We start from the raw sequence: 47,622 nt of genomic DNA on the forward strand, positions 1-47,622 counted from the left end.
ATATAATATTATTCTTATTTAATTAAAATAAAAAAAGACCCGTTCCAATGCGTTTTTGCTTTAAAGCACTGGAGTCAGATCTAATCGTTTTTGTGTATGTATTTTTGGTTTTATGTTATTTAATCCATTTCTAATATAACGTTTGAAAAAAGAAGTTTCTTCGTCAAAATAGCCTTTACAAATTATTGTGTAATAGTGATAATACTTTTCTTAATTCTTTCACATCAATTTGCCCTGGAGCAGAAGATTTCTTTGCGGCCCCGAAGGTCAATGCCGATCCAAACAGTTCGCCGGACAAGCGGCTGATAACTCCTTTACCTGCCATCGACATGGTAATGATTGGCCGGTCCGGATATTGTTCTTTCATGGAATTTGTTGCATCTAATAGAGTTAATACATCTGCCGCACTATTCGGCATAACAGCGATTTTCGGAAAATCTCCTCCAAGTTCCAGAGCTTTCCGCAGCCTTGAGACAATTTCCTCTTTTGCTGGAGTTTTTTCAAAATCATGATTGGAAAGAATGACGAAAACATTTTGGGAATGAGCAAACTCAATTAAACTTTTAACCTCTGATTCCTTATTAAATAACTCAATATCGATGATATCCACGAAACCTGTTTCAGCAATTCGTTTGTTTAAATGCATATATTCTGAGGAGTTGAGTTCCTTTTCTCCGCCTTCTTTGGCACTGCGAAACGTAAAAATGAGCGGCTTGTCTTGCAAGTAGGCACGGATTTCACTGAGAGCTTCTATAACTTTTTCGATTTCCTCAATATCGTTGAAAAAGTCAACTCGCCATTCGACTAGATCCACATCAATTGTGTTTACATGTTTTGCCTCTTCTTTTAGTTCTTCTAGTGTTTGTCCTACCAGTGGAACACATATTTTTGGAATCCCTTCACCGATTGTAATTCCGCGAACTGTAACTATTTTTTTCATATCGAACCCTTCCTTTTTTCCCCGGGAAACTTTAATGAATCGATAATATCATCCGCAACTTCTTCCGGGCACTTTTGGTCGGTTTTTATATTAATATGATGCTGCGCGTAAACTTCCTGCCTTTTATAAAATAGCTCCTCTATTTCATCCATTGACTTTCCTTGTAAAACAGGACGGCTATCGATAATCAGGCTGATGCGATCTTTCCAGCACTCCCAAGAGATATCGAGGAAAATTACTGTACAAGTGGCTAAACATATTTTTCGAATTTCCTTCTGAAGGAAAGCCCCGCCGCCAACAGAAATGATTTGACGCCCTTGATTACATTTCTCTGTTATCAGACTTTTTTCCCTTTCTCTAAAGATCTTTTCTCCATATTGCTTGAAGATTTGCGATACAGGCATACTGAATTCTTTTTCGATTTCTTCATCTATATCAATAAATTCCCGATTCAATTTTTCTGCGAGAATTTTTCCAATCGTGGTTTTACCAGCACCCATAAATCCGATAAAGACAATACTTTTTTCATCTTTTTGCAAAATTATTCACTCCTGAAAGCTTAAAATAGCAACTTGTATCAAGTATAAGCCTTTGGTATTGTAAAAAACAATTGATAATTCTGAAAAACTAAACAAAGAAGGAAGAATCCATGAGATAAAGCTTTATATCTTCTTGGAGTATCTAAAAATCCGTTCAAAAGTGAAACTAATCAAAAAGGTTATTAAAGAAAGGAATACTGCAATGCTCGAGAATGCGAGCACATAGGCATTGTATTCTGCAATTCGACGAACAATTTTAAGCGTGTTGACTTGTAAAATTCCTGCAGCAGCATTTAATAAAACCAACACAAAGAATATCATCAAAAGCCCTTTGGTAGAATTTTGGATATCTGCTTTACTTAAGCCAATATGCGCTGAAATGCAGAATGCAAGTATAAGAAAGATCCAGAACAATGGATTAATTAGATTTTCAGGAATAAAAATGCTTTTGATGATGGCAATACTTGAATCACCCGCGGTTTTTAAAAGATTTACATCCAATTTTTCAAAAGATACATGAAGATGGATTTCTGATTCTAATGTGTTAAATGACTGGGGAAGTAAAAGATACATTCCCAAAAGTAAGGAACCAATCCCGCTAAAGATTGGGCCTAAGCCGATAAAAAAGTTTCCTATTTGTTGATAGATACTATTCCGATTGTAATAATGTTCGACATATCCCAGGATACCCTCTGGATGATTGAACTGAAGGAATTTTACTCTGGATACCTTATGCCCCCATAAAAAGCACATGATTAAATGGCCAAGTTCGTGGATTGGCGTTCCAATCCAGGCAGTCCAAAGCACACCTCTCGGTCCAAAAGTTCGAATCAAAAATTTGTTCGTATATTTTTCAAGAATCCCCAAGATTATGCCAATAATAATAATGGCGCCAACAAGATATAGTAGTTCTATAAAACTAATGATAAAGGTATATATTAAAAAAGACAGAATATTCATCTTACTCTGGGTCCTTTCAACGCATTCTTTGCTTTTTCACCCTATCCCATCACCAAACTCCCAGCTTAACCAAATATTTACATACACTTTATTATTTCTTTGTATTTTCTGGATAGAATGAAGCTATAAGGAATTTACCTTTACTAATTTAAAGGGGGATAAGAGTTTGCATCAGATTCTGAATTTTCTGTTCCTAATGTATGTGGCTTCGTGTTTTGTAAAAATTTTTTATTATTCCTTTATTGATGTTAATAAAAAATAACCCATTTCTTTTAAATCTTCAACTTTATTTACTCCGCTAATTATAAAGAACTTTCTCAAATAATTTTTCTGTAATGGTTTGTCCTTCCTATTGCATACATTTTTATTAAGGGGGGATTGCCATTTTTCGTTCGTTTACAACGTTTAAACTCATTCGTTATGCTGTTGCCTATGTTTTTATTACTTCCGGGTTTATGAAATTACTGAATACAGCGTTAGCCAATCATTTTATCGCATTAGAGCTGCCTTATCCGCATGTTCTACTTAATACAATCATTCTTCTTGAAATTGTTTGCGGGATTCTGATCCTGCTTAACAAAAGTGTAAGAAATGCAGTGATTCCTTTAATAGCCATTATGATCGCTGCTATCATTCTAACCAAAGTTCCTACCGTCCACACCAGTATCTTGCAGTTTGCCTTCGATGCACGGTTGGATATTGTCATGCTCATCCTGCTTATCGTCCTTTATAATCGAAATCCAGATTAAAGAAATCCCCCTCTGTGAATTGAGGGGGATTTCTTCGATATAATTCTATAAGCTTCGAGCGGTTACCGGCACCAATGTTTTTTCTAATATCGGCCCATATGTATCAGTCCGCCGGTCTCTTAAAAATTGCAATAGGTTTCTGGCAAATTCGATTTCTCTTAAATGGATGCTTTGAACTAATATTCCTTCTTGTTCATCTAATGATAGAATGATTTCTCCCATTGGATTGCTGATGAAGCTGCCGCCGTAAAAGCTCATATCTTTTTCCTTTCCGACACGGTTCACTGCTGCCACAAAAACTCCATTGTGAATTCCATGTGCGGAAATCGCTTTTGTCCAAGCTGTTTTTGTGGAAAGCTCCGGATGATCCGGCTCGGACCCGATTGCAGAAGGATAGAAAAGAATGTCGGCACCTTTTAATGTCAAAATCCGGGCAACTTCCGGAAACCACTCGTCCCAGCAAATGCCAATCCCAATTCTTCCAAATTTCGTATCATATACCGGGTAACCAGTATCCCCTGGTGTGAAATAATATTTTTCATGATATTGAGGGCCATCTGGAATATGATTTTTCCGGGTGGTTCCTAAATGGTTGCCCGCTTCATCAAAAACAGCTGCACTATTAAAATAAACTCCTTTAGCTGCCCATTCATAGAACGGAACAATTAACACGATTCCAAGTTCTCTAGCAAGCTCCTGCATTTCCACAATCGCTTCATGGTCATGCGGGATGGCCAACTGATAATGATCAACAGAAACAGTTTGAGCAAAATATTGCGCATGATAAAGCTCCTGCAAACAAACAATGTTAGCACCCTGTGCTGCTGCTTCTCTCACCTTAGCTTTTGCCTTTTCGATATTGATTTCGACTCTCTCATCACACGTCATTTGCACTAATCCAATTTTCACTTTACTCATCGTGAAACCTCCTCAACTATTTCATGGACAACTTTTCCGTCCACCATGGTTAAGACCACTTTCGTTTTTTTAATTTCCTCATATGGAACTGCAAATAAATTCCGGTCAAGGACAATAATATCCGCTAATTTTCCAGCCTCTATCGTCCCAAGTTCATGCTCCCGGAATGAACCATATGCAGGTGCAGCCGTATAGGCAAGGAGTGCATCCTTTAGAGAAATCCTTTCCTCCCCGTCCCAAACTACACCTTCATCATCCAATCTAGTAACAGCACGATAGATTCCAGGGAATGGATCCAATTTTACAACTGGATAATCCGTGCCAAAAACCACATTTGTACCTTTATCGATCATTGTCTTTAATAAGAAATTATATTTCATTCTTTCTGGTCCAATTAATTCCTCGTATACGTCCCTTGTAGTGACATTAATGTGCTCCGGCTGTACTGAGGCAATCACGCCTAATTGATAGAAACGGTCAATGTCATCAGGGTGAATCATTTCCACATGCTCAATTGAATGGCGGGAATCTCGAACCCCATTTTCCTTTTGCGCAGCTTCAAATGAATCCAATGCTAATTGAACCGCCCCATCCCCTATACAATGGAACCGAACACGGAATCCTTCTTTATCCGCTTCTACTGTCCATTTTTTAATCGTTTCTTCCGGAAAAACCGTACTTCCCTTTGTTTCCGGATTATTCGTATATGGCTCTAGTAAATAGGCCGTATAGCTGGTCGTTACCCCATCAGCAAACTGTTTAAAGCCACAAAATTGAACCATGTTGCTCTTATATGTTTCTTGTAAACTTTTAGCGAGCTCAAGGTCGCCATTTAATGGGGCAACAAAATGTACCCTGGTAGTTAATTTCCCTTCTCTTTCATAGTCGGCATATAGTTCGGCTTCTTCTGTACTCATTTCCGGAATTCGCAACAAGTCATGAACCGAGGTCACCCCGCATTTAGCGGCTTCTGTTAAAAAGTTATCGAGCAGTTTTCCCTTTATTTCCAAACTAATCGGTAATACCTTGGTAACAAGACCTACTGCATGTTCCAATAATAATCCTGTTGGCTCGCCATTTTCATCCTTTACAATTTCCCCATAGGGCGGGTTTTCCGTATTTCGATCAATCCCTGCTAATTCAAGCGCCTTTGAATTTACCCATGCACTATGAAATTCAGCTTGGTACAGGAGCACGGGACGATCAGGGATGACCTCATCTAAATAGGATCGATGTGGTTCTCCTTCCTCCCATTGATTTTGCTCCCAGCTGCAGCCAATGACAAATGGATCCTCCTTTTTCGTATCCGCATACTCCTTCACTATTTGGGCAGCTTCTTTTGCCGACCTGGACAAATGAAGTCTGACACTATCATTCAATAAACCTCCCATAAGGAGATGGATATGAAAGTCATGAAATCCCGGCATAATTAATTGATCTTCAAAATCGTAAATCTTAGTCTGATGATCAATATAATCAGAAACATCCTCTGATTCTATAACCTTAACAATTTTATTTTCTTTTATAAGGATTGACGCTGATATTGGTGCATCTGAGGCACCTGTAAAAACTGCGTTTCCTCTCATCACAATGTCTGCTGCGAATCTCATATGAAATCTCTCCTTATATCGTTAAATCATTGCTAGAGTCTTCAGTAAAATCAAGCTGCGGCGGCTGAACACGGAATAATTTGGTTTTATATGCCAGATAGGCAATCCCGACAACTGTCCAAATTCCTCCCAAAGTCATTGATTTACTATCTAAATCACTCCATAGCTTTATCGAAACGATGGCCCCAATTAATGGAACAATCAAATACAATACAATTCCTTTTAACGACCTTTGCTTTCCTTTTATAAAATAATGTGCAATCACACTCAAATTTACAAAGGTAAAGGCGATTAATGCCCCAAAATTGATAAAGGAAGTAATCGTTACAAGATCAGTGAACAGTGCGGCTAACGCAAAAATACTTACTAAAACAATATTGTTTAAAGGTGTTTTAAATTTTGGATGGATATAGGCAAAAAACTTTTTCGGAATAACTGAATCTCTGCCCATTGCAAATAAAATTCTTGATACACTAGCATGTGAAGCCATTGCAGAGGTGAATGCACAAACCACCATAGCAGCAATAAAAAGCGCATTAAAAAAGGTTCCTCCGATTAATTTGGCCACTTCAATAGCGGCAGTATCAAGGTTTTTATAAGAAGTAAAATCTGGGTGAATTAAATGTGAAAGATAAGAAATGAAGATAAAACATGCTCCGGCAAAAAGCGTTACAAACATGATAGCTTTCGGAATCGTTTTTTCCGGTTTAATCGTCTCTTCGGCAAATGTTGTTAGTGCATCGAACCCTAAAAACGATAAGCAAAGAATCGAAGCTCCAGAAAAAATCGCCACCAATGATGTATGTTCGGTCATAAATGGTGTTACTGAAAATAATGTTCCTTGGCCTGTTCCGGTTAAGAGGGACTTCACACCAAGAATAACAAAAAATATAAGTACGAGGTATTGAAATCCAAGCAGAAGCATATTCATCGTAACGGTTACTTTCATGCCAATGACATTGAATACGGTTACAAGAACAATCATGCTAATAATCCAAACGCTAAATGGGATGGACGGAAAATATTCTGTTAAGTAAAGTGCAATGATGAGGAAATTAATCATTGGAATAAATAAATAATCCATTAAAATAACCCAGCCTACCATAAAACCCAGATGTGGGCTTATTGATTTTTGCGTGTAGGAATAGGCCGAACCGGCAATAGGAAAAGCTTTTCCCATTCGTCCATAGCTGTATGCTGTAAACAGCATGGCAATAAGGGCAACTATGTAGGCAGAAGGTGTTACTCCTTTAGAAATTGATTCAACGATTCCGAAGGTTGAAAAGACCGTCAATGGTGCCATGTAAGCAAGGCCTAACAATACAAGATGAAAAAAAGTCAACGACCGTTGTAATTGAACGGTTTTTTGCATCTATCATTCCTCCTTTTTTTAAATAAAAATGCAAGTTCTATGCCAAGCCCAATAAAAGGTATATATAACTGACTTTTCAGAAAACACATTATATTTCGCCTCCCTTATTTATGCATAAGTAAATAATTTATGTTAAATTGCATAATCCTAAAAATCCGCGATGTTCATAAACAAATTCACATTGCTACCCGCTTATCTTTAGGTATACATGGTAAAATGCTGGTACCGTTGACTCGAATGCCCGAGTGGTAGGATACCAGCTGATTGATACCTTCGTTTTACCTAATTGGCATGGTGGGAAGATTATTATACTCCCCTAGAAAACAGACTTTCTTTTCTTCGTGAAAAATACAAAGAAAACGAGGATGCTTTAAAAATAATCGAAGGTACACAACACTAAATCGACTTATATCGTAACTACCATGAATATTATGGGTATGTTTTTTATCTATTTCAAAAGATAAAGTAAATCAAAGAAATTCCCCTCAAAAAATAAGGGGAATTTCTTTTTTATCTATGCAAAATCGCATATCATTACTCGATTTCCTCTTCACCCAAAAATCTTACCATTTCCTCGTGCTCACCATAATTTGAGAAACTATTCCCATTTAAATCATGCGGAGAAATCGCTTTATTTTTGGAATTAAAGGGGATCCAGCCAAAATTTATCTGTTCATTTTTAAAAAAGTAATTCGATTGTTTCGCTGAATCTTGTTCCATAAAAGAATTCAATACTGTCACCCATTCCTTGGGGATTTGCAGCACCCCATAAGGCTTAGTATCAAATGAAACCTTCTTCTCTATTTGGATTTTCGGAAAATAATGTTGCTTTCCGTCTGTGACCAAAAAACTCCTGTCCCGTAACAAATAAAACTTTCCATAACTTAGTTTACTATTCGGATCAATATTCCAAGAAAAATAAAACGTTTCCGGTTCATCCAAATGAAGTTTCAATAATTGTGGTTCTCCTCCAGTGTTAACCGATTCAAGCTCCCATTTCCGTTTTTCCCACACCCAAAAACTTGTTCCATATTTGGATCCTTTTGAAATAAACGGTACAAATACATTTTTTTCATCAAGGAAGACGGTGTCTTGAATTTTATTTACTGCAGCTTCCGGGAATAGATGATTAATCCTGCTGACTAATTGGTTTTTGGCCGGAAAAGGACTTGGTTTCGAATCATAATTCTGGTAGATTATTACAGATATTATAACTATTATTGCTAAACTGGCAATCCATAAACTTTTTTTCAACAACTTTAATTCCCCCCTCGTAACAACGAATTTTGGGAGCGAAAATAAAATTGCTCATATGGTGTCACGATTAATAATCCTTTACCATCTTTTTCAACATATACGATTGTCTTTAGGTCGATGCCAAACTTCGGGGAGCTGCCGATGAGTTGGTAAGGAAATCGTTCATCTTTTTTCTTTGAATCTACCATGGAATAATACCATTGTTCACTATAAATATTTCCTTGCTTCATTGATGAAAGCTGTTTATGTAAATTCTCCTTATTAAGGGAATCATCTTTTCCAGGTGAATAGATTTTAATAATCGCTGCATGGTCTGTAATTGAAATATAGGTTGATACATTGTTTTGGGGATACAATACCTGTTGAATAGGACCCGAACCCAAAGATGTAAGTAAAAAAATAAAATTTGCCCAAAACCCTAGCCATGCAAATGGACGGTAGGTACTCCAGGAATCCCCTCTTCGTTTTAAAATCCCGTATAAAATCCACACACCCAGCGGCAGGATTGGAAACTTAATCAGTATACCGGACATATTCCAATTAATTGTAAACGAAAAAACACCAATAAGGTTTGCGACAATAGCCTTCCATTTCGTTGGTTTAACAGTGTATTTTTTATAAATTTGATAGGCAATTACACCAATGAAGACCCAACCCAAAGCTCCCATCAAAAAACCTGCAAGGGTAATAGAAAAATCAAAATTTATGATTTTAAAGCACCTCCCTTTTAATAAAAGGAATATTTTAACATTACCATACCACATGTATTATCTTTTAATCTATAAAAAAATAAGTGTCCCAAATTTACCTTGGGACACCCTCAAAACCTTATTTCCTCAATTTCTCGATTTCATCTGCCACAAATTGCACCTGGGTTCCGACAACCACATGAATGTTCTGCGGCCCTACAACAATGACACCTGGAACACCGGTTGCCTTAATTTTACTTTGATCAACCGCATTCATATCTTTTACCTCAACTCTTAACCGGGTCACACAATTTTCTACAGAAGTAACATTTGCATCTCCACCCAAGCCCTCATAGATCTTGGCTGCAAGCTCTGCAAATTTGCTTCCGCTCATAACAGCCCCAACTGCTTCTTCATCTAAATCTTCTTCTCTTCCAGGAGTCATTAAGTTAAATTTCACGATGATGAAGCGGAATAAGAAATAATAGATAACAGCAAAAACTAATCCCTGAACAAGCAGCATATATGGTTGATTCGCAATCGGAATTTTTAAGCTTAAAACAAAGTCAATCAATCCGGCGCTAAAGCCAAATCCGGCGGTCCAATGGAATAAGGCTGCCACAGCTAGGGAAATTCCTGTTAATACAGCATGAACGAAATAAAGGACCGGTGCAACAAACATAAAGGCAAATTCAACTGGTTCTGTAACACCAGTAAAAAAGGAAGCAAATCCCGCTGCCATCATTAAGGAGGCAACTTGTTTCTTATGCTTAGTTTTTGCGGTATGATACATCGCAAGTCCTGCTGCAGGCAGCCCAAACATCATCACCGGGAAGAAGCCTGCTTGATACATACCGGTAACACCTTTTACCCCTTTGCTGGCCCAGAAGTTTCCGATATCGTTAATGCCGGCAATATCGAACCAAAATACCATATTTAAGGCGTGATGCAATCCCAATGGAATTAATAGTCGATTGAAAAATCCATATAGGCCTGCGCCAAGGGCACCTAATTTACTAATCCCTTCTCCAAAAGAAACCAAACCCGTAAAGATCACAGGCCAGACAAAGAATAATACAAGGGAAACTACTAACATGGCAAGTGAGGTCATAATCGGCACGAGCCGTTTCCCGCTAAAGAAGGCAAAGGCATCTGGTAATTTTACATGACTAAAACGATTATACGTGCGGGAAGCAACAAGACCTGAGAGAATCCCGACAAAAGCATTTTCGATTTTTCCAAAAGCCGGGTCCACTTTTGCCGCATCAATCCCCTGGAGCATCGCAACAGAATCGCTTGAAAGCAAGGTGGTCACGACCAGGTAAGCAACCAAGCCGCTAAGTGCCGCTGAACCATCCCGCTCCTTTGCCATACCCAATGCAACCCCTACGGCAAATAGAATTGGGATATGATTAAGGATCGATCCTCCAGCTTTAATTAAAAAGGCGGCTATTGGGCTGCCTGCACCCCATCCAGTCGGGTCAATCCAATAGCCAATACCCATTAAGATGGCTGCTGCCGGCAACACAGCAACTGGCAACATCAAAGAACGACCAATTCTCTGTAAATATTTCTTCATGTTAATTCCTCCTGTTAAAAGATTCTAGAAATCTAACAACCAATTAACATTAAAAAAATACTTTAACAATAAGAATGAATAATTCCCTTCAACTATTGGATTGCCCTTTGGTTCTTTCTTCGCCACAGACCACCCCCTTAAAAAGACTATCTAAGATGAAATCATAATTTTTACTATTTTATTACTTCATTCTATTCAAAATACATATTTAGCCTAATTCATAGTTTGTAAGAAAATTAGGCAAAGTGACTCCCCTTACTCACTTTGCCTTTTGTTATGAATTCCCGAAATTAATTTTAAAACAGAAGAGGATAGCTACAGCTACCCTCTTTAACATTAAAACATTTCAATAATCTTTCTTGCAGAAGCTGCCCCGTTTTCAATACAGTCCGGAATACCTACTCCATAATAGGAACAACCGGCAATAATAATTCCAGGGTAATCGGCAGCCATTTTGCTTTCAAGCACTTCCACACTTCCTGGATGGGTAATTAAATAATTCGGCATTTGATCAGTCCATTTAGTAATTTCGCTTGAAATTGGCTTTGCATGAATCCCAAGGCTTTTGCGAATATCTCTAAGAGCAACCTCGAGCAATTCTTCTTCACCCATTATCTCTAACGAAGCAAATGAAGGATGGCTGCTTTTGTAAAAGAGTCTGACCAGCAGGTTTCCAGATTTTGAAGTATGCTCCCATTTCCGGCTTGTCCAGGTACAGGCGTTGCAGGACAATTCATCCGTATTCGCGGTGATAAAACCCGTTCCATCCGCTGGCAGGACGCTATCGGGTACATCAAAGCCAAGGTAAGCACTAATCAAAGAACTATTTTTCAACCCTGAAAATTTGCCTTGAAGATCCTGATCATTGATTAACGATTCAGCAGCTGTATTTGGAATACTTAGCACGATGTAATCCGCTTCGATGATTTCCCCATTATTTAGAAACACTTGATAACGGCTGCCCTCTTTTTCAATTTTATTGACTTTTGTATTTTTTAAAATTTCAGCTTCTGCCAGCTTTTCCTCATATGCGTCAATCAGTGAACCTAAACCATTTTGAAAAGAAAGGAACTTCCTTTCCCCGCCTTTAAATTTCTGTTTATTGGCTTCGAGCCCTTTTATAATACTTCCGTATTTTTCCTTATAATCGATCAGATATGGAAGGGTGGATTTGATCGTTAAGTCACTGAGTTTTCCGGAATAGACGCCGGAGAGGACAGGAGCAATTTGTTTTTCCACCAATTCCGTCCCAAGGAAGTGCTCAAGAAAGTATCCGATGGAATCGTTCTTGGTGAACGTTTCATTTTTAGTATAAAAATCCTTCAGTGCCGCCACTTTTCCTTCCGCAGAAACGAGCGTGCTATTCGCAAGGGATTCAATGCTTGCCGGAATTCCAAAAACAGCATCCTCCGGTATAAGCTTTAATTCACTATCTGTGTAAATATAGGAACGGCCTGTCGCGTTATAGACTACTTCCGTTTCCAAACCAAGTTCTTCAACTACTGGCATTGTCTCTATTTTACGGGATACGATGGAATCCGCTCCCGTTTCAATCACAAATCCATTTTGTTTAACTGTTCGGATTTTCCCGCCCAGCTGATTGGACGCTTCAGCCAAAACCAGCCTGACATCCGCCCTATTCGCGTTCTTCCATTTTTGTAATTCATACATGGCCGATAACCCCGTAATACCGCCACCGATCACTACGACTGTTTTCACTGTTGCCACCTCTTATATAATTCCAACTTAACCATTCAAGTTTACCATACCGTTCAGTTGACAGGTACCAACCATGTAGATTGTTTTGGTTGTTAACCAATAATATTGCGATTTTAGACATAAAAAATAGACCCTCAATTTGATAACGGGTTCCGTTTAAGAGTTTTTATGAACAAAATCCCAAATTACCTCAACATCTGTGACCTTATAATATTTAGGAATATACATCATAATCCACATTTCAAAAAAGTTATATAAGTGTTTTGGTCATGATAAAATCTATTTGTTCTTCGTCACCCATAAAAAAAGAGTGGGCTCCAGTTTGAACAAACCCCATTTTCTTATAAAAAGCAATCGCATTTTCATTCTTTTCCCATACGCCTAGCCAAATTTTCTTTTTAATACGCTCCATCGCAATTTCCAGCGCCTTATTTAGCAAATATTTTCCAAGCCCGTGTTTTTGAAATTTACTCCTTATATAAATCCTCTCGATTTCGAGTGATTCATCCCCCATTTCTTCAGACTGAGCATCATTAGTATTAATCTTTAAATATCCAGCGATTTCATTATTAAAATAAACAAAAAAGAATTCCGAAGAAATATTGTTTAATTCTTTTTCTAATTGTTTTAAGTTAAATGACCTTTCCAAATAGGCATTCATATTTTCGGGTGAATTCTGATCCTTAAATGTCTCATCAAATGTTTCATAACTAATTTCTTGAAGTTTACGTAAATCTTCAAGGGTACACTTTTTTATATCTATCGTCATTTAAATATGCCGCTCCTTTATCTAATCAATAATTTCGCTTGTTTCCCTTTTTTACAAATTCCCAGTCTATTTCAATATTTTTTCTAACTCTTTGAAGAAGATTGAAAATGATTTCTACCTCTGTTTCTGAAAACCCCTCTAATGCAACGAGATTGGAATAATCATTTTCTCGTTTTATAAAAGGATAAACCTTTTTCCCTTTCTCTGTTGGAAAGAGCTTTTTGATTTTTTTGTTATGTTGATCATCTTTCTTTTCAATAAAGCCATTCATTTCAAGTTTTTTTATCGCACGAGCTGCTGTTGTTCGATCTACTTTTATCATCTCAGCTAACTTTTCTTGAATGATGCCTGGGTTTTCATATATTCGCACAAGGTACAAATACTGCCCTTTTGTAAGGTCATATTCTTTAAATTCGATATTGCTTATCGAATCTAATGCCCTTGCGATCATTCCAATTTCACGAAGAATTCCCTTCATAATAAACTCCTTAGCACAGATTATTGTTGCAAATGCAATAAATATGACATATATTAAATTTAACTTATTTTTGTTGCATTTGCAATAAAAAAATAATGATAGAGGGGTTGAGTAAAGTGAAATATGTTTTTTATGTATTCGGAATTTTAATATTAACCCTTGGTATTTCTTTCACTATACAATCAGATCTTGGAACTTCACCTTTTGATGCACTTTTGGTAGGACTTTCAAAAAATGCGGGGCTTACGGTAGGGAGTTGGGAAATCATCTTAGCTTTCATATTGATCGGTTGTAATTCATTTTTAAAGAGACAAAGACCTGAAGTTTTGGGGTTGTTAACATCATTTATAACGGGTATTGGTATTGATATGTGGCTCTTTTTATTGCACGATTTTGTTACACCTGAACTATGGTACAGCAAAGTTGTTTGTTTTGGAATCGGATTAGTTGTTATAGGATTGGGAACAGCAATTTATTTACATACAAATATTGCCCCCATTCCAATTGACCGTTTAACCTTAATCATACAAGAATTAACTAGAACAAATATACTGGTATCGAGAACATTCATTTACCTAGTATTCTTGATAATGGCGATAATATTCAATGGACCCATTGGCATTGGAACTTTATTAACCGTTTGTTTAGGAGGGTTAATACTCAATTCCTTCATGCCACTTACTAAAAAAGTAATAGACCGCATATTAACAAACACTAGTACAACACCAATTGATGATAAAGATAAAAACCATTCATTATGATGGTTTTTATTTTTCTTTCAACTAACCTCCATTACTTGAAGAAGAAAAAATCATTACCGTTGTTCTAGTAATGATTTTACCTTAACACACTATAAAATTAGGATTTTCCTTATTAAACTTTACTTAAAAAATAACCAAAACCCTTATATATAAATAAAAAATGACTATCAAATTAAGCTACATTTTGATAGTCATTTTTTATTTACATTTTCAATGTTTGCGATAGGGAACGGAACCAGTTATCAATTTAATAATCTACTTTTACTTTATGCACCAGCTATAAAAAGAAGCAGCATTTGGCAGCTATTCAAGTAAAAGAAAAAAATCTATACTCAAGTAGAAACTTTATTCGAAATCATTTTAATCGGAGGTTTCTGTATTTAATTTGCCCATTGTTTAAGAACTTGTTCTTTTGCTATACGATAAACCTCTTCTTCCGTTTGTTCTTTAGTAGCTATTACGTTAGTTTGATAAGTTTTACCTTCATGAGTTACATAGATTGTATATTTGTACATTTTTGTTCCATCTCCTTTATGCAATTCTATAATGCTGGCTTTTAATTATTTAGTTCTTCCCAAAAATCCAAATTTAATTTTGATATTTAAATAACTGTTTTTTGACTTTTTTATATTTTACAAATAAATCAAAAATGATTAAAGCAAAAAAAAAGGTCAAGATTTGACAAAATCTCAACTTAACAAAAAATGGTTAGGCTTCTAGCCGCGCTTATAATGGCCAAAGCCAATAAAATCAACAAACTTTTTATGATTCTAATCTGTTATGTATTCTGTTACATCTCTGAACATGCAGAAAAATGTCGAAAAATACATTCAAAAAACACCAATCCCTTAACTATCAAAGGATTGGCGTTTTATCGTGAAGGTATTGTTTTGCTTTTATTATTACAGTTGGTGGAAATCAGCTACCTGATTAAAGCAAATTATATAGGTTATTAATTCCATCTTATTCCCATACTACTTTTCAATTAATGGAAAAGGTCCTCCCTCTGTGTATGAAGATTACAACACTATTTATGCAACACTAGTGAACTAAAATAATGATTTAAAAATTGCCAAGACAGTAATCAAGCCTACAACAGTGACAAAAACATTGCTTATTTTCCCCCTGTTTTTAGCCAATACAGGAACTTTACGGATAGAATACATTGGTAAAATACATAAAATAACAGCACCTGTAGGTCCGCTGATGGTATCAATGATTCCAAGAATACTTGGATTTGCATAAGCAGTATACCAGCATGTTAATATTACAAAAACAAGAATCATTGTCTTAACTGTTTTTTCTTTAAGTTCTTTTCCGCGGGCTCTGCTGGACTCCATAATAATGTCACGTATTACCTCGTATCCCCCCACATAATGGCCAAGAAACGACTTTGTTATGGCAACAAAAGCAATGAGAGGAGCTGAATAAGTGATTACAGGCATATTTAAATGATTAGCAAGATACGAAAGGATTGACAAATTCTGTTCCTTTGCCATTGCAAGATCCTTTGGAGACAAACTCAAGACACAACTGTAAACAAAGAACATAACGACACAGAATATCAGTATATAACCGTATTTTTGTATTTGGGCACATTTTGCGTCAGTAGCTTCTTCTCCATAGGTTGCCCTCTGTTTTATAACAAAAGGCGATATTATAGGATAATGATTAAACGATAATACCATGATCGGGAAAGTCATCCATAGCATTCCTAAAACACTTTGTCCAGATGAAGCTGTAGAAATACTTGAAAGATTTAGGCTCGACGTATTCCACTGTGGAATCAGATATATTGCTATAAACAAAAGAGAAGCTATAAACGGATATACAAGCAGGCTCATTACCTTTATCGTCTTATCTTGGCCAAAATTCAATATAAATATAAGAACGAGCACCAATACAAGTGATAAAATTGCCCTCGGTGGCTCCTTTAAGTGCAATTGATTCACGATAAAACTATTGGCGGTATTTGTTAATGCAACCGAATACATCAGCACGATAGTGTAAATGGCGAAAAAATAGACCAAGTTAAAAGTTTTGCTTGCCTTATTTCCGAAATACTCTCTTATCGTACCTGTAATCCCTTCATCAGCAGCTTTGGAAGCATAGATAATTTTAGCAAACGCCCTATGCCCAAAGTACATGATAGGAAATGCAAGTAGAGTAATGAACAGTAATGATACTATACCTCCCACTCCTGCATTAATAGGTAAAAAGAGTACTCCTGCTCCAATTGCGGTTCCAAAAAGACTTAATGCCCAGGTGGTGTCTTGTTTATGCCATTTTTTAGGGTCTGGTAATAATTTTTCATTTTCTTCTGCAATTTTTTCAGCTGCATTTCCATACATATATAATTTCTCCTTGAGCCTCTTTTTTTGGCTTATTAATATAGTTTATTTTTGAAAAATTAATATTGTATTTCTATTTTGAAACCGCCTTCAATTACTTTTATTGCTAAGTCTCGGAAAAATAATTCCAAGACCCTCCTTAAATACAGTACCAAACATACCTAGCATCAAAATATTAATATATTATTTTGGTAGGCGGACTTTAATTAACTCTGCAAAATATTCCGCTCCAATTTTTAATATCTTGTTATTATAATCATATCGTGAGTTATGAAGTGGAACATTTCCTACCCCATCAGAATCGTCGCCATTTCCAATAAATACAAAGCAGCCAGGAACCTTCAGTAAAAACGCACCAAAGTCTTCAGAAGCCATCCACGGTTGACAATTTCCATCCACATTATTTTCACCAACAATATTTTGGGCTGCTCTTAAAGCAATCTCAACACACTCTGCCCAGTTAACTGTTGGTGCGAATTCATGAGTGTATTCAAATTGACATTCCGCTCCATTTATTTTGCAAATTCCTTCACTAATAGTTCTCATCCGTTCTTCCAGCAGCTTTTGTACCTCTGGAGTATAACTTCTAGTATCCCCTTTAATCACTACATTCGTAGGTATCGCATTTCGAATCCCATCTGTTATAAATTCAGTACACGAAATGACTGCAGGAACACTTGGGTCCATATTACGGGAGATAATGGTCTGCAAAGCAAGAACAATTTCAGACGCAATAACGATCGGATCTTTCCCCATATGAGGACTTGAAGCATGTGAGCCTTGCCCCTTGATACGGATCACAAAATTATCCTCACTTCCCATAATTCCACCTACACGAGTTGCAATTGAACCAGCAGGCATGCCTGGCATATTGTGCATTCCATAAATCTCATCTACTGGAAAACGTTCAAAAAGTCCGTCTTGCATCATAGCAAAAGCACCTTTACCAGTTTCTTCTGCGGGTTGAAAAATAAATCTAACTGTCCCGTTAAAATTTTTTCGCTCTGTTAATAACTTTGCTGCCCCCAAAACTGTAGCCATATGTCCATCATGACCACAAGCATGCATTTTCCCCGGATTCTGGGAGGTGTATGGATGCTGTCCCACTTCAGTTAGGTTAATAGCATCTATATCTGATCTAATGCCTATAATCCCTTTTCCATCACCCACTGTTAGATTAGCGACGATTCCAGTACCACCAATATTTCTATGAACCTCTAATCCCATTTCCGATAATATTTTTCCAAGATATTCAGAAGTATTTTTTTCTTCAAATGCACTTTCCGGATGCGCATGAAGATAGTGCCTCCACTCAGTAAGCTGTTTTTCAAAATTTCCATTAATCATATTCATTTCACCCTCTCATAAAATATTTTAATTTAAATGAAATATACAGATGGATATGCCCCATCCCATAATACTTTTCTATAATTATCCGGATCAGTGTCACCTTCTGTGCTGATAATAAGAATCTTCGAATCTTGATTCAGTTTCAACGATTCTTTCATATCATTGAGCATTATATTTTCAGCCAATAGACTAACTAATCCCATACCAACTGCACCGGATTCACCTGAAATTATATGAGGGTCATAGCCTAATGGGTTTGCAAGAATTCGCATACCCCGCGCGGCCACATAATCTGGACAAGCACCAAAGATTTCAGCATAATCTTTTAAAACACCCCAAGACGTTGTACTTGGTTCCCCACATGCTAAACCTGCCATAATCGTATTTAAATCACCCGTTACAGAATGAGGCTCTCCATCATCTATATTCATAGATTTGTATAGACAGGCAGCTTTATCCGATTCGACAATACCTGTAATAGGACGTTCTTCTCCATATTTCTCTACTAGATATCCGAGCATACTGGCAGCAAAAGACCCAACTCCAGCTTGTAAAAACACATGCGTAGGTCGCTCAACACCAGCTTCGGCAATCTGCTCCATTGCTTCATCCATAATCGTTCCATATCCCTGCATAATCCAAGTTGGAATCTTTTCATATCCATCCCAGGCCGTATCCTGTACCAAGACCCAGCCATTTTCTTCAGCTTTCTGGCTTGCCAGCCTAACTGTATCATCATAGTTAAGATCTGTTATAGAAGCTTCTGCTCCTTCTTTTCTAATATTATTTAATCTTATTTCTGAAGACCCTTTTGGCATATATACAACTGATTTTTGTCCTAGCTGATTTGAAGCCCAGGCAATTCCTCTTCCATGATTTCCATCAGTTGCTGTTACAAAAGTAATACTCCCTAGTTTCTCTTTTACTTCATTACTTCTTAGTTTTTCAAAAGAAAGCTCTGAAATATCGACGTTTAATTTTTCTGCTAGATATTTACCAACAGCATATGAACCACCTAATACTTTAAAAGCATTAAGTCCAAATCTATAAGATTCATCTTTTACCCATATATTGCTAACTACAAATTGTTTAGACAACTCATCTAAGCTGTGAAGTGGAGTTACTTTATACTCTGGAAAGCTTTTATGAAAATTTCTTACCTTTTCAACTACTTCACTATTAATAAATTCTACAGATGCTTTCTCAGTATCTGTTTTTCTTGCGGTTTCATTTGCAATATATTTAATTTCTGTTAAATTTCCCATTTTTATCTCCTTTATAAAATGTATTATTCTAAAATTGCGATGACCTCTATTTCTACACCTGCATCTTTAGGTAACCTAGATACCTCGACACAACATCTGGCAGGATAATTTTCTGTAAAAAATTCTCCATATATTTCATTAACATCGGAAAAGTTTGATAAGTCTTTTAAAAATACTGTTACTTTTACAACGTCTACTAAAGTAGCTCCAGCTGCCTCTAATATTTCTTTTACATTATTCAAAGATTGTTTTGTTTGTTCTTTTATATCCTCTGGAATTTCGCCAGTTTGAGGATTTACAGGAAGTTGACCTGAGACATAAATAGATTTATCCTTTTTAATTGCTTGCGAATATGGTCCAATAGCTCCAGGTGCATTTTTTGTTGAAATTACTTCTTTAACCATTAATAAGATCCTCCTTGATTTCCTGCAAGTTTGCTAACTACGTCAAGTAATACATTGGTTCCAGCTGTCAGGTCTGTATCTTTTGTATACTCCTTAGGATTATGACTAATACCATCGATACTTGGAACGAAAATCATAGCTGTTGGGCAAACACGAGCCAACATTTGAGCATCATGTCCCGCACCAGATGTCATTCGTCTTGATTGAAGTCCGCGCCCGCTAGAAGCTTGCTCTACCAATTTAACGATTGTTTCAGCAAAGGTAACTGGTTGACAACTTACAAGTTGTTCAGATGTAATGGATACTTCTTCGGATGCCGCCAGTTCTTTTAGGTAGTTTGCAAGTGCTTGCTCCTCCTCTTTTAATCTCTGCTCGTTTGGATCGCGCAAATCAACCGTGAATGTTGCCAAAGATGGAATGACATTAACAGCGTTTGGCTTATAACTAATCGTTCCTACTGTTGCAACAGTTTGCCCGTTAGAAGCATTCGCACGATCGCGTAAATATGTTATCACCCGTGCCGCCACAAGTCCTGCATCACGTCGCATACCTGTTGGTGTAGTACCAGCGTGATTTGCAACACCTTCAATCGTAATGCGCTGCCAAGAAATGCCTTGAAGATTCTCAACAGCACCAATTGGAATACCCTTTTTATCAAGAATTGGACCTTGTTCGATATGAAGCTCAATGTAAGCGTGTGGCTTTAAAAAGCCAGATTCCTTCGTACCAGCATATCCAATACGTTTTAGTTCCTCGCCCAATATTGTGCCATCCGTACCTACCTGTGCAAGCGCATCATCAGCTGAGAGCCCGCCAGCATACACAAGGGATCCCATCATGTCGGGCTGATAGCGCACTCCCTCCTCATTGGTAAATGCTGCGACTGCAATTGGACGAGTTGGAATAAAACCTGTCTCCTGCAAAGTGTTTATGACTTCAAGCCCAGAAAGAACACCATAGCATCCGTCGTACATACCCGCGTTAATGACTGTGTCGATGTGAGAACCTAACAAAATTGGTGCTTCATTTCTATTTTCATTACTATACCAAATACCAAAGATATTACCGATTCTGTCGATTTCAACTTCCAATCCAGCTTCTTTCATCCAAGTGACTAATTGGTCACGTCCAGCTTTATCTGCATCTGAAGCAGCCAATCTCGTTCTTTTATTGTCATTGTCCAGACCAATTCTCCCAAGTTCTTTTAAACGTTTTAGCAGGCGTTCAGAGTTGATTGATCGTTCTAAATTAGTAAATGCCATGTTCATTTCCCCTTTCAAAAAGTAAAGTAGATCGGAAACAACTAGGTTAACAAATTTGTTAAAACATAAAGTAAATCAGCTGATTTTTGGTGAATCACATTTTTTAAAATGTAATTATAATGTTATAATAATTTAAGAATAGTTTGAAAAATACTATTATTGAATAAAAAAATATAACTATATTGAGGTGTTAGCTATGCAAATGAAAAACTTTATGATTGATGAAAGTTTAAAAGAGCTAACCAAACATCATACAGTCGTTATGCCAATTGCATGTTATCAAACCACCATTAATCAAAATATACATGGCTATATTCCACTTCATTGGCATGACGAAATTCAGTTTGTGTTAATCGTAAAAGGGGAAGCAATTTTTCAAGTAAATGAAGAGTGGATCGTGGTTCGAGAAGGTGATGGACTATTTATTAATAGTGGACGCCTGCACATGGCACAGGAAAAAGATCGCTCGGGTTGCGTCTATATTTGCTTAAACCTTTCTCCTCATTTTGTTTTATCGCAAGAACTCTATACTACCTATGTAAAACCTTATATTCAAGCGACTAATTTACCTTACTTATATGTGGATGCAAATGAGATTTGGGGGAAAAACATTTTAGAGGCCATTTTAGAAATCTATCAATGTATTGAGCAAAAGTCTCAATACTATGAAATCGATATAACCATGCAACTAACATTCATTTGGAAAAACTTAATCGATAATGGTTTTAAATTAGAATATGTTGAGACAGAAATAGTAAAGAGTCAAAGAATGAAGCAAATGTTAAGTTGGATACATCAATATTATGGAGAAAAAATGATGTTGGAGGATATTGCAAGGGCAGGTCAGCTGAGCCGTTCTGAATGCTGCCGATATTTCAAGCGGTTTTTAAAATGTACACCATTAGATTATGTGATAGAGTATCGTATTCAAAAGAGCCTATATCTACTGCAGCAAGGTGATTCTACTATTACGGAAGTTGCTTATCAAGTTGGTTTTAATAGTACAAGTTATTTTATTAATAAATTCAGATATTCCATGAACATGACTCCTTTAGCATACAAAAAATATAAACTAAATAATCGATAATATGATATGTTAGAAAAGAATAGCCCTTTTTCTTCAACCATAACAATAATTTTAAAATAAAAAGTTATAAAATGGAGCCTCGGAATATCCGAAGCCCCATTTTTTTGCTATTTTGAAGTTCGGCATTGGTTATTGCCTGACAGTTGTTCTGTTGATTAAGTTCGTTTCCTATTTTACAACCAGAACTTTGAACAACTTAGCTAACATTATGATCTTTTTGCAATCATTTCAATTTCAACCTCTGCATCCAGCGGCAATGCCGCAACTGCCACCGTCGTTCTTGCAGGAAACGGTTGGCTGAACTGTGTTTCATATACTTCGTTCATGGCCTTAAAATTTTTCATATCCGTTAAATAAACATTTACTTTCATCACATCTTCTGGCGTTAAGCCTGCTGCCTCTAGAACCTTGAATAAATTCATAAAGCATTGTCTTGTTTGCTCCCCAATACCACCTTTGATCAATTCACCTGTTGCAGAATCAATTGGCGTTTGACCCGAAAGATAGATCAATTCTCCTGACTCAACCGCATGTGAATAAGGACCGATTGCTGCCGCACCCGATGCATTGTATGCTTTTCTAACCATCTAAAAACCTCCGTTCTTTAAGCTTTACTATTATGAATTTTTTGAATACGAATTTCGATTCTTTCACTTAGGAAAGTTGAACCAAGAATCAGGACTCCGCCAATAATTTGCATGAGACCCATGCCTTCTCCTAAGAAAATCGCTGCAAATATTACTGCTGAAATTGGATCAATATAGCTTAAGACGGCTATCCTTTGCCCCTTTAGTTCTTTGATGGATGTAAAGTAAAGAAAATAAGCAATACCCGTATGAATGATGCCAATGATTAAAATAAAAATAATCGATTGAGAAGTAAGTCCTGAAAAATTCAGATTTTCCCTCATCATGACATATGGAAATAGAATGATAGATGCCACCAGTAACTGAACAAGCGTTGTTTCAAATCCGGATAAATTTTTTATAAATTTATTGATTAAAACCACACTGGCATAAAATGCCGCGGCTGACAGGCCATATAAGATTCCGGTCAAATGGTGATAATTCCCTCCGCCGCTTTCACCGCCAATATTCACGACTAAGAATAATCCAATCATCGCGGCTATGATACAGCCGACTTTTGCAGGTGTTAGTTTTTCTTTTAAGATTAAAGGAGATAATGCCATTACAAAAACCGGTGCAAAGTAATAGCTTAATGTCGCATTTGATACGGTCGTATAACGATAGGATTGAAACAAAAGTATCCAATTAAAGCCGACTGCCGCTCCGGAAAGAGTTAAAAGGACAAGGTTTTTTTTCAAAGCTTGAATGGAGAGCCTTTGTTTTGCAATCATAAAGAAGAAAATTAAAAATACGCTCCCAATGATTCCTCTTAAAAGTGCAATCTCACTTGAGGATAGATGGATGTTTTTTACAAAAACGCCAAGACTCCCCCAGATTAACATGGCAGAAATATTTTTTATTTGACCTTTCACAGCAAACCCCTTCCTGTCGTAACAATTGATGTATTAATTTAAGAATATTCTTATATTTGGAAGGTTTCAAGAATTAATTTTTTCTAAGCCGATAGATGAGAAACCGCTCATTCGAATTATGTTTGAAAAGATTGTGAAGAATAATTTCCTCTAAAAGTTCAAACGGCGTGTGGTTTTCAAGATAGTAAATATAGTTCTCCGAAGGGTAATAAAGAACCAAATCAATTTCACGCGGTGATTTTTCCGCTGAAACTAAGATATTGTTTACGATTTTCATAAAAATTTGAATTGTAAAGGGATTAAAAAAATAAAAGTGATTATCTAATGGGTCAATTGAATACTCTTCTGCCAAACAGCAATAGAATTGAATTTTGTCTGTTCTAAGTTTTGCTTTTTGCAAGTAACGCTCCTGATTGGCAACTGCCTCTTGATATAGTTCCTCATTCATTTCTACTCCGATTACTGTTGGATGAAATAGGTAATGGGTATAAAAAAGAAGCCGTCCTTTCCCACAGCCAAAGTCTACAACCTGATCGCTGCTTTTCAATTTATATTGATCATATAAATTTTCCAGTGCATGATAGGGTGTTGGCTCGTAGCGATGGTAATGAAAGGACTTTGTTGGTGCCATTTGGTCCCCGCCAGTTTTAATATTCAGTTGTTTGTCATATAGATGTTCTTTCATGGTTTACTCCTAAAAAGGTGATTTAGTGTCTCGGCCCCCAAAGCATTACAGAGACCCCGATTAAACAAATGACCGCTCCAATCCAATCGTATGTATCAGGTGCTTTCTTATCCACACCCCATCCCCATAAAACGGAAAGAATAATAAATACACCTCCATAAGCAGCATACACTCTCCCGAATGTAGGAAACTTCTGGAGAGTTGGGATGATTCCATAAAGAATTAACACGATGCCGCCAATGATCCCATACCAAAATGGCTTGCCATCACGCAGCCAAAGCCAAATTAGATATCCCCCGCCAATTTCCGCTAACCCTGCTAAAATGAATAACATTATCGTATAAATATTCGTTCCCCCCTAAAAATCTTGTGCTAAAATGATAGAGAATATTTTCTATGAGAACGGTGGGGATAATTATTTTAAAAGAAAAACTCAAAAGTCTCCCAACATCCCCAGGAGTCTATCTCATGAAAGATTCCCACGGCATTATTATATATGTTGGTAAGGCAAAGAACCTAAAACGCCGCGTTCAGTCCTACTTTCAAAACTCAAAATCCCATTCTCAAAAGATTGTAAAACTCAAAAATAACATCAAGGATTTTGATTATATACTTACCGATACCGAATTCGAAGCTTTAATGCTCGAATGTCATTTAATTAAGGAAATAAAGCCATTTTTTAATCGAAAAATGAAAAACCCGCAAGCTTATACCTATATTGTGATTAAAACTGGTGAGCTAATTCAGAAGATTGAAGTTACCAACGAACTAATTTTAAATAAAGACTATTTATATTTCGGACCATTCATTAACAAATACAACGTAGAAAAAGCGATCCTAATTCTAAAAGAATATACAAAAATCCTTTGCTCGAAACCAACTAAAAAGAATGCACACTGCCTGAATTATTCATTGGGTTTATGTAATAGCATCTGTCAAGGCCACCCTAAAGCAGTCGAACAATACAATAACAGTATAAAAAACATTATTGCGTTATTAAATGGTACTGATAGGAGCATGCTTGAAGACATGAAAGAAAAAATGCTACAGGCATCGGAAAAATTTGATTTTGAAACGGCTTCGAAATATCGAGACTATATAGAATCAATTAACTTTATTATGAATAAGGAAAAAGTAATCGAATTTACGGAAGCAAATAAGATTATTGCGGTGGCTGAATTTTTAAACGATCGCTCATTTAAACTTTTTCTCATTAAAGGAAACATAATTTTTTACAATAAGAAATATAGTATTACTAGTATAACAGAGATGAATTCGTTCATTGAAAAAGACATTTTGGCTTGTCTTAAGAATATGGAATCAAATGAATCTTTTAAAATCAATAAAGATGATATCGATGAAGCTCAAATAATATATAGTTATTTAAAAAGCAGTGCCTGCAAACATTTTATAATCCCAAATAATTGGTGTGATCAAGAAAATGGTGATATCGATCGTGAAATAAAAAAATTACTAATCGGTGATGAAAACTAAAACCTGTTCAAAAGCTCTCTCATTCCATCCACTAAATCAAATGGCATAATACCATAATTGGATAAGGTTTTAGCTTTTTCCTCTCCAGCCTTTGCAAAATTTTTAGCTGTCCCAATCCTATCCGCTTCCATTTCTTTTATCGATGTATTTAATAAATTAGCAATTTCCCCCTGGGTGTCAAAATGACATTTCCATTGTATTTGCGGACAAGCTTCAATTGATTCCACCCGGTAACCCGATTTTTTCCATTGTATATTGATCCATTTTCTGCATTTCCTTTTGCCCCGCAATGAACATTTTAAACACTTCCTTTTAACTGCCTTTTTTATCATTATAAGAAATTCTAACCATCGATGCATGCCTCTTTTTTACAGTAGATTTACATCTAATTAACTATGCCTTATTATTCTCAGTTTAGAATATTTAGTATAGATAAATAAATTTAAAGTATTTGCTTCTCACCAAACTTTTCAGATGGAGGTAATCATATGCATCATTTACTAAATGGTATCTTCGAATTGTTTCTGGTCATTTGCTTTGGTAAGATTTTTTATAATTCCATTTTTGCCCCTCAAAAAAAGGAATTATAATGAAGAAAAAAATAAAATATGGCTTGGCTCTTTTTTTTTGCCAAAAAATAAAACACCTTCTTCAACTTAAGAAAGTGTTTTTTGGAAGATAATTGATTGAAGCATACTTTCAAATACATCATTCCAGTTCCTAGTTTTAGCTACCTGCTTGCGAATAAGCATATTGTGATTTTGATTCTTATAACCTTCTAATTTTTCACATTCACGGATAAATTCACTTGGTTGATTGTTTTCAATATAGCTATATACCGATTCTTGAGCATATTTTTTGGTTGAAGGCAAATTAATCCCTACAACAGGCTTGCCTGCTGCAAGAAATTCAAATAATTTTAACGGGAATACTGCCTGGTTGTATTGCGATGGTTTATAAGGCATGATCCCGATATCGATTAAGTTCATATATTTCGGAACTTCAACAGGAGAAACACTGCCGGTCCATAGTACGTTCTGTTCCGTTAATAACTTTTTAAAATCAGAATCTTGATTCGTTCCATCCGGACCAACGAACAAAAATAGCCACTCCTGCTTTTTCCTTGCCACTTGTTGGATGAGTTCAAAATCAAGCTTCGGTTTAATCCCCCCGATAAATCCCAAAACAGTTCCATTAAAGTTTTCCGGAAGAACATTCTCAACATGATTATGTTCACTTGCGAATAGATTGAATTCAACCCCATTTTCAAATGTAAAGACCTTTTGGGTTGAATCTGTTTTTTCTATAATTTGATCCTGTAAATATTCAGAAGTGCAAAAGATGGTATCGGCCCTCTGAATAATCCGATTTTCTGCTTTTGCAATAATGTTCTGTCTAAGAGTAGAGACGACTGAACTTTTCCCGTTCATAGGTGAAGCCCATAAATCACTGCAATCATATATAACATTGTCCCAAGAAAAGAGATCTGAAAGTAATGGGAATCCGGGAAAGGTATACCAAAGATTGATGGTATACTGTCCTTGGAATTTTTTTATATAGGAAAGGAAAGGAAACAATTTTGATCTATAGAATCCATCCATATAGCGTCCAAATCGAAACATCTTATTTGGCAGCAAATCTTGTATCGACCATTGTCCGATCCCGTTTGGCAGTGTTTTAGCAGAAACTTCCTTTCGAATTGGGCTTGGACAAACCCAAATCACTTCTTTCGTATCCGGTTGTTGCTGCAAAAATTCCGCAAGTCGATGTCTGCGATAACGGAGCCCATCATTTTCCCATTCCCCTGTAGCTACCACAATATGAATTTTTTTCATTTATCCAAAACCTCTTTTATATTCTTTTAACTACTGCATGATAGGCATAATGAGAGAAACACCAAAATGCTTTTAGAAAATTTAATTTCTCGATTTTGCGATACACAAACCAGTTCATTTTGGCTGCTTTCCATTTGTTTTTTGAAATGGAGAGATTACCAATCCGGTATTCAGCCAAATTTTCATTTAATCCATAGGCATTAAATCCCTTTTTTAAGATCGCTAGCCACATAGCCAAATCCTGTCTTGTTCGAATATTGGGCATTTGAATTTGACCGATCTTTTTTCGGTCAACCATCACAGTTAAACAACCAACGATTGTATTCTTTAACATATCCTCATAAGTAATTTTTTCTGGTGCTGATACGTATTTATTCAAAAGCACACCATCATTGCTGATAAATTCGTAGCCCGTAAAAGTGAAGGCATAGTCATTTTTCTGCATAAAGGTTAGTTGACGCTCTAATTTATCTAACTTCCAACAATCATCACTATCTAAAAAGGCAATATATCTTGCTTGTGCATGCTTTAATGCAAGATTTCTGGCAATCGCGGCACCACCATTTTCTTTTGCAAAAATGACTCGTATTCTGTCATCTTCTTCCGCATAACGTTTTAATATTTCCGGAGTATCGTCAGTTGAGCAATCATCCACAATAATCATTTCCCATTTTTGATAAGTCTGCATTAAAACAGATTCGATTGTTTTATTGATAACTTTGCTGGCATTATACGAAGGGGTAATAATCGAAATGGTTGGCTGTTTTTGAACCATAAGGTTTTCCTCCTTTTATCCCGCATTAACGGGCAGTAAGACCCCCACTTCAAGGCTTAGTGGAAACAGGAAGCATAAGTGGGGGATCAACTTCCCGTAAAAGCCCGATTGGTTCAACTAACAATCAGTGGGGGATGAAAAAAACCCCCACTGATTGAAGTTTCACCTTAATCCGACTGTCCCCGAACCAGTTCAGGAATCAAAACCCAAGCAAACGCGAGTGTAATTCCAATTAAAATCCCTGCTACCGCCCGTTCCTTTGAGTTGAGGGCTTTATTGTCCGTCATTTCCTCACTTGGATCTGTAGATTGTAGTTTTGACGCATCTTTATATTCGAAAAGTGTCGTTTTCAGTTCATTTAGAAAGCGCTCTTGGTCAACTTTTGTATCTTCGCTGACCTTTTCTTGACTTAATGTATGAATGGAATCTTGAATGATTTTCTTTTTTTCTTGAAAAATTATATGATCCAATTTCAAAAATGCTGTTGAAATTTCATTTATTACTTCAATTGCATTTTCTTTTGGAGAATCAGTATAAGAAAGTTTAATCATTTTATCCGATACAGCAGTTACTTGTAATTTGCTTAAAATCTCGGCCCGTTTCTCATCCGATAAATTTGGTAAATTCTCTCGGTAGAAAGGGGGATTGGTTAATAAAATCACTACGTTTTTGGAATTATTTAAATCATTATGATCATAGCTCCCTAAAGAAAGCGTTGATTCGGCAGTATAAGTGGATGCTTCTTTCCCAACAGGAAGAAACCAGCCAACCAATCCGAGAATAATTGGAACTGCTATTAAAAATAAAAAATATTTTTTACTTCTTTGCGCAAGTCTATTTACGATTAATTCCATTTCGAAGTGTACTCCTTAGCTTAGTTTCACCTTTAATTTTTCTGTTTTTGTTCTTATATACATTGAGCGTAGCAATTACAAATCCAAGGAAAACCCAATGGAAATATAGATTGCTCACGGAGCTCGGGCTAATACTGGAAATAAGGAAGGCAATTTGCCCAATCATGCATGCTTCAATGATTCCTTTTTCCTTCCAATCCTTTGTTTTTCTGAAGGCTTTATAAAGACAATAAAATAGATAAACATACGTAATGAGGTAACCTAAAAATACAAATATTCCAAAATTACCCAAAATTTCCACGAGCCAATTATGCACTTCAACAACATGGTTGGTGTCGTAAATGGATTCATTTTTCAAGTAGTATGAAATATTGCCTGCCCCTACACCAAAGCCAAATGAATCTAATAAATAGTGAAAGGCACTTTTCAATAAATTCAGCCTTACTACATTCGATGAATGGACATCATTCGCTGCAAACATATTTGACACCTTGTCGAAAAGAATCAAGGAACAAAGAGCCATTGCAACCAAACCAATGGTAATTGTCACCTTCTTTAAAAAAGAAGGCAGATGGATAAATAAATAGAATAGCAAACCTGCAAAAATCCCTAGTAAACTAGCTCGTGATTCAGTTAAATAAATGATGTAAACACATAACAATCCAAGCAATATAGTCGAGGTCTTGATCCACACATTGCGACTGTTTTTGGCTGCCGCTACATAAAACGAGAATGAAATAGTTAGAAACGTTGCAAAGTCGTTTTGATTAAAAAACACCGCTGTTGGATAAGACAACTTATATTCAGGACCTCCATAAAGCGATGAACTTGGGAGCTGAATATGAGTAAAATGATTGACCAAGCCAATACACAGAAGAAATATTGTCATGAATAGCCATATTCCATAAAAAACTAGCAATCTGGATATTTTTGTAAACGTAAACACTGCTAAAAAAACAAATAAAATACCAGTCACGAGCAGGAATAAATACTTAATCCCCTCTACGTATGACTTCGCCCATAAAAGCGAAACGATTCCATAGACAAGCCAAAACAGCAAAAAGTGCAGAACTTCTTTTACTTTTATTTGATTCCAAAATTGAGCGAGATTTTTTTCTTTTACAACTGACACAACGAAGAGAGCCGTTGCAGAGATCAATATCAATCGATATAAAAACAAACTAAAAAAACCAAAATGAATACTTAACACAGACTGATTGAGAAAGGTGGTCGCTACTAATAAAAACATCACACCACAAAACAGCCGGTTCGTTTCTATATGAGGTCTTACCATTCGGAAAGCTGGCGTACCAACTTCTTGTACAACACTATGATTAGCTTCCATAAAACCTTGTTCACCCTTTATCTCAATCTATTTTAAAATTGGGATTCGTTTATTCTTAAAAGAATACTGAACCGTCTCCTTTAAACCATGATTAAGTTCAAAAGAAGCCTCCCAATTTAACAGAGATTTGGATAGCTCATTCGAAAGGACACTATCCCGGATATCCCCTTGACGCACTTGCTTATAGATGGGCTGCATATTAGAATCAGCAGCTTCCTTCATCATTTGAAACAAATTATTAATAGAAATCGACGTACCTGATGAAACATTCACGCAAATATTATCGTTTGCCAATAATGCTTTTACATTTGCTGCTGCTACATCTTTCACATAAATAAAATCCCTGGTTTGCTCCCCATCCCCATAGATGGTGGGTGAGATATTGTTTGTTAAACGGTCAGCAAAAATAGCAACCACCCCGCCTTCACCTTTTGCATCCTGCCTAGGTCCATATACATTGCTGTAGCGCAAGATGCTATAAGACAAACCGTGGAGTTTGTTTGCCAATTTCAAATAATGCTCTACGGTTAATTTTGTAAGCCCGTAAGGTGATTCCGGACTTGTTGGGTGGTCAATGGAAACAGGCAATTCAACAGGATTTCCATATACAGCAGCTGAAGAGGCAAAAACAATTCTTTTGACCTTCGCTTTAATCGCAGCCTCAATCATATATAAAGAACCTTTCACATTAATATTTTCATCATATAGAGGATTGTTGACAGATTCTGCTACACTTACCTGGGCTGCTTGATGAATCATAAAGTCAGGATTTATAGACATAATTAAGTCGACAACGTTGGGATTGGTAATGTCGTAATGATAGAGTTCGATCTGCAGGTTTTCGATATTCTCATGACGGCCTGTCGAAAAATTATCGATGACGATTACTTGATACTCTTTTTGAATTAATTCTTCTACTATATGTGAACCAATAAATCCAGCTCCGCCGGTTACGAGTACTTTTTTCATTTTGAAGAACCTCCTACATTGCCTTTGACGAGGCAGAATTCTGTCGAATTGCTGGTCTCCCAACAGATAAATACGTGAAACCAAAATTTCTCATCGTCTCCAAATCAAAGACATTTCGTCCATCTACAATAATCGGCTGGTTCATTAGTTCCTTTACTTTTCCTAAATCTAATTCTTTTACATCCTGCCAGTCTGTTAAAATGACACAAGCATCACTATTTTTAATCGTTTCATATACATCTTCCGAATAGGAACACTGGTATCCAAGCTGCTTTTTCGTTTCTTTTATCGCAATCGGATCAAAAGCCTGGACGTTTGCTCCTTGTATGGATAAATAAGGAATAATATCCAATGCCGGTGAAGACCTAATATCATCTGTATTTGGTTTAAATGCTAATCCCAGAATGCTAATGGTTTTACCTTTTAAGGATCCTACTGCATTCTCCAGCTTTTTCACTAATTGAACCCGCTGTCCCTCATTGGTATCAATAACAGACTTAATTAAATTAAATTCATATCCACACTCTTTCGCGATATGCAGAAGTGCTGCAGTATCTTTTGGAAAACAAGAACCCCCAAAGCCCACACCTGCCTGTAAAAATTTATCGCCAATCCGGCTGTCTAAACCAATTCCTTCCGAAATTTTTGTAACGTCAGCCCCGACACGTTCACAAATATTAGCAATATCATTAATAAAGGATATCTTTGTAGCTAAAAAAGCATTGGCAGCATATTTAATTAATTCCGCCGTTTCCAAAGAAGTTTTTACGATATTGGAGGTGAAGGGCTCGTGCAGCTCCGAAATGATTTGAAAGGCTTTTTCGCTGGTAGCACCAATTACCGCACGTTCCATATTCATAGAATCCTTTATGGCAACACCTTCACGTAAAAATTCAGGATTGGCAACAATATCGAAAGGAACCTGCTTATCCGTATGCTGTTGGATGATGGATTTTATCAGTTTTCCAGTCCCAACAGGCACTGTGCTTTTCGTAACAATTATCTTGTAACCAGTTAAATTTTCTCCAATGTTTTTAGCCACCTGTTTAATATAGGTTAAGTCAGCTTTCCCAGAGGATGTCATTGGGGTGCCGACAGCAATATAAATAACTTCAGCCTCTTGAATGGCCTTTGTTATATCATATGTAAAATGAAGGGTGCCTCTCTTTACATTTTTATCGACAAGCTCTTTTAATCCAGGCTCATAAATCGGCATTACCCCTTGGAGGAGATCATTGATTTTGGATTGATTAATATCGCAGCAAGTAACCTGGTTTCCAGCATCCGCAAAACATGTTCCCGATACAAGACCTACATAGCCAGTTCCAATTACCGTAATTTTCTTCAAATTTATCCTTCCCTTCATTTCCCAGTCGTTAATTTAATTGTTTTCTATATATTTCTTTTAACTGAATCGCGTTTGTATGAGCATGGTAGTTTTTTTGTATATGCTCATAGAAATCCTGCAGAATCCTTGGTGTATATAGGTTGCGATTAAAAATATCGTGAATTCGCTGTACGAGACTTGATACGGACTTCGTTTCAATTAATAAATCCCGGTGTTCACCAAACAACTCCGGAACACCACCAACAGCTGTACAGATAACAGGAATTTTCAAAGCAATTGCTTCAATCACAACGGTCGGCATTCCTTCTGTATAGGATGGAAGGGCAAACACGTCGCTTGCAAACAAGTAATCTCTTACCTTTTCATTGTTAACCTGCCCCGTTATGAAAAGCCTGCTATTAAATTCTGGATTTCTAGTTAATTTTTCTTTAGCCGGCCCATCGCCAACAAACACTATCGCAAATTCATTGGAAAGGAAGTCTAATGCCTGAGCAAGTTCAAAAACTCCCTTCGCCCCGGTTAATCTTCCTACAAATGTGATCATTTTTTTATCTTCAGGAAGCCCGAGGTGTCTCCTCATTTGCTGTTTCGTTAGCTCCGGCTGTTGAAATTGTGAAAGATCGATTCCAATCGGGAGAACCGAGCTATCCCTTCCTGCTAGTTCCTTCGTTTTCGTTTGTAAATGGCCTGTAACTGCCAAAACGGAATCAGCTGTCGTAACGGATTGGAGAAATGCTTTTTTGGCAATGGAACTGTAATAGGGATATACGTTTACATCACTACCGTGTAATGTTAAAATCCATGGCAGCTTTTTTTTCTCGGCAATGATTCTTGCCGCACCACCTGAAGGCATTGCAAAATGTGCGTGAATTAAATCAGGCGCAAGATCATAATCAGACATCGTCTTCATGATTACTTCCGCAATCCTCTTGTCCGGCTGAGCCCATCTGAGCTGGCCAGGAATTGCTAAATAATAGGGACGGTAGACCATAACTCCCTTTCTCTCATATTTAGAAGGAATATTTTGATTTGCTTTATCTCCATTCCGAAAAGGCCGGATGAATGCTGGACTTCGCGGTATTGGGCATATTACGGTGACATCCACCCCTAAACGGTGTAATGCCTGAACCTGTGTTTCGTGAAAAACTCCACTACCGGGCTGACTATCACTTGGATATGCACTTGTGATCCATAAAACCTTCATCTTCATCGTCCTCTTGCTTGTTTTTTTATGAACCTTGAGAAGTAATTTGGATATAATTTAAGCAATAGCAGCAAGTATAATGCAGCACTAAAGCTCACTGAGATTGTTAACGGCCAAATTGCTGATGTTTGAAAATACCAAGTACTAAGTGCTTTCGTAAAATACGCCATCACAGTTATTAAGAGTGATAAGAGAAATGGAACAAAAATGGTCTTCAGATAATGCTTCCATTGGAGCTTTATTAACCAAGTCAGCAACCATCTTCCAATTAAGAAATTCACGATGCTCACCACTACATAGGTCCAAGCGACAACCTTTAGATTGTCCGATGCCACAGCGAAAAATAAAGATGCACCATAAAGGAACAGCACGCCAAAATCCCAATAAAATGCAATATTCGCCTTACCTTTTGCAAGAATAATAGAGCCATTCGGATTCATTAAAACTCTTAGAATCCCAACGATGGACATAATTTGCAAAATCGGGACGGCTTCCATCCATTTTTGACCGAAGATGGAGGGGATAAAGACATTCGAAACAGCAGTCAGGCCCATTAATAGTGGAAATGAAACAAGGCTTAACAGCTTTGTCATGTGTAAAAACCCATCATTAAGAGCAGCTTGGTTTTGCTGATTTTTTGAAAAAACAGGAAAAGCCACTCTTGTAATAATTGGATTGATTTTCAAGACAGGAATGGTAACGATTTGATAGACTAGGTTATAAATCCCCAGCGCTTCTGCCCCCATAAATCGTCCGATTAATATCACATCGATATTCGAGCCAATCCGATTGACGATTCTTGATAATAGTTGAAAAGCTCCAAATGATAGAAAGCTTCTGCATGCTGAAAGATCAAATTCAAAGGAAGGGCGCCATACCCGTTGATAACAGATAAAGTAAAGAATCCCTTTTAACCCATAAAGCACTACTTGCGAAAGACAATAGGCATAAATAGGAGTAATCGTAAGAATGAGCACCACCAAAGTACAAAAAGATATGAGAGTTGCCGCTGCCTCAATCACACCGAGCGTGTTAAACCGTAATTCTTTTTGTAATAAGTATTGGCTTTGCTGTCCGATTGGAGCGATTAAAAACATTATCGCGAGAATCCGGATTAAGTCTGTCAGTTCCTTTCGATGAAAATACATGGAAATAAATGGACTTGAAAGGAATAAGAAAACAAACAATCCAACTCCAGCTATCATATTGAGCCAAAATAATGTCGATAAGGTCCTATTAGGTACTTCTTCTTTTTGAATGACAGCCGAACCTAGACCCAAATCCAACAAAATCTGCGCAAATACTACAATGGTTGAGATCATACCAACCAATCCAAATTGAGAAATGCTCATTTGTTTTCCAAGTATTGCAAACTGGATGATTTGTAAAAATGTAATGATGAGTGTTGATATTCCTGTCCACTTTATTCCCTTATGTAGCTGACCTCTAATTGCTGACATTTATTTTTCCCTGCTTTCGTTAACGTGCACCTTCACCTGTTACAATTACTTTAAAAGTTTTCACTATTATTTTTAGTTCAAGCGAAAACGAGAGATTTTGAATGTATTTCAAGTCGTATTGAAGCTTTTCACTTGGAGATATATCATATCCCCCACTAATTTGCGCAAGACCTGTAAGACCCGGTTTTACTAGAAGACGATTAGAAAAACCTTTGATTTCCCTATCAAATTTTTCGGTAAAAAAAGGCCTTTCTGGTCTTGGACCGATGATGGACATATCCCCTTTTATGACTGAAATTAATTGAGGAAGTTCATCAATCCGTGTTTTTCGAATAAAGGCACCAACTTTTGTGATACGTGGATCATTTACCTCAGCCCACTTAGCGCCCTCTTTTTCAGCGTCGATTCTCATGGATCGGAGTTTTATCAGATTGAACCGTTTCCCGTTTTTCCCCATCCTTTCCTGGATATAAAATGGTGAACCTGGTGATTCAAAAACGATAAGGATTGAAAATACAACAATCAGAGGAAATGCGAGAAATATCCCGATCGTCCCGAAGAGAACATCGAAAGCTCTTTTTAAATAAAGATATTGCTCCGCCTGTTTTGATAAAAAGAGTTTTGAGGTTTGGGTAATAGTGTAATCATGGTAAAGATTAAAGCTTCTTTGAGTATTCACAATCAAACCCACCTTAATAAGATTATTTAATTCGTTAAGCGGCCCGTTATGAAAGATTATAGGGAGAGAATTTGGAGGTACTGTTGAGTTGGAATTAAGAGTTGGTGAACAATTGTGAATCTTCGTGAAGATTATTAACTTTTTGTAAAGAAATTTACAAAAAATAGGTAAAAATACCGATAAAAAACAAAAACAGTCCGACTTACTTAAAAGCCAGATTGTTTTTAGGGGATTTCTTTTATCAAGCATATTTTGGGTACTTTCTTTCTTTGATCACACTGGAATAATGTTTTAATAAATTCCCAAAAATCGTTTCCCAGTTTTGGGATAAAGCGGAATTCCTTCCTTCCCATCCCATTTGAATACGCAAACTATCATGATGTAACAATTTTTGAATGGAGTTAGTAAACTCTTCTACATTACCTGGTGTGCATAAGTAACCTGTAACACCAGGTTTTATAATATTTTTCACTCCGCCTGCATTCGCTCCGATGACAGGTGTTCCGCTAGCTAATGCTTCAAGAACAACATTTCCAAACGTTTCTGTTGCAGAAGGAAAGACAAATAAATCTGAAGCTGAATAAATTTCTGCTAATTGTTCTCCGTTTAAATATCCTGTAAAACTCATATTGTTTGGGGCATTTTCTTGAAGCTCATCTCGTAATGGACCGTCACCAGCCACTAACCACTCAATATTTGTATTTACTTCAGCAGGCATTGATTTTGAAATATCCAGTAAAGTATTTACGTCTTTCTCAGGTGCAAGCCTGCCTACAAAGGTCAGAAGATATTTTTTGGAAAGCCCATATTTCTTGCGGACAGTCTTTTTATCATAAAAAGGATGAAAAACCTTGCAATCTACTCCCCTTGGCCAAATTTCAAGATTAGTAAATCCATGTTGTTTTAGTTGATTAAAGGTTTCATTAGAGGGGACGAACACTTTGGAACAAGAATGATGAAACCAATTCATATATTTCCAGAGGAATTTAGATAGAAATTGAAGGTCATAATAGTTTAAATATTGATTAAAATCTGTATGATAGGAGCCGACAAGTGAAATATTTAATTTTTTTGCAAAATGAATCCCTGCAAGGCCGAGGTTAAATGGGGTGGCAACATGGATTAAATCTGGAGAAAACCTTAATAATTCTGCTTTAATTTGGAGTAGATTCGGAAATGCTAAACGGCATTCAGGATATAAGAAAAAGGATAGGCTTTTAAAACGATGAATATGGCTGGCAACATATTCTTCATTTTCGGATTCAGGCGCAAAGATTTTAAAGGTGATGTTGTTTGCTTCTAAATATTCGGTGAGCCTTTTTAGGGTTTTAGCCACCCCATTAATGTCCGGATAAAAGGTATCTGTGAAAATGGCTATTTTCATATAATCCCTCCTCATCACGCTTTCAAAAACATAGGATATAAAAACTAATCATACCTGTTAAACTTCCAAGGACGCCGCCAGCAAATACATCTGAAGGATAGTGTAAACCCAAGTAAATTCTAGATACTCCTACACAAACCCCTAAAGGAATAAGGGCAAGAGCTAATTGAGGAAAAAATAATATATATGGGATGACAACAGCAAATATTGCAGTTGTATGACCCGAAGGAAAAGAATGGTCTTGTAATGGGTTATCAGGAAACTTTGTTTTTTCGATCATTAAATAGGGTCTTTTTCGTGGGAACATCAGCTTCACAATTTGAACAGGTATGTGACTTGCTGATAATGCAATTGCGCTTGAAATAGCTATCAGTCTGTTCTCTCTTGGAGATAAAAGCATAAGAAGTAAAGTAGAAATGATGGTAAATTTCGCTCCGCCAAGGTGTGTAATGGAACGAAAAAAAAGATTTAATAGCTTCTTATCAAAATGACGATTTACTTTTTGAAATAGTTTACATTCGAACCCATAAAACATATCTAACATTCTTATCATGGTATTTCCCCCTTATTTATATTATTTTGTATCTAGATTTGGAGGTTTTCTTCTTGCGATGATTTGCATGATTCGTTCATTTATCCCTCCAGGCACATCATTTTTAATAGAATGGGCAGTACCTGTAACGAGAATCTTCATCCAATCCCTCCAAGTATTTATTTATCTATATTGTATTTGATTTTTGAGGATTTTTTCTAAACCAGGTGTAAAAGGATTGTAAATAAAATGTAAAAAAGAAAAGCGGAAGCGCCCGTTTAGCGCACGACAGGACTGGAGCGAGGCGACTGAGATAAAGGAAACACGAAGAGCGAAGCAACTGCCTGAATAACATCTTGCAGCTTTGCGACGAGCTGAACAGCAGCTTCTTCGAGTCTGCTGTGGCGCAGGAGCACTTAATGCGATTCGATGTTGACTTATCGTAGGGAGGCGAGTGAAGTACACTAGTCGCTGGGCGCTAGAGCACAATTCTCAAAGTCGAATATTAATATTTCTTACCATGAAAAAAACCCCTGAAATTTGTCATTCAGGGATTAAAGGATTCTTATACTTCACCTGTATATTTACTGATTCACGAAATTAATTGCTCCTCTTTTCTATACGATCCAGAAGAACTTTTTCGCAGTTGATTCAGCCAGCGATAGCAAATTGGGATTATAAATAAACTGATAAAGGTCGAGCTGATCATTCCGCCGACAACGACAATCCCAAGAGTTTGCGAGATAACCGAATCAGATCTCGCCGAAAGTGCAAGCGGGAGCAGGGTTAGAACGGTTGTGAGTGCTGTTGTCAGGATCGGACGAACACGAGACAATGTTCCTTGTAAAATCGCTTCTTCTAATTTTATCCCACTTGCTATGTTCCTTTCGATTTTATCTACAAGGACAATTCCGTTTGTAACAACTATTCCTGTTAACATCAAGAGTCCCACCAATGCCGCCAGATTCCATTCCAATCTAAAAATAAACATACCAATCACTGAACCGATAAACGCTAACGGAATACAAAGTAATACCGATAGCGGTGCTTTCCATCCTCGGAAAACAGCACTAATGATGATCAATACAAGCAAAATGGAAAAGAATAAAGCAAGTGCCATTTCATACATCATTTCATATACCTGCTGCGGAGCTCCTGCAAAAGAATAATGAACACCCTCTGGCAACGGTATTTTCTTAAGAGCTGTTTTAACCTCCTTCGTTACTTTTCCAATATCACTGGAAATGATATTTGCCGTAACCACAGCGTATGGCTTTCCATCTTTCTCTTCCATCACCGATGAACCAGAGGGAGTTAGGATCGCAAGTTGATCTAATGTCACCTCTTGACCGCCCCTATTCTGAAATCTTTCCCCACCCATTAAGGAAAAAATATCTTTCCCAGTACCTTTTTGCACATCAGAATGAATCACAATTGGAAAAGTATTTTGGTTAATGGAGATAACTCCTTTTGTCCCTTCGGCTGTATATTGCTGGATTCGATTTAAAACATCGTCCAGCTGAATACCATATTTTTCAATCGCCTTACGATTCAGTGTAACCTCATACTGAGTGATCTGATTTTCTGCATCGGCAACCCCTTGTACAGAGAGACCCGGTACAAGTTTAAGCTGGTTTCGTATCGTTTGAGCCATTGTTTCCAATGTTTGACTATCCGATCCTGTAAGATTAATCTTTAATTGCGAATCATCGCCAGCAATGCTTTGATTCGATACAGTGTAGACCGCTTTGCTAGATAGAGAGCTTAATTGTTTCTGCAATGAAGGCATAAAGGCATTCACGTCAATATTTTTCTTAACTGTTATCGACAAATTTGCAATATTTGGCTTCTGTATCCATCCGCCACCTGAATCAAAAACATCATCGGATTGAGGGGTAAATGACGAACCTAATCCGGAAGAGAATGAAGCTACTTTAGGATTGGCTCCCAATAATGCCTCCAATTTTTTTACTTCTGCATCTACTTCAGTTAATGCCGTATTTTTAGGCATTTCCACTTGGATTCCCAGTTGTCCTGTACGATTCGTCACTGGTAAAAAATTAACTGGGAGAAAAACTGCTCCCACAGATGTGAGCAAAAATAATGCCAGAGTGATTAGCGCCACTTTCCCCTTATGTTTGAATATCCAAGTAAACAGTTTATTTCCAAGCGGTTCTAGATAATCTTTTACAGCAACAGGTTCTCCCCTCCAAAAAAGATGGTAAAGAGCCGGTACCACCATGATGGATACAAACAGAGAAATCACTAATGCGATGACAACAGACCAGGCAAATCCAGAAAATGCAGCACTCACCATCCCGCCAATTAGAGCGATTGGAATATAGACCGCAATGGTTGTCGCCGTTGATGAGACAATCGCAGGAATCATTTCGGAAACAGCACCCGTTAACAAATGAACGCGATTTTTCTCTTTTATCTCATACACTTTTCGGTTCATGTTATCAAGAACAACAATCGAGTCATCGACCACTCTGCCCATCGCAACAATAAGTCCGGATACGGTAAGCAGATTAAGGCTGATTCCCATTACTTTTAATAAACCAGTTGTTGCTAATAAACAGATTGGTAATGAAATAGCTATTAATAGTGTTGAACGAACTTTACGGAAAAAGAGAAAGACACATATTACCGAGAATAAGCAGCCTAGCAAACCTTCTTTAATAAGACCTTTTAAGGATGAATTGATCTGTTCTCCCTGATCAAATTGAATAGTAAGTTGTACATCCTTATTTTTCAATGCAGGAATGTCTTTTATTCTGCTTTTAATCCGATCGGATACATCTGTAATATTGGATGAAGGAGTTTTTAAAACATCTAAAAGGACACTAGGTTTCCCTTCCGTTCTTGAAATCGTCTGCAAATTGACGATCGAGTTTGAGATATCAGCTACAGAAGAAAGCGGGACGGTTTTGCCTTCTTGAGTATGGATTGGAAGCTTCATCAAGTCATTTCCTGTTAATCCCCAGCCGGAAACTTGGATAGGGATAGAGTCTCTAGAGTTTGACACCTGACCTTCCAATCCAGTGGTATAGTTTTCAGCAAGTGACTGTTTTATATCAGCAACAGATATGCCTGATTTTTTTAAATCGTCCGTTCGAAGATTAACAGCATAGCCTGCCATTCCGCCACCAGAAACAAGAACATCTTTTACACCTGGGACTGTTTTTAAGCGATTCACAATATCTTCTTGAATGGCTGTTCGAAGAGTATTTTCTGTTATATTGTCAGATGAGCTCATTAGACTTATTCTCATGATTGGAAGATAATGGGTACTTAGTCGTGTCACTAACGGTTTTTCTATATTAGAAGGCAGCGAAATCCCATCTAAGGCTTTTGATACCTGTTCCTCTGCCTGCTTCATATCAAAATTCATGGGAAAGTTGAGACTGACCAGTGAGCCGCCATTAAAAGAATTTGTCTCAATATCTTGAAGACCGTCTACTACCCGTACAGCCTGTTGAATGGGCTCCGTAATCTTTGATTTTACTTGCCCGGCATGATAATTTTCTGCACGCACAGTGACCATTAAGGTTGAATTATTAATTTCAGGGAGGTAATCCCGTTGAATATGTATGGCAGACATCCCACCCCAAACGAGGATGAGGACAATTAATGTGACAATAAGAACGGCACGTTTTATCGTTTCATCAATGATTCGGTTCATATGAATTTTTCCCGGGGCAGGCCACCGGAAATGTTCCCCCCTTATGGATGATTTAAAAACTTACCTATTAAACTTTAAAAATCCAATTATAACAATAGCTACCCTGTGGGCAGCTATATGTTTTGATTCGGGCTTTATCTCTTAAGTGGCTAATTAATCATTGTTCGCTGGAGATGGTGCAAAGCTTTCCGGCTGTTCTGCCACTTCATCTGGCGTGTGAACCTTTTTATCACCAGGATATGGTTTATCAAAGCCTTCTGTTGCATACCAGACCGAATGGTTTAACATATTTGTGTTCACATCATCCGGTGAAGCATGCCGTCCAGTTAATTTTTTCTTGTTTTTATTGGACCATTCTGTCCATTGTTTCGAAAGTTCCTTTGCCTGCGGTGTTACTTTGTCTGTATTTGCAAGTGCTGCCGTATTGGAATTCGGCGAACCATTTAAGGTATCAAGCGGAATTTGATTTGCTTCAAAATTGTACGGTCTAAAATCAGGCTTATTTGTAAAAATCTCATTCATCGGTTCTGCAGACGCATCGTTTTGGTTCATGGCAGGAAGTCCGAGAATCTGCTCGATGCTGCGAACCATGTTGATGACTGTCCAATAGTGACTATCTGTAATTCCTCTTTTAACCCAAGGACTGATTACATATGCCGGCTCACGATGACCGTCCACATGGTCTAACCCATTTTGAGCATCATCCTCTGTAATGAAGATGACCGAATCTTTCCAGTATTTACTATGAGAAATCAGGTCAACAATTTTACCGACAGCTAAATCATTGTCCGCCACCATTGCTTGCGGTGTAGGAGAACCTGTTGCATTTCCGGCAGTATGGTCATTTGTAATCCACAGAGTGTTCAATGCTGGTAGATCATTATTTTTTACATGTTTTTCGAATTGCTTCTTGAATATCTCAAAGCGATACTGGTCCGGGATGTTCATATCAAAGGTTGGGAACGTTTTATCGGTAATCGGTCCAAGCGATGGAATATCATAGGTTGCCTGATAGTTTCCAATTGGAACATGAAGATCGCCTTGCTTTTGTCCTGAAAGAATTAATGAATCGTTATACCAATCTGTCCAGGTACCAAATGGTGCGGAACCGGCAAAACTAATCGTATCTTCCCCGAAGTTTTCTACTGAAACACCATGTTTAAGCGCCTGATCCCATAAATGTCCTGTAGGTGCATAGGCCATTGGGTCCCCGGCTCCACCTGGATAGCTGCGAACGTTGGCAGTATCGGTCTCTTTATCTTCATAATCTGTGTTGGTTCCTTGCATCACCCATTGATGTCCACTGGCGGACTGGATGCCGGAAACATAAAAATTATCTAAAAGCGGGTATGTTTCAGCTAATTTATGAAAGTTTGGAGTAACCGTTCTAGGGAATTGAGTTAAGGCCGGTTCTCCATTGCCTTTGCCTAAATCTCCAAGGACTTGGTCATATGTGCGGTTTTCTTTAATGATATAGAATACATGTTTAATAGTAGAAGGCTCACCCACACGTTCAGGCATGGCCACTGGTTTTTTATTATTTCTTGGCTTTGCGTTCAAGTCCTTTAACCCAAACCAGTTGTTATTCGCATATACCTGTTTGGTTCCTTTAATAAGGTCCTGTTTTGTAGGGAACGGAATTAACGAAAGGGAACCCATTTGCGCATAAGAAGAGTGACCTGTTACTGTGATTCCTTGAATTGTTAAATCACGTGCAGGTCCGCGTGAACCAATTCCATCCGCATTAGCAACCATTAGTTTCTTATTTTCATGATCTACTGCTAAATCTACAGGGAACCATGCTGTAGGCAATAATCCTTGCAGTTCCGGAGTTTTATCTGGTCCCTTCCAGTCATATACAGCAATCGCATTATCTCGGCCAAGGCTGACCATTAGCTTGTTATCTACTACCTTAACAGCGTTAGGTGCAGAGCCTTTATGCGCATTCGGATATGGTTTAATGTCAATAGTTTGCACCACATTATTCGTCTTGGAGTCGATGACAGAAACCGTGTCACTGTTAGTATTGGTTACGAATATGTACTGACCTGACTGTGTCATACGTTCAGGCTGCACACCAACTTCGATAGTTTTAGTCACTTTATTTGTTGTAAGGTCAATAACAGACACGGTTCCTGTTGTAGTGGCTCCTGTTTTAGGATCTACAACAACTTGTGTTCCGGATGAATCCACTGTCGTGTCGCCAGCTTTTGCAATTCTACCGCCTTGGTTGGTAACGTATGCAGTATTTCCATCTACTAAAACACTCGTAGGGGCATTTTCTACTGGAATTTTAGCAGTTAATGTACCAGTTTGCGGATCCAAAACTCCAAGGCTGTTGTCTCTGTTGAGAGCTACTAATAACTGGCCTTGTGGTCCTACAGTTAGGTCAAGCGGGTTGATATTTCCACCAATAGCGGGTTTTGGAAGATTATAAGTTTTTTTGATTGAAGGATTACCGTTTTCATCAATGGACATAACGACAACTTTACCCGTACCACCCGTAGAACCGGTTGCATAAAGCTGGCTTCCGTCTTTGGAATAAGCTAGTCCCCACATAGTAGAAAGTCCAATAGAAAAATCTGTTACGTTCATTTTTCCCGTTGCCAAATCTACAACATTGATGCCTTTTCCGCCGTAATTGTTTCGACCAACGATTGTTACAGCCGTCTTCCCGTTTGGATGAATCGCAACAGAAATTGGGTTCCCGCCAAATTCGATTTGTTTTCCAGCCGGTGTGATCAATTGGTTTACAGGGGTCTGAACGGAACCATCTGCCTGTTCCCCTACAAGATTGCTTCCAAATGCCCCATCCTGCGCAGCATAGACACCGGCAGAACTAAGAAGGAACGCACCTAAGGTCAACCCGGCCAGAAGTCTTTTCTTTTTTCTAAACTTCTTTAACATCATCACCACTCCTATCTATCTTTTAATACAAGAATAGATTACTCCTATTTTATTAAACTCTTTTTCAGTAATTGTAAATTACAACTAAAGAAGTACCATACTTTTTAACTATACCGATATACCCATTTGTAAAGTTTTGGTATGAAAATTTACCAATTTGTTACATAACTGGTGCATCGAGTTTTTTACTAAAAAAAGAACCCAATCTGGGTTCTTTTTCAACAAGTTCGTTTCTAATCGCTGCAATTTGTTTTGTTATTAATTCACTCTGATAGAAACAGAAGTGCTTTTATTACCAGCCTTATCCTTAGCAAAAACGGTCAAACTGGTACCTTTTTTCTTAGCCTTCATATTGATTTTGTAATTTCCTTTTGAATCTGAAACTGCTTTACCTAACTCATTTTTTCCATTATATAGGTAGACCGTTGAACCGGCTTCGGCTTTACCAGTAACATAAGTAGATTTAGAGGTTACTTTATTGATGGATGGTTTACCAGGTGCTGTCTTATCAACAACCTTAACAATAGCTTCTTTGCTAACATTCCCGGCTTGATCAGCAGCAGTTACTTTAATTTCTGTTCCTGCCTTTTGTTTGGTGATTGAAAACTTAAAGTTTCCATTTTTATCAGCAGTTGTAGATTTTTGCATTTTACCATTAATATAAAGGGTTACAGTTGCATCAGCTTCTGTTTTTCCTGTTACTAAAGGAGACTGGTCTGTCACCATATTAATAGTTGGAGCATTAGGTGCAATAAAATCTGGCATGTTCGTAAAGGAAGGAAGACCAGAGATATAGCCTACACCGCCAGTTTTATTGATACCAATTCCTTTTTCCATAGCTTCCAATAATTTTGCTTGATCGACAGCTGTAATCGCTTTTCCTTCTAGTTCATCCCCAGGATGCTGGAAGTTACTCATGATATAAGAGAAACCATTACGGTCATCTGCTGCAAAAAGGCCTGTTGATTCTGCCCCAGCAGGGTTTGATAAAATTCTCGTTAGCTCTTTTGTATCGACATTATACGCCCATACATAGTTATTTGTATGCATTCCGCTGTCTTCACCAATAAAGAGTGTTCGCATTGCTTCTGAGTAGCTAAGGTTGTCCGGATTGGCAACTGAATCAACCTTTGCCGTATTGCCATATGAATCAGCTGCTGGCATATCTTCACCTACAACTAATCCAGACATGGAGGCTGCTACATATTTACTTAGGATGATGTTTCCATCTTTATCTCTTTGTCCGCTCTTTAAATCCAATTGATAGGTTACACCTGATTTAACTTTTGGCAGTTTAATATCGTCAACAGGATCACTAGGGTTCGCTTCCATTCCTTTACTTTGATCCGAAATCGCTACGTAGACTTTGTTATCCTTTTCATTCAGTGTAACACCTTCCATTTTGTTAAATTCAGATGTCGCACCAAGCATTGCAGCATAACGGCGTGATTCTAAGAAGGCAGCCGCTTTCTCCATTCCAGGTTTAACTTTTAAATATTCCGTTTTGCCATAAGTGTATTGTTTAATGGCCGTAAATCCTTCTTTAGGAGCATCAGATGTTTCAAAAATATCACTGAATTTAACTCCGCTGTCAATGATTGCTTTGATTTCCTTATCTGAAGCATGCCCAAGTTTAATCCATTCTAAGTCACCTGAGCCACCGTTTTCAGTACCTGTTTGATGGAACTTAGCAGCGTATAAAGTTCCTTTTGACAAATCTTCAGCACGGTCCGCTACATACATAAACAGAGTAGTATAGGAACCGTCATCACCAAAGAATGCAGTGCGTTTATCAGGCATCATTTTCATTAATTCATGTGAGAAACGGCCAATATTATAGTGTTTCTCTACTTTTGTTTTGCCATTATTCTTCACTTTGATTTCTGGAACATACCCATAAAAATAAGGATTAGCTTTAGATGAATCCCCAAAATAAAGCTTCGCAAAGCTTTCCACTTGAGTTCTTGCTGATGATTTAGGGTCCGCTTCAAAGCTGCGGGCATCTGGCTCGTATTCTTCTGAACCTAAATGAGTGTTCCATGGTGAAAGAGATCCGTTACAAGGAATCCAAAGTCCATTGACACTGGAGAAGTCAATTTTCTTTACTTCCTTTGCTTTTAATTCACCGGTTTTACTATTTTGGTCCAAAGTAGTTAAGGACATGGAAGCTGGGACAATACCGTACGCAGATTTTCCTGAAGCATCTAATGTTTGATATTCATAATGGGTAACCATATAAAGCTTTCCGTTAATCGGATTTAGTAAGCTGTTTGAGTCTGGAGCATCCGAAACGAAATGTTGAGGCTTTCCAGATACACTCGTGTCGACGATTGGTTCACCATAATAATCAATTGGTGTTCCTGCAGCAATTAGTTCACCATTGTTATCTGCAACTTTATCTTCAGATTTAAATAGTTTTTTATAGGACAATGGGAACTTTTTCACTTGACCATTACTGTATTTTACATCTACTGATGCTGTGGTATATGTATCGACCATTTGTTTAATGGTAGCTGGTGCTGGCATTCCGTTAAATTTAACTGAATCAATTTTTACTTGGCTGTTTGTCGCCGCAGCAGCAGGCGTTAGTGCGGGAATCGTTAATGCTAATCCTAAGGCAATAGCCGCACCTTTTTTTCCAAAAAGTTGTTTCTTCATTTATTTTCTCCCCCTAAGTAAAAAACTTTTTCACTCACAACTCTATTAAATAAGAGTTTTATTAAAGCAGTATTTCTATTTTGTTAAGGCAACACAAAGTTACATTAAGTTTTTGTAAATTCATTGGAAATAAAGCAGGAAAACAGGAAATTGATGAGCTGTCATTAAGAAAAGCGCAAGCGCCTTGTTCAGCCCCGACAAGCACAAGACAAGCCGGCCGAAAGGTTGTTCTTTAACCTTTTGGACGGATT

The 47,622-nt window shown here is 37.3% G+C and carries 41 protein-coding genes; 4 read left to right on the forward strand and 37 right to left on the reverse strand.

The features are described 5' to 3' along the window. Nucleotides 1-175: 175 nt before the first annotated feature. The 3 genes from aroD to BIV60_RS20955 all read right to left on the reverse strand — a co-directional run bounded on the left by aroD (nt 176) and on the right by BIV60_RS20955 (nt 2,439). Entirely contained in the window at nt 176-940 is a 765-nt protein-coding gene (gene aroD / locus BIV60_RS20945; protein ID WP_071357663.1) for a type I 3-dehydroquinate dehydratase, read from the reverse strand. Beyond that, entirely contained in the window at nt 937-1,482 is a 546-nt protein-coding gene (locus BIV60_RS20950) for a shikimate kinase (protein ID WP_483295118.1), read from the reverse strand. Before BIV60_RS20950 ends, aroD begins: the two co-directional genes overlap by 4 nt. A gap of 120 nt (nt 1,483-1,602) precedes the next feature. Further along, nucleotides 1,603-2,439, reverse strand: coding sequence for a hypothetical protein (locus BIV60_RS20955; RefSeq protein ID WP_071357664.1), 837 nt, complete (start codon nt 2,437-2,439; stop codon nt 1,603-1,605). Nucleotides 2,440-2,852: 413 nt separating this feature from the next. On the opposite strand from BIV60_RS20955, the gene BIV60_RS20960 reads away from it, so the two are divergent. Beyond that, a complete protein-coding gene (locus tag BIV60_RS20960) occupies nt 2,853-3,188 on the forward strand; it encodes a DoxX family membrane protein (RefSeq protein ID WP_371261573.1) in 336 nt (111 codons plus the stop codon). Between the two features lie 45 nt (nt 3,189-3,233). Here the strand turns inward: BIV60_RS20960 and BIV60_RS20965 are convergent, their stop codons facing one another. The 9 genes from BIV60_RS20965 to BIV60_RS21005 all read right to left on the reverse strand — a co-directional run bounded on the left by BIV60_RS20965 (nt 3,234) and on the right by BIV60_RS21005 (nt 13,579). Next, complete coding sequence (locus BIV60_RS20965; protein WP_071357666.1) at nt 3,234-4,106, reverse strand: carbon-nitrogen hydrolase; 873 nt, start codon at nt 4,104-4,106, stop codon at nt 3,234-3,236. Then, nucleotides 4,103-5,716, reverse strand: coding sequence for an amidohydrolase (locus tag BIV60_RS20970; RefSeq protein WP_071357667.1), 1,614 nt, complete (start codon nt 5,714-5,716; stop codon nt 4,103-4,105). The genes BIV60_RS20965 and BIV60_RS20970 overlap by 4 nt, the downstream gene beginning before the upstream one ends. A 13-nt stretch (nt 5,717-5,729) precedes the next feature. Then, on the reverse strand, nt 5,730-7,088 hold the full coding sequence (locus BIV60_RS20975; protein WP_071357668.1) for an APC family permease: 1,359 nt from the start codon (nt 7,086-7,088) through the stop codon (nt 5,730-5,732). A gap of 534 nt (nt 7,089-7,622) precedes the next feature. Then, nucleotides 7,623-8,345 (reverse strand): hypothetical protein, encoded by a 723-nt coding sequence (locus BIV60_RS20980; protein ID WP_071357669.1) that lies wholly within the window; start codon nt 8,343-8,345, stop codon nt 7,623-7,625. Between the two features lie 2 nt (nt 8,346-8,347). Further along, entirely contained in the window at nt 8,348-9,013 is a 666-nt protein-coding gene (locus BIV60_RS20985) for a hypothetical protein (RefSeq protein ID WP_071357698.1), read from the reverse strand. Nucleotides 9,014-9,173: 160 nt separating this feature from the next. Then, nucleotides 9,174-10,613 (reverse strand): N-acetylglucosamine-specific PTS transporter subunit IIBC, encoded by a 1,440-nt coding sequence (nagE, locus tag BIV60_RS20990; protein WP_071357670.1) that lies wholly within the window; start codon nt 10,611-10,613, stop codon nt 9,174-9,176. A gap of 336 nt (nt 10,614-10,949) precedes the next feature. Next, entirely contained in the window at nt 10,950-12,332 is a 1,383-nt protein-coding gene (hemG, locus tag BIV60_RS20995; RefSeq protein ID WP_071357671.1) for a protoporphyrinogen oxidase, read from the reverse strand. A 250-nt stretch (nt 12,333-12,582) separates the two neighbouring features. Next, nucleotides 12,583-13,101, reverse strand: coding sequence for a spermidine/spermine N(1)-acetyltransferase (gene paiA / locus BIV60_RS21000; protein WP_071357672.1), 519 nt, complete (start codon nt 13,099-13,101; stop codon nt 12,583-12,585). Between the two features lie 25 nt (nt 13,102-13,126). After that, entirely contained in the window at nt 13,127-13,579 is a 453-nt protein-coding gene (locus BIV60_RS21005) for a MarR family winged helix-turn-helix transcriptional regulator (RefSeq protein ID WP_071357673.1), read from the reverse strand. Between the two features lie 116 nt (nt 13,580-13,695). Between BIV60_RS21005 and BIV60_RS21010 the strand changes: the two genes are divergently transcribed. Continuing rightward, a complete protein-coding gene (locus BIV60_RS21010) occupies nt 13,696-14,340 on the forward strand; it encodes a YczE/YyaS/YitT family protein (RefSeq protein WP_071357674.1) in 645 nt (214 codons plus the stop codon). Nucleotides 14,341-14,720: 380 nt separating this feature from the next. On the opposite strand, the gene BIV60_RS29255 is transcribed toward BIV60_RS21010, so the two are convergent. The 6 genes from BIV60_RS29255 to BIV60_RS21035 all read right to left on the reverse strand — a co-directional run bounded on the left by BIV60_RS29255 (nt 14,721) and on the right by BIV60_RS21035 (nt 20,978). Beyond that, on the reverse strand, nt 14,721-14,855 hold the full coding sequence (locus BIV60_RS29255; RefSeq protein ID WP_141770510.1) for a BA3454 family stress response protein: 135 nt from the start codon (nt 14,853-14,855) through the stop codon (nt 14,721-14,723). A 534-nt stretch (nt 14,856-15,389) separates the two neighbouring features. Beyond that, nucleotides 15,390-16,691 (reverse strand): aromatic amino acid transport family protein, encoded by a 1,302-nt coding sequence (locus BIV60_RS21015; protein ID WP_071357675.1) that lies wholly within the window; start codon nt 16,689-16,691, stop codon nt 15,390-15,392. Between the two features lie 183 nt (nt 16,692-16,874). After that, nucleotides 16,875-18,044 carry a M20 aminoacylase family protein gene (locus BIV60_RS21020; RefSeq protein WP_141770511.1) on the reverse strand — a complete coding sequence of 390 codons (1,170 nt, stop codon included), beginning with the start codon at nt 18,042-18,044 and terminating at the stop codon, nt 16,875-16,877. A 26-nt stretch (nt 18,045-18,070) separates the two neighbouring features. Beyond that, nucleotides 18,071-19,306 (reverse strand): diaminopropionate ammonia-lyase, encoded by a 1,236-nt coding sequence (gene dpaL / locus BIV60_RS21025; protein ID WP_071357677.1) that lies wholly within the window; start codon nt 19,304-19,306, stop codon nt 18,071-18,073. Between the two features lie 23 nt (nt 19,307-19,329). Next, nucleotides 19,330-19,710: a RidA family protein gene (locus BIV60_RS21030; protein ID WP_071357678.1), complete on the reverse strand. Its 381-nt coding sequence runs from the start codon at nt 19,708-19,710 to the stop codon at nt 19,330-19,332. Continuing rightward, nucleotides 19,710-20,978, reverse strand: coding sequence for a Zn-dependent hydrolase (locus tag BIV60_RS21035; protein ID WP_371261572.1), 1,269 nt, complete (start codon nt 20,976-20,978; stop codon nt 19,710-19,712). Before BIV60_RS21035 ends, BIV60_RS21030 begins: the two co-directional genes overlap by 1 nt. Nucleotides 20,979-21,168: 190 nt before the next feature. Between BIV60_RS21035 and BIV60_RS21040 the strand changes: the two genes are divergently transcribed. Further along, a complete protein-coding gene (locus tag BIV60_RS21040) occupies nt 21,169-22,059 on the forward strand; it encodes an AraC family transcriptional regulator (RefSeq protein WP_071357680.1) in 891 nt (296 codons plus the stop codon). A 206-nt stretch (nt 22,060-22,265) separates the two neighbouring features. On the opposite strand, the gene BIV60_RS21045 is transcribed toward BIV60_RS21040, so the two are convergent. The 4 genes from BIV60_RS21045 to BIV60_RS21060 form a co-directional block, all read right to left on the reverse strand. Further along, complete coding sequence (locus BIV60_RS21045; protein ID WP_071357681.1) at nt 22,266-22,646, reverse strand: RidA family protein; 381 nt, start codon at nt 22,644-22,646, stop codon at nt 22,266-22,268. A 17-nt stretch (nt 22,647-22,663) separates the two neighbouring features. Next, nucleotides 22,664-23,557, reverse strand: coding sequence for a DMT family transporter (locus BIV60_RS21050; protein ID WP_141770512.1), 894 nt, complete (start codon nt 23,555-23,557; stop codon nt 22,664-22,666). 73 nt (nt 23,558-23,630) lie between these two features. Then, nucleotides 23,631-24,242, reverse strand: coding sequence for a methyltransferase (locus BIV60_RS21055; protein WP_071357682.1), 612 nt, complete (start codon nt 24,240-24,242; stop codon nt 23,631-23,633). Nucleotides 24,243-24,264: 22 nt separating this feature from the next. Continuing rightward, nucleotides 24,265-24,576, reverse strand: coding sequence for a YnfA family protein (locus BIV60_RS21060; RefSeq protein WP_071357683.1), 312 nt, complete (start codon nt 24,574-24,576; stop codon nt 24,265-24,267). A gap of 62 nt (nt 24,577-24,638) precedes the next feature. Between BIV60_RS21060 and BIV60_RS21065 the strand changes: the two genes are divergently transcribed. Next, complete coding sequence (locus BIV60_RS21065) at nt 24,639-25,736, forward strand: GIY-YIG nuclease family protein (protein WP_218145954.1); 1,098 nt, start codon at nt 24,639-24,641, stop codon at nt 25,734-25,736. Here the strand turns inward: BIV60_RS21065 and BIV60_RS21070 are convergent. The 15 genes from BIV60_RS21070 to BIV60_RS21140 form a co-directional block, all read right to left on the reverse strand. Beyond that, complete coding sequence (locus tag BIV60_RS21070; protein WP_071357684.1) at nt 25,733-25,963, reverse strand: hypothetical protein; 231 nt, start codon at nt 25,961-25,963, stop codon at nt 25,733-25,735. The two genes, BIV60_RS21065 and BIV60_RS21070, sit on opposite strands and share 4 nt — an antisense overlap. A gap of 429 nt (nt 25,964-26,392) precedes the next feature. Continuing rightward, nucleotides 26,393-27,571: a teichuronic acid biosynthesis protein TuaH gene (gene tuaH / locus BIV60_RS21075; RefSeq protein WP_071357685.1), complete on the reverse strand. Its 1,179-nt coding sequence runs from the start codon at nt 27,569-27,571 to the stop codon at nt 26,393-26,395. Between the two features lie 16 nt (nt 27,572-27,587). Next, entirely contained in the window at nt 27,588-28,346 is a 759-nt protein-coding gene (gene tuaG, locus BIV60_RS21080) for a teichuronic acid biosynthesis protein TuaG (protein WP_071357686.1), read from the reverse strand. Between the two features lie 167 nt (nt 28,347-28,513). Next, the gene (locus tag BIV60_RS21085; RefSeq protein WP_071357687.1) at nt 28,514-29,200 is read right to left on the reverse strand and encodes a YveK family protein; all 687 of its coding nucleotides are present in this window, start codon (nt 29,198-29,200) and stop codon (nt 28,514-28,516) included. Further along, nucleotides 29,181-30,545: a teichuronic acid biosynthesis protein TuaE gene (gene tuaE, locus BIV60_RS21090; protein ID WP_071357688.1), complete on the reverse strand. Its 1,365-nt coding sequence runs from the start codon at nt 30,543-30,545 to the stop codon at nt 29,181-29,183. Before tuaE ends, BIV60_RS21085 begins: the two co-directional genes overlap by 20 nt. A 27-nt stretch (nt 30,546-30,572) precedes the next feature. After that, nucleotides 30,573-31,514: an NAD-dependent epimerase/dehydratase family protein gene (locus tag BIV60_RS21095; protein ID WP_071357689.1), complete on the reverse strand. Its 942-nt coding sequence runs from the start codon at nt 31,512-31,514 to the stop codon at nt 30,573-30,575. 13 nt (nt 31,515-31,527) lie between these two features. After that, on the reverse strand, nt 31,528-32,880 hold the full coding sequence (tuaD, locus tag BIV60_RS21100) for a UDP-glucose 6-dehydrogenase TuaD (RefSeq protein ID WP_071357690.1): 1,353 nt from the start codon (nt 32,878-32,880) through the stop codon (nt 31,528-31,530). Nucleotides 32,881-32,890: 10 nt separating this feature from the next. Beyond that, complete coding sequence (gene tuaC / locus BIV60_RS21105; protein ID WP_071357691.1) at nt 32,891-34,066, reverse strand: teichuronic acid biosynthesis protein TuaC; 1,176 nt, start codon at nt 34,064-34,066, stop codon at nt 32,891-32,893. Nucleotides 34,067-34,068: 2 nt separating this feature from the next. After that, nucleotides 34,069-35,526 (reverse strand): teichuronic acid biosynthesis protein TuaB, encoded by a 1,458-nt coding sequence (tuaB, locus tag BIV60_RS21110; protein ID WP_071357692.1) that lies wholly within the window; start codon nt 35,524-35,526, stop codon nt 34,069-34,071. A gap of 19 nt (nt 35,527-35,545) precedes the next feature. Next, entirely contained in the window at nt 35,546-36,205 is a 660-nt protein-coding gene (locus tag BIV60_RS21115; RefSeq protein ID WP_071357693.1) for a sugar transferase, read from the reverse strand. A 241-nt stretch (nt 36,206-36,446) separates the two neighbouring features. After that, on the reverse strand, nt 36,447-37,589 hold the full coding sequence (locus BIV60_RS21120; RefSeq protein ID WP_071357694.1) for a glycosyltransferase family 4 protein: 1,143 nt from the start codon (nt 37,587-37,589) through the stop codon (nt 36,447-36,449). A 22-nt stretch (nt 37,590-37,611) separates the two neighbouring features. Continuing rightward, nucleotides 37,612-38,133 carry a phosphatase PAP2 family protein gene (locus BIV60_RS21125; protein ID WP_071357701.1) on the reverse strand — a complete coding sequence of 174 codons (522 nt, stop codon included), beginning with the start codon at nt 38,131-38,133 and terminating at the stop codon, nt 37,612-37,614. A 580-nt stretch (nt 38,134-38,713) separates the two neighbouring features. After that, complete coding sequence (locus BIV60_RS21130) at nt 38,714-41,806, reverse strand: efflux RND transporter permease subunit (RefSeq protein ID WP_071357695.1); 3,093 nt, start codon at nt 41,804-41,806, stop codon at nt 38,714-38,716. Between the two features lie 153 nt (nt 41,807-41,959). Further along, on the reverse strand, nt 41,960-44,713 hold the full coding sequence (locus tag BIV60_RS21135) for a bifunctional YncE family protein/alkaline phosphatase family protein (RefSeq protein ID WP_071357696.1): 2,754 nt from the start codon (nt 44,711-44,713) through the stop codon (nt 41,960-41,962). Nucleotides 44,714-44,971: 258 nt separating this feature from the next. After that, complete coding sequence (locus BIV60_RS21140) at nt 44,972-47,371, reverse strand: Ig-like domain-containing protein (protein WP_083402375.1); 2,400 nt, start codon at nt 47,369-47,371, stop codon at nt 44,972-44,974. Between the last annotated feature and the right edge of the window lie 251 nt (nt 47,372-47,622).

The organism is Bacillus sp. MUM 116 (assembly GCF_001866655.1).
Taxonomy (GTDB): Bacteria; Bacillota; Bacilli; order Bacillales; family Cytobacillaceae; genus Neobacillus.

What these genes read in the sequence shown, in the direction of transcription:
- BIV60_RS21015 (WP_071357675.1), bottom strand. Translation starts at nt 16,691, where the DNA reads ATGTATGGAAATGCAGCTGAAAAAATTGCAGAAGAAAATGAAAAATTA.
- BIV60_RS20965 (WP_071357666.1), bottom strand. Translation starts at nt 4,106, where the DNA reads ATGAGTAAAGTGAAAATTGGATTAGTGCAAATGACGTGTGATGAGAGA.
- BIV60_RS21005 (WP_071357673.1), bottom strand. Translation starts at nt 13,579, where the DNA reads ATGAAGGGAATTCTTCGTGAAATTGGAATGATCGCAAGGGCATTAGAT.
- BIV60_RS21060 (WP_071357683.1), bottom strand. Translation starts at nt 24,576, where the DNA reads ATGTTATTCATTTTAGCAGGGTTAGCGGAAATTGGCGGGGGATATCTA.
- tuaG (WP_071357686.1), bottom strand. Translation starts at nt 28,346, where the DNA reads ATGGTTCAAAAACAGCCAACCATTTCGATTATTACCCCTTCGTATAAT.
- paiA (WP_071357672.1), bottom strand. Translation starts at nt 13,101, where the DNA reads ATGACGATAGATATAAAAAAGTGTACCCTTGAAGATTTACGTAAACTT.
- BIV60_RS21055 (WP_071357682.1), bottom strand. Translation starts at nt 24,242, where the DNA reads ATGAAAGAACATCTATATGACAAACAACTGAATATTAAAACTGGCGGG.
- BIV60_RS21065 (WP_218145954.1), top strand. Translation starts at nt 24,639, where the DNA reads ATGAGAACGGTGGGGATAATTATTTTAAAAGAAAAACTCAAAAGTCTC.
- BIV60_RS20955 (WP_071357664.1), bottom strand. Translation starts at nt 2,439, where the DNA reads ATGAATATTCTGTCTTTTTTAATATATACCTTTATCATTAGTTTTATA.
- nagE (WP_071357670.1), bottom strand. Translation starts at nt 10,613, where the DNA reads ATGAAGAAATATTTACAGAGAATTGGTCGTTCTTTGATGTTGCCAGTT.
- BIV60_RS21095 (WP_071357689.1), bottom strand. Translation starts at nt 31,514, where the DNA reads ATGAAAAAAGTACTCGTAACCGGCGGAGCTGGATTTATTGGTTCACAT.
- BIV60_RS21140 (WP_083402375.1), bottom strand. Translation starts at nt 47,371, where the DNA reads ATGAAGAAACAACTTTTTGGAAAAAAAGGTGCGGCTATTGCCTTAGGA.
- tuaE (WP_071357688.1), bottom strand. Translation starts at nt 30,545, where the DNA reads ATGGAAGCTAATCATAGTGTTGTACAAGAAGTTGGTACGCCAGCTTTC.
- BIV60_RS21130 (WP_071357695.1), bottom strand. Translation starts at nt 41,806, where the DNA reads ATGAACCGAATCATTGATGAAACGATAAAACGTGCCGTTCTTATTGTC.
- dpaL (WP_071357677.1), bottom strand. Translation starts at nt 19,306, where the DNA reads ATGGGAAATTTAACAGAAATTAAATATATTGCAAATGAAACCGCAAGA.
- BIV60_RS21085 (WP_071357687.1), bottom strand. Translation starts at nt 29,200, where the DNA reads ATGGAATTAATCGTAAATAGACTTGCGCAAAGAAGTAAAAAATATTTT.
- BIV60_RS21040 (WP_071357680.1), top strand. Translation starts at nt 21,169, where the DNA reads ATGCAAATGAAAAACTTTATGATTGATGAAAGTTTAAAAGAGCTAACC.
- tuaC (WP_071357691.1), bottom strand. Translation starts at nt 34,066, where the DNA reads ATGAAGGTTTTATGGATCACAAGTGCATATCCAAGTGATAGTCAGCCC.
- BIV60_RS21020 (WP_141770511.1), bottom strand. Translation starts at nt 18,044, where the DNA reads ATGAATATGATTAATGGAAATTTTGAAAAACAGCTTACTGAGTGGAGG.
- tuaB (WP_071357692.1), bottom strand. Translation starts at nt 35,526, where the DNA reads ATGTCAGCAATTAGAGGTCAGCTACATAAGGGAATAAAGTGGACAGGA.
- BIV60_RS21045 (WP_071357681.1), bottom strand. Translation starts at nt 22,646, where the DNA reads ATGGTTAGAAAAGCATACAATGCATCGGGTGCGGCAGCAATCGGTCCT.
- BIV60_RS21125 (WP_071357701.1), bottom strand. Translation starts at nt 38,133, where the DNA reads ATGTTAGATATGTTTTATGGGTTCGAATGTAAACTATTTCAAAAAGTA.
- aroD (WP_071357663.1), bottom strand. Translation starts at nt 940, where the DNA reads ATGAAAAAAATAGTTACAGTTCGCGGAATTACAATCGGTGAAGGGATT.
- BIV60_RS21030 (WP_071357678.1), bottom strand. Translation starts at nt 19,710, where the DNA reads ATGGTTAAAGAAGTAATTTCAACAAAAAATGCACCTGGAGCTATTGGA.
- BIV60_RS29255 (WP_141770510.1), bottom strand. Translation starts at nt 14,855, where the DNA reads ATGTACAAATATACAATCTATGTAACTCATGAAGGTAAAACTTATCAA.
- BIV60_RS21035 (WP_371261572.1), bottom strand. Translation starts at nt 20,978, where the DNA reads ATGAACATGGCATTTACTAATTTAGAACGATCAATCAACTCTGAACGC.
- BIV60_RS20970 (WP_071357667.1), bottom strand. Translation starts at nt 5,716, where the DNA reads ATGAGATTCGCAGCAGACATTGTGATGAGAGGAAACGCAGTTTTTACA.
- tuaD (WP_071357690.1), bottom strand. Translation starts at nt 32,880, where the DNA reads ATGAAGGGAAGGATAAATTTGAAGAAAATTACGGTAATTGGAACTGGC.
- BIV60_RS21120 (WP_071357694.1), bottom strand. Translation starts at nt 37,589, where the DNA reads ATGAAAATAGCCATTTTCACAGATACCTTTTATCCGGACATTAATGGG.
- BIV60_RS20985 (WP_071357698.1), bottom strand. Translation starts at nt 9,013, where the DNA reads ATGGGAGCTTTGGGTTGGGTCTTCATTGGTGTAATTGCCTATCAAATT.
- BIV60_RS21135 (WP_071357696.1), bottom strand. Translation starts at nt 44,713, where the DNA reads ATGTTAAAGAAGTTTAGAAAAAAGAAAAGACTTCTGGCCGGGTTGACC.
- tuaH (WP_071357685.1), bottom strand. Translation starts at nt 27,571, where the DNA reads ATGAAAAAAATTCATATTGTGGTAGCTACAGGGGAATGGGAAAATGAT.
- BIV60_RS20975 (WP_071357668.1), bottom strand. Translation starts at nt 7,088, where the DNA reads ATGCAAAAAACCGTTCAATTACAACGGTCGTTGACTTTTTTTCATCTT.